Source organism: Phycicoccus sp. 3266, from assembly GCF_031456495.1.
Classification (GTDB): Bacteria; Actinomycetota; Actinomycetes; order Actinomycetales; family Dermatophilaceae; genus Pedococcus.
Genome location: NZ_JAVDUW010000002.1, coordinates 225,491 through 281,808, shown reverse-complemented (window position 1 = coordinate 281,808; position 56,318 = coordinate 225,491). Strand labels below are relative to the sequence as shown.

Here is a 56,318-nt window from a genome sequence, read left to right as displayed (position 1 = left end):
GTCCCCGAGCGCGGGCCGCAGCTCTCCGGCAAGGAGTACCGCCTCGAGCTGGGCCTCAAGGAGGGCATCAGCCAGGAGAACGCCAAGAAGATCAACAAGATCATCCGCGACGAGGGCCCCAAGTCGGTCAAGTCGCAGATCCAGGGCGACGAGCTGCGGGTCACCAGCAAGTCGCGCGACGACCTGCAGGCGGTGCAGGCGCTGCTCAAGGGCAAGGACGACCTCGACGTCGCACTGACCTTCACCAACTACCGCTGAGCCGCGCGGGCGCCGCCGCGCCCATCGAACCCGGCCGGTGACACAGGTGTGGGGGGGGGGGGGGGGGCCCCCCCCCCCCCCCCCGGGGGGGGGGGGGGGGGGGGGCGGGGGCGCGCCCCCCCCCCCTCCAAAACCCCCCCCCCCGCGGGGCGGGGGGGGCGGCCCCCCCCCCCCCCCCCGGGGGCCCCCCCCCCCGGGGGGGGGGGGGGCCCCCCCCCCCCCCCCCACACCTGTGTCGGGAGCCGGTCAGGGCAGGTGCACCGTCACCTGCGCCTGCTCCCCGACCCCGAGCGGGACGGCCGTGGCGTGCGCACGGTCGGTCGCCCCGTCGTACCACCACGACTGACCCGTCTCGGGATCCATCAGCTGGAGCGTGAAGCTGCCGGCCGGCAGGGCGCTCGTCGTGAAGTCCGGACCGCCGAAGACGTCGAAGTCGCCGATGTACGACCCGTCCGCGGCGAAGACCTGGCCCACGAGGTAGTGGTCGACCGGGCTGCCGTCCGCCTGGAGCACCGTGCCCGAGATCTTCGAGGCGGGCGCCAGCTGGGCGTCGAACCGTACGTCCTTGAGCGCCTTGACCTTGAACGACTGCGCGGTCGCGGCGGTCGTCGCGTTCCCCGACCACTCGGGCGCGAGGTCGCCGGAGTAGTTCTCCGTGTAGACGAACGCGGTGTACGTCCCCGGCGGCACCCCGTGCACGGTGTACCGGCCGTCCGCGCCCGTCTTGGCGCTCCAGCGGCCCTCGCCGGGACCGGCCCGGCCCGGGTAGCCGCCGCCCACGTTGACCCAGGCGTCGGCCACGGGCTGCCCGTCGGGTCCGGTGATGGTGCCGCTGACCGTGCCGCCCGGCATCATCTGCACGTTCCGGACGGAGGTCGTCGCCCCCGCCTTGACCGTGATGAGGTCGGCGGTCGCCTGCGACGTCGCCTTGAACGCCCAGGTGAGCGAGTAGGCGGAGTCCTGCGTCACCTGCTGGACGGCGAGGGTGAGGGCGCCTGCCGGCAGCCCGTGCACGCTCCAGCGACCGTCGGCGCCGCTGCACTCGGACACCGAGCCCCGGACCCAGCCCCCGGCGCGGCCGAGGTAGGCGTTGGGGCAGACGTCGGACAGGACGGCGCCGGTCTTGGCGTCGACCGCGAGCCCGGTGAGGGTGGCGCCGGCGGCGAGCGAGGCGTCGACCGTCGCAGGCGTGCCGCGGGTCACGGAGAACTCGGCAGCCTGCCCCACGACCCTGGTGTCGCCCGAGAACTCAGAGACGTACCGCCCCTGCGGGTCGGTGAACTCGGCGATGTAGTCGCCCGCCTGGCTGACGTCGACCGAGTAGGCGCCGGTGTCGTCGGCGCAGCCCTCGCCCGCCCACTGGAGGTTGTCGACGTCGTCCCCGGGCGCGTACACGGTGACGCACGCACCGCCGACCGGCTGGCCCGTGGCGTCGCTGCGGACCGTGCCCTGCACCTTGGCGGCGGCCAGGAACCGGTCGTCGACCTGCACGGTGTCGCCCGCGGCGACCGTGAAGTGGTCGGCGGCGTCGGGCGTCGTCTGGCCGAACGCCCACTGGCTGGCGGGCCAGTCGGTGAACTGGACGGTGTACTCGCCCGGTCGGACCAGGGCGCTCCAGTGGCCGCTGTCGTCGGTCTGGGCGAATGCCTCGGTGCGGGCGTTCTCGCCCGTGGTCGAGACGTCCAGCTGCGCCCACTGGGCCGGCTGGCCGTCGACGCGCGTCAGCGTGCCCTGCAGGTGACCACCGAGCGCCAGGCCCACGTCCACGGTCGCCGGGGCGGTCACCGCCCGGGCCTGCTCGAAGGACGTCGCGTCCTGCGCCCACTCGCCCACGTGCTGGTCGTCGTACGCGCTGACGTCGACCTTGTACCCCGTGCCGGCCACCAGCCGGCCGACCGACCAGGTGCCGTCGTCACCCGCGCACGCCGACCCGGCGAAGTCCTGCGCCTCGGTGTACACCTCCACACACCCCGCCACGGGGGCGCCCGTGTCGTCGGCGGTGATGGTCCCGCCGAGCTGGGCGTCGCCCACCTCCCGCGAGTACGCCAGGGCGGTGTCCACCGTCGCCGGCGCCGTCACCGCCGTGGCCTCGTCGAAGGACGTGCCTCCCCCGCTCCACTGCGTGGCGTAGACGGAGTCCTGGCCGTAGACCTCGACCTTGTAGGCCGTGCCGGACTCGACGCCGTCCACGACCCAGTGCCCGGTGTCGTCGCTGCAGCCGCCACCGACCCAGGTGTAGGCCAGGTCGTACACGTTGGCGCAGCCTGCCACGGGGGCCCCGGTGGCTGCGGACGTGATGGTGCCGTCGAGCTGTGATGGTTCCGCGTGCGCGGGGGCAGCGAGGACACCGGTGGCCAGCACGGCCGCCGCGACGATCCCCCCGACCCGCGAAAGTCGTGCGCGCATCTGCGCCGTCCTCCCCTGGGCGTGAATGAAGCGAGCGCAACCTAGCAGCGCGCCGCGGCGCCGTGGGGCTTCCTTGGCACAGTCCTTACCGACCGACTCACCCACCAGCCCCGCCCACCGACCTCACCCACGGCCCCTCGGGCCGGCCCCGGACGCGCGTATGCCGCGTGGTCGAGGTGACCACGCGGCATACGCGTGAGTGCGGCCGGGCCCGCGCCCGGCGGTGGGGTCAGCGCAGGTCGAAGCGGTCGAGCTCCATGACCTTGGCCCACGCGGCGGCGAAGTCCTGGACGAACTTCTCCTGGGCGTCGGCAGCGGCGTACACCTCGGCGATCGCCCGCAGCTGCGAGTTCGAGCCGATGACGAGGTCGACCGGGGTGGCGGTCCACCTCGTCTCGCCGGTGGCGGCGTCCGCGATCTCGTACACGTTCGGGTCGGTCTGGGAGGCCTTCCACTCGGTGCCGGGCGCGAGGAGGTTGACGAGGACGTCGTTCGTCAGGGCCCCGGCGCGCTCGGTGAGGACGCCGTGCTTCCCGTCACCCGCGGAGACGCCGAGCGCCCGCAGGCCGGCGACGAGCACCGTCATCTCCGGCGCGGAGAGCTGCAGCATGTACGCGCGGTCGAGCAGCAGCGTCTCCAGCGGCAGCTTCTCGCCCTCGCGGACGTAGTTGCGGAAGCCGTCGGCCCGCGGCTCGAGGACGGCGAACGACTCGACGTCCGTCTGCTCCTGCGTGGCGTCCGTGCGGCCGGGGGTGAACCGCACGCTGACCTCGTGGCCACCCACGCGGGCGGCCTGCTCCACGGCGGCGACGCCACCGAGGACGATGAGGTCGGCGAGCGAGATGCGCTTGCCCCCGGTCTGCTTGTCGTTGAACTCGCGCTGCACCTTCTCGAGCGCCTCGAGCGTGCGGGCGAGCTGCTCGGGGTTGTTGGCCTCCCAGCTGCGCTGCGGCTCCAGGCGGATGCGAGCGCCGTTGGCCCCACCACGCTTGTCGGTGCCGCGGAAGCTGGCCGCAGAGGCCCACGCGGTCTCCGCGAGCTGGGTGACGGTCAGGCCGGACTCCAGCAGGGCCGTCTTGAGCTGCTCGACGTCCGAGGCGTCGACGAGCTCGTGGTCGACGGCCGGCACCGGGTCCTGCCACACCTGGGCCTCGGGGACCCAGGGCCCGAGGAAGCGCGAGACCGGGCCCATGTCGCGGTGGAGCAGCTTGTACCAGGCCTTGGCGAACGCCAGCCGGAACTCCTCCGGGTTCTCGTGGAACCGCCGCGAGATCTGCTCGTAGGCCGGGTCGGTGCGCAGCGCGAGGTCGGTCGTCAGCATCGTGGGGCGGTGCTTCTTCGCCGGGTCGTGCGCGTCCGGGGTGATCTCGTCGGCGTCCTTGGCGACCCACTGCCACGCGCCGGCCGGGCTCTTGGTGAGCTCCCACTCGTGCCCGAACAGCCGGTCGAAGAAGCCGGTGCCCGCACCCCACTGGGTCGGCGTCGCGCTCCAGGTGACCTCGAGGCCGCTGGTGATGGTGTCGCCGGCCTTGCCGGAGCCGTAGGTGTTCTTCCAGCCCAGGCCCTGGTGGTCGATCGGGCAGCCCTCGGGCTCGCGGCCGACGTACTCGGCCGAGGCGGCGCCGTGGGTCTTGCCGAAGGAGTGGCCGCCGGCGATGAGGGCCACGGTCTCCTCGTCGTTCATCGCCATGCGGCGGAACGTCTCGCGGATGTCGCGCGCGGCCTTGAGCGGGTCGGGCTCGCCGTTGGGGCCCTCCGGGTTGACGTAGATGAGGCCCATCTGGACCGCGCCGAGCGGGTTCGAGAGGTCGCGCTCACCGCTGTAGCGCTCGTCGCCCAGCCAGGTGTCCTCCGGGCCCCAGTAGATCTCCTCGGGCTCGAAGATGTCCTCGCGCCCGAAGCCGAAGCCGAAGGTCTCGAAGCCCATCGACTCCAGGGCGACGTTGCCGGCGAGGACGAGCAGGTCGGCCCACGAGATCGCCGAGCCGTACTTCTGCTTGATCGGCCACAGCAGGCGGCGGGCCTTGTCGAGGTTGGCGTTGTCGGGCCAGCTGTTGAGGGGGGCGAAGCGCTGCGCGCCCTGGCCGCCACCACCGCGGCCGTCCTCGATGCGGTAGGTGCCCGCGGAGTGCCAGCTCATCCGGATGAACAGGCCGCCGTAGTGGCCGAAGTCGGCCGGCCACCAGTCCTGCGAGTCCGTCATGAGGGCGGTGAGGTCCGCCTTCAGCGCCTCGACGTCCAGGCCGGAGAAGGCCTGCTTGTAGTCGAACGACCCGCCCAGCGGGTTCGACGCCGGGTTGTGCTGGTGCAGCACCCGCAGGTCGAGCTGGTTGGGCCACCAGTCCTGGTTGGTGTGCGGCCGATGACCCTTGGGCTCGGGCGCGGGGATCGCCGGGTTCTCGCTCTCGCTGCCGTGCTGCTGCGTGGCGGACTGCTCGCTCACTCGGGTTGCCTCTCTCGTCGTTCTCTTCGGTGGGTCGGTGGGTTCGTCTGACAGTGGGTGTGCCGGGTGCCCGGCTCCGCGCCGCGCGTCAGGCGGCGCACTCGGGGCACAGGCCCCAGTAGGTCACCTCGGCCTCGTCGATCGTGAAGCCGTGGTCGTCGGAGGCGTCGAGGCAGGGGCGGTGGCCCACCGCGCAGTCGACGTCGGCGATGGCCCCGCAGGAGCGGCACACGACGTGGTGGTGGTTGTCGCCGACGCGGGACTCGTAGCGGGCGACCGACCCGGACGGCTGGATGCGACGGAGCAACCCGGCCGCGGTCAGCGCCCGCAGCACGTCGTAGACGGCCTGGGTGGAGACCTGGCCGAGCTCCTCGCGGACGGCCCCGACGATGACGTCGGTCTCGGCGTGGGGGTTCTCGTGCACCGCGGACAGCACCGCCAGCCGGGGGCGCGTCACGCGCAGCGACGCGGTGCGCAGGGCGCGCTCGGCATCGGTGCGGGACGGCATACCGGCACCCTCGCGCACTTTCTGGAACGAGTCAAGAAAACAGGTGGGAACATCCCGGCGACCGGACGGCGACAGCGCGGCTGCGTCGCCGTCCGGTGCAGCCCGCCCCGGAGAGGCAGGCGAGCGGGTCAGCCGGGGATCGTGGCGTCGGGGTCGACCGACCCCGGTCCGTTGACCAGGCCCTCGACGTCGGCGGGGTCGACGACGTTGACCACGTCGACGGCCGCAGCCATGTCGGACCCGGCGACGGGCGGGACGACGCCCTCGCCGGCGGCGGCCTCGCTGGGCTCCTGCTCGGCTGCCGGGAGACCGGCGAGCACCGGGCTCGCCGAGTGGCGGCCGGCGGGACGGGCGAGCTGGAGGTCCACCCACGACGTGGGCGCCTCGCCGGCGACCGGGGTGGGTCGCGGGTCGCTGTGGCGCGGCGAGGACATCGCCTGGGTGACGGGCATGACGTCCGGGGTCTCCGCCTGGTCGTCGAGCTCGGCGGCCAGCCCCAGGGCCAGGCCGGTGATCTCGTCGTCGGCGAGACCGAGCTCGACCACGACGGCGCGGGCGTTCTCGGGACGGTCGGCCGGGTCCTTCGACAGCAGCCGCCACACGAGGTCGGCCAGGTCGTCCGGGACGCCCTCGGGCAGCGGCGGGGGCGGCTCGGTCACGTGGCTGAGGGCCGTCGCGATGGGCGTGCCCTTGTCGAACGGCCTGCGGCCGGAGAGCATCTCGTGCGCGACGACGCCGAGGGCGTACAGGTCGCTGGCGCCGGTGGCCGGCTTGCCGAGCGCCTGCTCCGGGCTGATGTAGTCGGGGGTGCCGAGCATCTCGCCGTGGCGTGTGTGGCCCGCCGCGTCGAGCGCGCGGGCGATGCCGAAGTCGGTGATCTTCGCGATGCCGTCGGGACGCATCATGATGTTCGCGGGCTTGACGTCGCGGTGGACGACGCGCGCCTCGTGGGCGACGCCGAGGGCCAGCGCGACCTGACCGATGATCGAGCGCACGACGAGCGGGGACTGCGCCCCCTCGCGCCGCAGCAGCGTCGAGAGCGGTTCACCGGGAACGAGTTCCATGACCAGGTAGGCCAGGCCGTCCTGCTCGCCGTAGTCGAAGAGGGTGACGATGTTGGCGTGCATGAGGGACGCCGAGTGCACGGCCTCGTCACGGAACCGCAGGGCGAACAGCTCCTCGTGGCCGGTGTCCGGTCGCATGACCTTGACCGCGACCTCGCGCTGGAGCACCTGGTCCACTGCCGACCACACGTCGGCCATGCCGCCGGAGGCGATCCGTGAGCCGAGCTCGTAGCGGCCACCGAGCACGAACCCCTCGGACAACCTGTTCATACGCGCACCACCGGGTGACACCTCCGTCGACGAGGCGCGCGTCGACTGACATCACGGGGGGACCTCGCAGGAACACAGCGTACCTCCGCCAAGACCCCTTCGCGCGCCATCCGGGAGGGCCGCGCACCGCGGTGACCTGCAGCAACACCAGTCACAAGGGTTTCGGTGCGCAACCAGTCCGCGCGCGCAGACGGGCCCGTCAGGCGTACCGGGCGCGCGAGCGCAGGGCCTCCCCGAGCTCGGACCGCGCGTCGACCATGCTGCGGCGCACCGCGGCCGAGACGTCGCCGCGCTCGAGCGCCGCGTCGACGAGCTCCGCGGTCGCCGGCTCGACGAGCACCCACGGGAACGACAGCGTCGCCACCCGCGCCAGGGCGTCCTCGCCCACCCACGTGCTCATCGCGGGCACGTCGGCGACGTAGCGCGCGGCATACGGCCGCAGCACGTCGTCCTGCGATGCCTGCCAGAACCCCTGCGCCAGGGCGTTGAGCTCGTAGTTGGAGCGCTCCCGGTTGGCGGTGAGCTCGCCCCACGCCCAGGCCTTCGACCCGGCGTCCGGCCGGGCCGCGAGGGCCTGCAGCGCGGCCAGCCGGCCCTGGAGGGTGTCGTCGCCCGCCCGCACCGACTCCACGAAGGCGCGGTCGACCAGGCCGCGCGCGGCGAGGTTGCGCACCGCGAGCCAGCCGAAGTCCGAGTCGCCCTCGAGCCCGGCCGGGCGGTCGCGCCCCTCGGCCCACGCCCGCAGGCGTGGCTCGTCGTCGGTGGTGCGGGCGAGGTAGCGGGCTGCGACGAGCGCGCGGGTGGAGCCGGGCTGAGCGGCGCCGAGCACGTCGGCGGCTGCCGCAGCCACGGTGCGGGTGGCGTCCTCGCGCTCCCCCGGCTGGAGGAACGCCGGGACGACCTTGCCCACGAGGTTGAGGGCGACGCGGTTGAGCACCGACTCGTTCGGCTCGTGCGGCCAGGCGCGGCCGAACGTGTCGACGACGACGCGCGGGTCGAGCGTCCCCAGGCAGACCCCGTCGAGCAGCGCGACCCAGGCGACCGCCCGGGCCTGCGCGTCGGGGATCGTCGCCAGCCGCTCCGGCACCAGCGCCGCACTGACCGGGTCGAGGGTCACCGTCGCCCAGGTCAGGTCCGCGGCGTTGGGGAGGACGAGGACGTCGTCGGGCACGTCGCGCAGCGCGGCGACCTCGGTGCGGTCCTGCGTCACCGTGACGCCGACGCGGAACGCCTCCGCGCCCTCCGCGAACCCGGCGACGTCGAAGGTGTGCGGCCGGTCGGCGGGGAACCGCTCGGGCACGACCCGCTCGACGACCCCGGCGGCCCGGTCCACGGCGAGGACGTCGACCCCGGCGGTGAGCAGCCACGCCCGCACCCAGGCCTGCAGGTCGGTGCCGGACGCGCGCTCGATCGACCCGATGAAGTCCGCCAGGGTGCCGTTGCCGTACGAGTGATCACGCAGGTATGCCGAGACGCCGGCCACGAACGCGTCGTCTCCGATGTGCTCGATGAGCTGGCGCAGGACGGCGGCGCCCTTGGCGTAGGAGATGCCGTCGAAGTCCTGCAGCGCCGCGGCCGCGTCCAGCGCGGCACCGCCCGCCACGGGGTGCGTCGAGGGGGTGCGCTCCGCGGCATACCCCCACACCTTGCGCGCCATGGTCGAGTCGACCCACGCGTCGGTGAACTCGGTGGCGGCGACGCAGCTGCGGTGCGCCATGTACTCGGCGAACGACTCGTTGAGCCACAGGTCGTCCCACCACTGCATCGTCACGAGGTCGCCGAACCACATGTGCGCCATCTCGTGCGTGACGGTGTTGGAACGGGCCAGCACCTCGTCGTGGGTCGCCGCCCCGCGGAACATCATCGTGTCGCGGAACGTGACGCAGCCCGGGTTCTCCATCGCGCCGGCGTTGAACTCGGGGACGAAGACCTGGTGGTACTCCCCGAACGGGTACCGGATGCCGAACAGCGAGTGGTAGTAGTCGAACCCCTGCCGGGTCACCTCGAGGATCTGGGGCGCCTCGCGCTCGAGCGCGTCGGCGAGCGAGGCGCGGGCGTGGATGCCCAGCGGTATGCCGTCGTGCTCGGCGCGCACGGAGGCGTAGGGCCCGGCGCAGACGGTGACGAAGTAGGTCGCCAGCGGCCTGGTCTCGGCGAGCTCCCACTGCCCGGGGACGGTCGACGTGGCCGCGCCGTTGCCGATGACGGTCCAGTCCTGCGGCGCCTTCACGGTGATCGCGTAGGGCGCCTTGAGGTCGGGCTGGTCGAAGCAGGCGAAGACGCGCGGCGCCGCGTCGAGGAACAGGTGGCCGTAGACGTACGGCCGGTCGTCGGCGGGGTCGACCGCCCGGTGCAGGCCCTGGCCGTCGCGGCTGTAGGCCATGACCGCCTCGCACTCCAGCACGTTCTCGGCCGCCAGCCCGTGCAGCGGCACACGGCCGTCGTCGAGCGTGGCGAGGTCGACGTGCTCACCGTTGAGGACCAGCACGCGCAGCTCGACGGACTTCACGTCGACGAAGGTCGAGGCGCCGGGGTCGCTGCAGGAGAACGAGATCCGCGTCCGGGAGTGGAACGTCTCCGGCCCGCGGTCGAGGTCGAGGTCGACCTCCATCCGCTCGACGGTGAGCAGCTCGGAACGCAGGCGGGCCTCGGCACGGGTCAACGACGGCATACGGCGATCCAACCATCCCGGTCACCGCGGGGAACGGCGGCCGCGGACGCCGGCGGACAGGGGCCGACTCCCACGCTCTGCACGGCCGGCGAGGTGCCGGCAGGGGGTTGTCTCCCCGGCGGATCTGGGGAACCATCACTACCCGAAGGTAACTTACCCGAGGTAACAACAAGGGAGTTGTTCCATGCGCCGTCCACTGCACCGACTGCACCGCGTCGCCGCCGGCCTGGCCGGACTGGCCCTCGCCGCCACCGCCGTCGCCGTCGCCACCCCGGCCAGCGCGGCCGGGCTGGACTACGTCGCCCTCGGCGACAGCTACTCGGCCGGCTCGGGCGTCTGGCCGCCCGACCCGACGGCGCCGCCCGCGTGCCTGCGCTCGAGCAGCAACTACCCGCACGTCATCGCGGGGACGACCGGGGCCTCGCTCACCGACGTGACCTGCGGAGCCGCCGAGACCAAGGACTTCTCCTCGTCGCAGTACCCGGGGGTCGCACCCCAGCTCGACGCGCTCGGACCGGGCACCGACCTGGTCACCCTCACCATCGGTGGCAACGACAACAACACGTTCATCGGGGCGATCGTCGCCTGTGGCTCGGCCGGCACCGCGACCCTCGGCTACGGCAGCCCGTGCAAGGACCTCTACGGCAGCAGCTTCGACGACGCCATCGACGCCAGGACCTACCCCGCCGTCCGGCAGGCGCTCGCCGACGTCCACGCCAAGGCTCCCAACGCCCGCGTCGCCGTGCTGGGCTACCCCTGGATCGTCCCGAGCTCTTTCGTCGCGAGCTGCTACGCGAAGATGCCGATCGCCCGCGGGGACATCCCGTACCTCCGGGCCCTGCAGGGCCACCTCAACGCGGTGATCGCCAAGGCCGCCAGCGAGACGGGCACGACGTTCGTCGACTTCTCGACGGCGTCGGACGGGCACGACGCCTGCACGCCGATCGGCACGCGGTGGGTCGAGCCGGTGCTGTTCGGCACCAACACCGTGCCGGTCCACCCCAACGCGCTCGGCGAGTCAGCCATGGCCAACCGCACCATGTCCGTCCTGCGCCTGCCCTGAGCAGCCCCGGGGACGGTCCCGGGACGACCGAAGCCCCCGACCGCGTGCGGTCGGGGGCTTCGGCGTGCTCTGTGGGAGCTCAGATGACGCGGACCTTCTCGGCCTGCGGACCCTTGGGGCCCTGCGTGATGTCGAACTCCACGCGCTGGGCGTCCTCGAGCGAGCGGTAGCCGCCCGAGTCGATCGCGCTGTAGTGGACGAAGACGTCGGGGCCGCCACCGTCCTGCTCGATGAAGCCGAAGCCCTTCTCAGCGTTGAACCACTTGACTGTTCCCTGTGCCATGGGATCTCTCGTTTCTTCCGGCCGGGTGGTTCGCGGTCGCGAGCCACCAGCTGCGCACACCACCACGACACGGGACAACCGCGAAAAGCAATGGGCCCGCACACCGGCGGGCCCACTCACACGAGGAACTGCAACTGCAACTGGGACCAGCATAGCGCCTCCGCGAGCCCCCTCGGTACACGCCCGCGTCCGGCGCCACACAGAGGGGTGCCGCGCGGAGGACTCGGCCGCGCGGCACACCTCGGTGCGGGAAGAGCAGGTCAGCGCTGGCGGAAGCCGTACGCCATCTGCTCGAGCCGGGCGATGCGCTCGGCCATCGGGGGGTGGGTCGAGAAGAGCCGCGAGACGTCCTGCGGCCGGAACGGGTTGGCGATCATCATGTGGCTGCTGTTCTGCAGCGCCGGGGTCGGCTGCAGCGGCGCCTGGGCCACACCGGCCTCGAGCTTGCGCAGCGCCGACGCCAGGGCCAGCGGGTCGCCGGTCAGCTTGGCGCCGTCCTCGTCCGCGTCGTACTCGCGCGTCCGGCTGATCGCCATCTGGATGAACATCGCCGCGATCGGCGCGAGCAGCGCCATGAGCAGCAGCACCAACGGGTTCGGGCGGTCCTCGTCGTTGCTGCCGCCGCCGAACATGCTCGCGAACATCAGCATCTGTGCGACCGAGGTGATGACGCCGGCGATGGCCGCGGCGACCGAGCCGGTGAGGATGTCGCGGTTGTAGACGTGCATCAGCTCGTGGCCGAGGACCCCGCGCAGCTCGCGCTCGTCGAGCATGCCGAGGATGCCCTCGGTGCAGCAGACGGCGGCGTTCTCGGGGTTGCGGCCGGTGGCGAACGCGTTGGGCGCCTGGGTCGGGCTGACGAACAGCCGTGGCATCGGCTGGCCGGCGGACGTCGACAGCTCGCGCACGATCCGGTACATCGCCGGCGCCTGGGCCTCGCTCACGGGGTAGGCGTGCATGGCGCGGATCGCGAGCTTGTCGGAGTTCCAGTAGCCGTAGATCGTCGTGCCGACACCGATGAGGGCGAAGATCCACAGGAACGACATGCTGCGCGTCGAGGCGGAGATGATGCCGCCGATCGCCAGGAGCAGGGCGAAGATCGCGCCGAACAGCGCAGCGGTCTTCAGCCCGTTGAAGTGGTTGTGCATGCCCGGTCAACGCCGCGTCGTCCCGCCGCGTTCCCAGCCGACGCCCAGCCTCAGTCGAGCAGCCCGAGCAGCAGCTGCGGGGCCACGCTGGTGGCCACGAGCAGCCCGCCGGAGAGCAGCAGCGCGACCAGCGCAGGCCGTGGCACCCGGCGCACGACGGCGGCGCTCGGGCCCGTCTCCGGGTCTCGCAGCAGCACCCCGAACCAGCGCAGGTAGACGGCGATACCGAGGACGGCGTTGACCACCGCCACCAGCGCGAGCGCCCACTGCTCGCCCCCGACCACGGGCCGCAGCGCGACGACCTTGGCCACCAGCCCGACGAGCCCCGGCGGCAGCCCGGCCAGGGACAGCAGGGCGAGCCCCAGGGCTCCGCCGAGGACCGGGTGGGAGCGCAGGAGCCCGGTGTATGCCGCGAGCGTCCGGCGGTCGCGCGCGACGCCCCGCGCCGGCGGCGCGGACGACACGACGTGGACGACGGTGAAGGCGACGAGCGTCGCGACGACGTAGGCCACCAGGTAGCCCGCGGACGCGGCGGCCGAACCCCGCGAGAGGGCCGACAGGGGCAGCACGACCCAGCCGGCCTGCGCGACGGTGGACCAGGCGAGCAGCCGCACGGGGTCGTCCTGGACGAGGGCGAGGACGTTGCCGAGGGTCATCGAGGCGGCCGCGACGACGCCGACCGCGGCGAGGACGGGACCGCCCGCCTCCGCGACCGGTCCGAGCACCACGACCAGCGCGGCGAGCGCCGCCACCTTGGACGTGGCGGCGAGGAAGGCCGCGACCGGCTCGCTGCCGCCGGTGTACGCCTGCGGTGTCCACACGTGGAACGGCACGAGGGAGAGCTTGAAGCCGAGCCCGGCGAGGAGCAGGAGCACGCCGAGGAGCAGCACGACCCGCCGGTGCGGGTCGGCCAGCGCCTCGGCCGCGGCACCCCGGGTGAAGACCGCCTCCCCCGTCGCGACGAGCCACAGCGCCACGCCGAGGACGACCACCGCGAACGACACCAGCGACGTGGTCAGCAGCGCGAGCGCCCCACGCCCGGCGGCGTCGGTGCCGCGGAGCGCGACGAGCGCGACCACCGGCAGGGTGGCGAGCTCGAGGCAGACGAGCCACGACCCGAGGTCGTGGGCGGCGGCCACCCCTGCCGCACCGGCGGTCGCCGTCAGGACGAGGCAGACCTGCACCGCCGGGCCGCCGCGCAGCCCGTCCGGACGCGGGGCGCCGGGCCACGCGAGCAGGAGCACCACGAACGCCGAGACGAGGGCCGCGAGCTGCAGCGCACTGGCGACAGGTCCCGCCTCGTAGAGGCAGGTCCCCGCGACCGCCGGGACGCAGAGCGTGCGCAGCGGCGCGGCCCCGGCCTGCAGAACGCCGGGCACGGTGAGCGCGACACCCGCCGCGAGGGCGAGGAGCCCGAGGCCTGCGTGGGCCCGGGCGGCCCGCGGCGCCACCGCGTCCACGACGAGGACCAGCACCGCCCCCAGGGCCGGCGCGAGCACCGGCCCGAGGACCATCCAGTCGACGGACACCAGCGTGGTCATCGCGCCGCCCCCACGAGGGTGGCCACGGCCGGGCTGGTCAGGGCGAGCAGGGGCCCCGGCAGGACGCCGAGCAGCACGGTGGCCAGCGCGAGGACGGCGATGACGTCCCACTCGCTGTCCCGGCTGTCCTCGATGAAGGGCTCGCGTCGCTCCCCCGCCCAGACGGTGCGCGCGACGCGCAGGGCGTAGGCCGCGGCCAGCACGGTCCCGAACGCGGCGACGACGGCCAGGCCGCGGAACAGCCCGGTCGGCCGGTCGTCGGCCGGCGACCAGGCGGCATACACGGAGAGGAACTCGCCCCAGAAACCGGCGAGGCCGGGCAGCCCCAGCGACGCGGCGAGCCCGAGGACGAGCGCGAACCCCAGACGGGGCGCGACCTCGCGGACCGCAGCACGCGCGGTGCGCAGGTCGGCGTCGCCCCAGCGCTCCTTGAGCCCGCCGACGACGACGAAGAGCAGGGCCGAGATGACGCCGTGGGCGATGTTCGCGAAGAGGGCCGCCTGCAGCCCGGTGCGCGTGCCACTGGCCAGGCCGAGGACGACGAACCCCATGTGCACCACCGACGAGTACGCGATGAGCCGCTTGAGGTCGCGCTCGACCAGGCAGGCGAGACCTCCCCACAGGATGCCGACCGCGCCCAGCACGGCCAGCACCGGCGCGACGCGCGAGAACCCCTCGGGCACCGAGGCGAGCGGCAGGCGCACCAGGCCGTACGTGCCCATCTTGAGCAGCACCGCGGCGAGCAGCACCGACCCGGCCGTCGGGGCGGTGGTGTGGGCGGATGGCAGCCAGGTGTGGAGCGGGAAGACCGGCACCTTGACGGCCAGCCCGGCGACGAGCAGCGCGGCGACGACGGTCTGGGTGCCGACGGGTATGCCGGTGCGGCCGCCCTGCGCGAGGACGTCGAGGTCGGCGGTGCCCGCCTTGGCGACGAGCGCGAGGATCCCGACGAGCATGAGGGTGGAGCCGAACGCGGTGTAGAGGACGAAGCGGCCGCCGGCGTCGGCGCGCGCCCGGGCGTCGTGCGGGTCGCCGTACCGGGTGATGAGGACCCACATCGGCACGAGCACCAGCTCGAAGGCGACGAAGAACAGGACGGCGTCGCGGGCGTAGAACGTCGCGAGCGCCCCGAACTCCACCAGCAGGAGGCAGGCGTGGAAGGCACCGGTCGTGCCGCCGGTGGGCGGCCGGTCGAGGGTGTGCAGCACGACGCCGACGCCGAGCAGTGCGGTCATCAGGAGCAGGGGCGCGCTGATGCCGTCGACCGCCAGCTGCCAGCGCAGTCCGAGCGAGGGCACCCAGGCCCGGTCGACGGTGGGGCGGACGATGACGGCCCAGAGGACCGCGCCGAGGGTGACGACGCTGGCGGCCGTCGCCACGGCGTTCGCGGCCCGGTGGCCGAGCCGGCGCCCGGCGGTGAGCAGCCAGACCGCCACCGCAGCCGGCACGACGAGGCTGACGAGGATCACCACAGCGCCACCCCCGCGACGGCGACGGCGACGACCCCGGCCACGACCCAGGCCAGCCCGGACGCGGCACGCTCGCGGTCGTGCACCCGCTGGCCGCCGCGGCCCGACCACCGGGCGGTCAGCGCGGCGCCGCGGACGTAGGCGTCGACGACGTCCCGGTCCAGGACGACGACGAGCCGGGCCAGCGCCAGAACGGGGGTGGCCACCGCGGCGACGTAGAGCCGGTCGACCCCCAGGCCGCGGTCGAAGAGCGGGCGGCGGTCGCCGACAAGACGGGTGGCGGGGTCGGGGTCGTCGACGAGCGGGACCCACCGCACCGCGAGCGCCGCGCCCACGATGAGCAGCACGCTGAGCAGGGCCACGAGCCAACCGATGTGGCCGCGCAGGTCCAGCAGCGGGGTGAGGACGACCAGGCCGCCCACCACGGACAGCACCGCCAGGACGGTCACCGCGGTGCGCACCGGCCGCGTGGCCGTGTCGGCCTCGTGCCGCGTGACGTCGGTCGTGGCGAGGTCGTCGAGGACGAGCCACGCGCGCATGCAGTAGGCGGCCGTCAGCGGCACCGTCGCGATGCCGGCGAGGAGCACCAGCCAGGCGCGGCCGTCCCCGGCGGAGACACCGGCCTCGGCCGCGCCCAGCACGTGCTCCTTGGAGACGAAGCCCACCAGCGGCGGGACCCCCGCGAGCGAGAGCAGGCCGACGAACATGGCCGGGCGGATCACGAGGTGACCGCGCAGGCTGCCGCGCAGCGCCGTCGCGGCGGTCCCGCCGACGGTGACGCTCAGCCACCCGATCGCGAGGAAGAGCAGGGCCTTGAAGAACGCGTGCGAGTACAGGTGCAGGACACCGGCGCCGGGGCCCTCGTCGCGCGGTGCCGCCGCGAGCGCCGAGAGCATGAGCGCCACCTGCGAGAGCGTGGAGTAGGCGAGCAGGCGCTTGAGGTCGCCCTGCCCGAAGGCCAGCACCGCGGCATACACCATCGTCACGGCGGTGCTCACCGCGAGCAGCCAGCGCACCCCCTCGCTGGCCACGAGGACGTCGAAGAGCTGCGCCAGGACGAACGTGCCCGCGGCGACCATGGTCGCCGCGTGGATGAGCGCCGACGCGGGCGTCGGGCCCTCCATCGCGTCGGGGAGCCAGTCGTGGAACGGCACCATGCCGGACTTGCCGAGCACGCCCACCACGAGGAGGGCGATGCCGACCTTCGACAGCGTCCCGGGCGCCCCCGCGAGCACCTCCTGGTATGCCGTGGTGCCGGCGTCCGTGGCGAGCAGCACCACCCCGAGGACGAACCCGACGTCGGCGAGGCGGGTGACGAGGAACGCCTTGAGCGCGGCCCGGCGCGCGGACTCCTTGCGGCTCCAGTGGCCGATGAGCAGGTAGGAGCACCAGCCCATGACCTCCCAGCCGACGAGGGTGAGCACCAGGTCGGCGGACTGGACGGTGAGCAGCATCCCCGCGCAGAACAGCGAGACGGTGGCGGCGAAGGTGCCGTAGCGGTCGTCGTCGCGCAGGTACCAGCCGGCGAAGGCCTGAACCGCCCAGCCGACCACCGCGACCACCACGGCGACGAGGGCGGGCGCGTCGGTCGCCTGCAGCTGCAACGGGATCCGCAGCTCACCCGCCTGCAGGGACGGCAGCAGGTGGAGCGCCTGCACCGGCCCGGCCGAGTGGACGGCGACCAGCTCGACGAGGGCCACGAGGAGGGTGAGCAGGGAGCCGACGGTGGCGACCGCCCGGGGGGTGCGCGGGCGCGGCCGGCGCGCGACCAGCAGGCCCACCAGTGCCGCTGCGGCCGGGACGAGGACGACCAGCCGGGCCGCTGCGGCGCTCACGGGCGGTCCGCCTCGAGGTCGACGTCGCCGCGCAGGCGGAAGACGGCCAGCACCACCGCGAGCGCAACGCAGACCTCGGCCGCCGCGATCGTGATGACGAACAGGGTCAGCACCGAGCCGGCGTTCCACCGCTCGTCGCCGGACGCCGCCACGGAGACCAGCAGCACGGTGGCGGCGTTGAGGACGAGCTCGACGCCGATGAGGACGAGGACGGCGTTGCGGCGGGCCAGGATGCCGTAGGTGCCCAGGCCGGCGAGGACGGCCGCGAGCAGGTACGGACCGGCGAGGTGGATCATGCCCGCTCCCCCGCGTCCACTGCCGCGTCGACCGGCTGGCCGACCGGCGATGCAGCCGGGCCGTCGGCGGGCTCGTCGGCCGGCTCGTCGGCGGCCACGATCGGCGTCTCCGGCTCGGGGGCGACCATCCGCGAGACGGCGAGCGCGCCGACGAGGGCGACGAGCAGCAGCAGCGAGAGCAGCTCGAACGGCCACACCCACGTGCCGAAGACCTGCCCCGCCAGCCGGTCGGTCGGCGTGTCGACCCGCGGCCGCGCCGGCCCCGCGAGCGGGAGGAGCGCGGCGCACAGGAGCGCGGTGACGGCGGCCCCGAGGACGGCGGCGAGGACCCGGTGCAGGCGGCTGGTCGACACCTCGCGGTTGGGGCCGATCGGCGCCCGGGTCAGCATGAGCGCGAAGAGGACGAGCACCACGATGGCGCCGACGTAGACGAGCAGCTGCACGAGCGCGACGAACTCGGCGCCCAGGACGAGGTAGCAGCCCGCGACCGACCCGAGGCAGACGACCAGCCACAGCGCGGCGTGCACGACGTGCCGGGTGGTGACGGCCAGCAGCCCGCTCGCGGCGGCGAGCACGCCCACCGCGGCGAACGCGACGTCGAGACCGGTCATGCCTCGTCCCCGCCTGCCTCGTCCGGGGCGGGTGGGGCTGCCTGGGCCTCGGCGGCCGCGGCCTCGCGGGGCGTCGCGCCGGCGGCGCCCGAGGGCGACTCGTCGCCGGCGCGTGCCGGCCGGACCCGGGCGGGCCGCTCGCGCGGCACCAGCCTGGACGCGCCACGGGCCGGCTTCTGGCTGGCCGCGACCTCCGCCGGCTCGGCCGAGTGCTCGTCGAGGGCCGGCGGCGGGGGCACGGTGGGCATCCACTGCCCGAGCCGGTCCTTCTCGTGCAGCAGGTCGCGGATGTCGAGCTCGGCGTACTCGAACTCGGGGCTCCAGTGCAGCGCGTCGAACGGGCACACCTCGATGCAGATCCCGCAGTACATGCAGAGGCTGAAGTCGATCGCGAACCGGTCGAGCACGTTGCGCTGCCGCTCGCGGCCGCCGGGCGTCGACGCCGGGATCGTCTCCTTGTGCGAGTCGATGTAGATGCACCAGTCGGGGCACTCGCGCGCGCACAGCATGCACGAGGTGCAGTTCTCCTCGAGCAGCGCGATGACCCCGCGCGAGCGCGGTGGCAGCTCGGGCGGGACGTCGGGGTACTCGGCGGTGTGCGTCGGCGTCGCGAGGGTGCGCGCCGTCGTGGCGAGCCCCTTGAGGATGCCGGGTATGCCGGTGCCGCCCGGCCTGCGTGCGGAGGGGCTCACGAGGTCACCACCACCCAGACGCCGGTGATCGCAAGCTGGGCCAGGGCCAACGGCACCAGCACGAGCCACGCCAGTCGCTGGAGCTGGTCCTCGCGCAGCCGCGGCCACGCCACCCGGAACCAGATGACGACGACGGCCACGACGAACCCCTTGAGCATCGTCCAGACCCAGCCGAGCTGGTCGGCGAAGGGCCCGTGCCACCCGCCCAGGTAGAGCACGGCGAACAGCAGCGACATCACCACGATCCCGGCGTACTCGGCCAGCAGGAAGAACGCGAACCGCAGCCCGGTGTACTCGGTGTACGCCCCGAACACGATCTCGGAGTCGGCCACCGGCATGTCGAACGGCGGCCGCTGGAGCTCGGCCACGGCAGCGACGAGGAACACGACTGCACCCGGGAGCTGCCACAGCAGCCACGCCGGCCGCCAGGCCTCGGCGATCCCTCCGAGCGACAGGGACCCGGCCGCCAGGCACACCGAGGCGACGGCGAGGACCATCGGCAGCTCGTAGGACAGCAGCTGCGCGGCGGCGCGCATGCCGCCGAGCAGCGAGTACTTGTTGGCGCTGGCCCAGCCCGCCATGAGCGTGCCGAGGATGCCGACGGCCGTGACGGCCAGGACGAAGACCGCGGACGCGGGGACGTCGGCCGCCACCACCGACGGCGACAGCGGGATCACGGCGAGCGCGACGAGGTAGGGGACGAGCGCCACGGCCGGGGCGAACCGGAAGACGCGGCGGTCGGCGGCCGCCGGGGTGATGTCCTCCTTCTGGACGAACTTGACCCCGTCGGCGACCAGCTGGGCCCACCCGTGGAAGCCCCCGGCATACATCGGGCCGAGCCGGCCCTGCATGTGCGCCATCACCTTGTGCTCCGCCTGGCCCACGAGCAGGGGCAGCACGAGGAAGGCGGCGAGCACCCCGACCGCGCGCAGTGCGACCTCGACGGCGGTCACCGCGGGCCCCACTCGGGGTCGGGGACGCCGGGGGCGCTCACCCGGCGGCGGCCGGTCGGCCGGGCGTGCTCGGACTCGCCGGGCTCCTTGGCCCCCGGCCACGCCTTGGACGCCCTGGCGGCGAGCACGAACGACTTGCGCAGGGGGGTGCCCTCGAACCCGTCGGGCAGCAGCAGCGGCCGCAGGCCGAGGCCGGTGCCGTCGTCGAAGCCGTCGAAGTCGAGCCCGAACATCTCGTGGGTCTCGCGCTCGTGCCAGGCCGCGCCCCGGAAGACGGGTGTCAGGCTCGCGAGCGCCTCCCCCTCGGAGACGCGGGTGCGCAGCAGCCGGCGGCGCAGCGCCCGCGGCGTGGAGGGGTCGAGCAGGTGGCAGACGACGTCGAACCCGGGGTCGTCGGTGGCGTCCGTCTGGTCGACGGCGGTCAGCCAGTCGAAGAACGCGTAGCCCTCGTCGCGGGCGGCGGTGACGGCGGCGACCCACTCGCCGGGCGGCACCTCGACCCGGTCCACGGACGCCGGGTCGCTCACGGCTGCTCCCCGGCGGCACCGTCGGCAGCCTGCACCGAGGGGGTCGTCGCGGCCGCCGTCGTCGCGGCCGCCGTCGTCGCGGCCGCCGTCGTCGCGGCCGGCGCCGTCGTCGCGGCCGGCTTCGGCGGCGCGACCAGGTCACGGGTCACCTCACCGGCTGCCGCCGTGCGGTGCCGCGCGTACTTGGCGCGGATCCCCTTGGTGGACAACGACTCCTGGCCGATCTGCTCCTGCAGCCGCAAGATGCCCTGCAACAGGGCCTCGGGCCGCGGCGGGCACCCGGGGACGTAGACGTCGACGGGCAGGATCGTGTCGACGCCCTTGGTGACGCTGTAGGAGTCCCAGTACGGGCCACCGGAGTTCGAGCAGGCGCCGAACGAGATGACGTACTTCGGCTCGGGCATCTGGTCGTAGAGGCGCCGGACGGCGGGGGCCATCTTGTCCGTCACGGTGCCGCTGACGACCATGAGGTCGGCCTGGCGCGGCCCCGGCGCGAACGGGATGACGCCGAGCCGGATGAAGTCGTGCCGGGCCATCGAGGCCGCGATGAACTCGATCGCGCAGCACGCCAGGCCGAAGTTGAACACCCACAGCGAGTAGCGCCGGCCCCAGTTGAGGACGACCTTGACGGGCGTCGGCGCCACGTCCTGGGCGGGGCCGACGCGGGGCAGCGGGAGGTCGACCGGCGCCATCACAGCCACCTCAGCAGGCCGCGCCGGGCCGCGTGGACGAGCCCGACGAGCAGGACGCCGACGAACACGCCGATCTCGACGAGCGAGTCCGCCCCGAGCCGGGCCGAGCGCACGACCAGGGCCCACGGGAACAGGTAGACGGCGTCGACCGCGAAGATGACGTAGAGGAACGCGTAGACGAAGTACCGCACCTGCGTCTGCGCCCAGCCCTGGCCGACCGGGTCGACGCCGGACTCGTACGTCGTGAGCTTCGCGCGGGTCGGGGCCTTCGGTGCCAGCAGCGCCCGGGCGGACATGGCCGCGACGAACAGCAGCAGGCCGACCACGACCACGGCGGCGACGACGACGTAGGGCGACACGCTGGCAGCCTAGTAGCCCCCCGCCCGCGGGTGTCGGTGCCGACCGCGGGCGCCTACCGTGTACCCATGCCGCGGCTCCCGCTGTTCCCGCTCGGCACGGTGCTGGTGCCCGGTGCCGAGCTCCCCCTGCAGGTCTTCGAGCCGCGGTACATCGCGATGCTCCAGGACCTCGTCGCCGGTGCGGACCAGCCCGACTTCGGGGTGGTCGCCATCCGGCACGGCCACGAGGTCGGCCCCGACGCCGCCCGGGACCTGCACGAGATCGGCTGCGTCGCCCGGGTGAGCGGGGCCGCCGCGGTCGGGGACGGCCGGTTCCTCGTCCTCGGCGAGGGCCGTCGCAGGTTCCACCTGGACCGCGTCGCGACCGAGGCCGGCACGGCATACCTGACGGGCGAGGTCTCGTGGCTCGGTGAGGAGACCGGGGACCCGGTCGAGGCGGCCGACCTGGCGAAGTCGGTGCGCGACGCGCTCGACGCCTTCGCCCGCGCGCTCGGGGCGCAGGACCTGGGCTGGCCCGACGACCCGACCGAGCTGTCGTACGCGGTGGGGACGGCGGCCTCGCTCGGGCTGACCGAGCGCCAGCAGCTGCTGGCTGCCCCCGACACGTGCGCGCGGCTGCGGCTCGGGCTGCGCATGGTCCGCCGGGAGACTGCGCTGACCCAGGGCCTCGGGCTGGCTCCGCGCGAGGCCGATCACGGCTTCAACCCGAACTGACCGGACGACTGGTCCCGTCGACCCGCTCGGTCGACCGGCTCGCACGCCCCGTGTGACCGCTCAGTCGACCCGCTCGAAGGGGTCCGCGTACCGGAAGGCGCCGTGGACCCCGTCGCCCCAGGCGGTGAGCCGGCGGAGCAGGAAGAACCGCGGCCCCCAGTCGTGCGGCGGGGTGATGCCGTGCTCGACGGCCGGCCCGAACCCGAACCGCGGGTAGTACTCGGGGTGCCCGAGCAGGACGACCCCGCGGACGTCGAGGGCGTCGGCCGCCCCGAGCGCGGCGTGCACGAGCGCGGAGCCGACCCCGGCGCCCTGGTGCTCGGGCAGGACGCCGAGCGGCCCGAGCGCCACGAGCTCACCGGCGCGGCCGTCGACCGTGGCCGCGCTCATGGCGACGTGGCCCACGACGACACCGTCCCGCTCTGCGACGAACGTCATGGCGTTCAGCAGGTCGCCGTCGGCCCGCAGCTCGTCGACGAGCCGCGCCTCGAGCGAGCCGTCGCTCGCCGGCCGGCCGTCCTCCGTGGGCCCGTGCGCGAAGGCGTCGCGGTGCAGCGCGTGCACGACGTCGTGGTCGGCGGTGGTCTCACGGCGCACCAGCATGGCTGGAGGGTATGCCGCGCAGCCGGCGCGGTCTCCCGGTTTTGCGCGGGCGTGGGGACGGCGGTGGTCAGCGGGCGACGAGGTAGCCCTCGGCATCGAGCGCCACGGGCACCGGGTCGATGATCTCGAACCCGTCGAGACCCTGCGGCTCGAGGTTGCGGAACCCGATGAGCACCCAGGACCCGTCGCGCTGCCGGACCAGCGGCGCGGCGAACAGGTTCGGCTCGGCGGTGAACGGCCGGGCGGCGTCGACGTCCCACGGCCCGAGCGGACCGGGGCCGGGCACCGACCAGGTGCAGTACTCGCCGGTGCGGGCGATGCGCTCGGGGGTCATCTCCTGCGGGTGGCAGGTGAAGACGAGCACCCACCGGCCGTCGACCTGCTTGACCTGGAGCACCTCGAGCTGGCCGAACCCGGTGCCGGTCTGGCTGAGCGGCGGCCCGAGGGTCCAGTGCTCGAGGTCGGCGCTGGTGGCGTGCCCCACGACGCCGTCGTCGTTGCGGCCCGCGCCGACGCCCCTGGCCGTGAGCAGCATGTGCCAGCCCTCGCCGCCGGGGTCGGGCAGGACGAGCGGGTCGCGCCAGGTCTCGCTCGACCCCTCGAGGTCGGGGCCCTGCGTGGGCGCCGGGGTGTTGGCGAGGTTCTTGTACCAGGTGCCGTCGACCCGCAGGGAGGGCTCGTGCGAGACGCGGGTCCAGTGGTGCAGGTCGTCGGACACCGCCGAGCCGACCCGCTGGTCGTAGACGTGGTGCCCCGCCGTCGAGATCGCGGTGTAGAACATCCGCCACCGGTCGCCGTCGCGGACGACCGACCCGGTCCAGATGGCCAGGTCGTCGAAGCCGGTCTCGGCCGGGCCGAGGCACTCGCCGAGGTAGTCCCAGGTGACCAGGTCGCGCGAGGTGGCGTGCCCGACCCGGGCCGCCGTGTGGCGCTTGGCCGGGTCGCCGAGCGACCTCGGCGCCTGGAGGATGAAGAGGTGGTAGAGGTCGCCGTCGTCGGCCACCCAGGAGTCCCAGACCCAGAGGTCGTCGAGCCGCAGCATGCGCACAGTGTGGCGGTGCGGCTGCGCCTCCGCTACCGGTCGTCCACCGATCCGCCGGCTCGCCAGTACCGCCCGTCGCGGCGCTCGAGGAACCCCTCCTCGACCAGGTACCGGCGCAGGGCCGCCACGTCCGGGTGGCGGGGCCGCAGCAGGTTGTTCACCTGCGTCTCGTCGTACGTCTCGCCCGGGGTGAAGTCCTGCGCGACGAGGTCGAGGACGACCAGCCGCTTGCGGATCCTCGTCGGCATCGAGCGCAGGGAGCCGTCGTCCGCGACGAAGGCCCGCAGCACGGCCTCGCGGTCCCGCAGGGCGTCGGTCAGGGCAGGTCGGTCCATGCCTCGACGCTAACGACGCCGCGCGCGCCCGGGCCACGCGTTTTCCCACGTCATGACGACTTCCCACACCCTGACGACGAAATGCGCGCGAAACACGCCCTTGGTCTACTGGCCACGCACCCGCAGGAAGGTCCCGTCGCACCCAGGAGGCCGCCGATGCACCTGTCGCCCGCCGACACCGAGAAGCTGCTGCTGTCCGTGGCCGGCATGGTCGCCCGCGACCGGCTCGCCCGCGGCGTGCGGCTCAACCACCCCGAGGCCGTGGCGCTGCTGTCGACCTGGGTGCTGGAGCGCGCTCGTGAGGGCGCCCTCGTCGCCGACCTGATGCAGGAGGGGCGCACCGTGCTCACCCGCGAGCAGGTCATGGAGGGCGTGCCCGAGATGCTCCCCAACGTGCAGGTCGAGGCGACGTTCCCCGACGGCCGCAAGCTCGTCACCCTCCACCACCCGATCGCCTGAGGAGCAGCGATGGCCACCAGCAGCACCGGCCCGGGGGCGGTCCGGGTCCGCCCCGGCACCGTGACCCTCAACGGCGACCGCACCGACGCCGAGCGGATCACCCTCGTCCTGGTCAACACCGGGGACCGCCCGATCCAGGTCGGCTCCCACCTGCACCTGCCCGACGCCAACCCGGCGCTCGAGCTCGACCGGGCGGCGGCGCACGGGTTCCGCCTCGACATCCCGAGCGGCACGTCGGTGCGGTTCGAGCCCGGCGTCAGCCGGGAGGTGGCCGCGGTGGCGTTCAAGGGGCGCCGGCGGGTGCCGGGCCTGCAGGTGCGCGACGGGGACGGAGCCCTCGATGGCTGAGCTGGACAGAGAGCGGTATGCCGCGTTGTACGGCCCCACGACCGGGGACCAGGTGCGCCTGGGAGACACCGACCTGTGGGTCGAGGTCGAGGATGACCTGACGGTCGGCGGTGAGGAGGTCGTGTTCGGCGGCGGCAAGTCGATCCGCGAGTCGATGGCGCAGGGCACGCGCACCAGCGCGGAGGGCGCGCTCGACACGGTCGTCACCAACGCGGTCGTCCTCGACCACTGGGGGGTCGTCAAGGCCGACGTCGGCATCCGCGACGGCCGCATCGTCGCGCTCGGCCGGGCCGGCAACCCCGACGTCGCCGACGGCGTGCACCCCGACCTCGAGATCGGGCCCGGCACCGACGTCATCTCCGGGGAGGGCCGCATCCTCACCGCCGGCGGCATCGACCTGCACGTGCACTTCCTGTCGACGAGCCAGGTGCACGAGGCGCTGGCGGCCGGCCTGACCACCCTCGGCGGTGGCGGCACCGGCCCGTCCGAGGGCTCCAAGGCCACCACGGTGACCCCCGGTCCGTGGCACCTCGCGAGCGTCCACCGGGGCCTGGACCACCTGCCCGTCAACGTGCTGCTCATGGCCAAGGGCAACACGGTGAGCGAGGCGGGCCTGGCCGAGCAGGCGCTCGCCGGCGCCGCGGCATACAAGGTGCACGAGGACTGGGGCAGCACCCCGGCGGCCATCGACGCGGCCCTGCGCGCGGCCGACCGCTGGGGCCTGCAGGTGACGCTGCACAGCGACAGCCTCAACGAGGCCGGCTACGTCGACTCGACCATCCGCGCGATCGGCGGGCGCGGCATCCACGCCTTCCACACGGAGGGCGCCGGCGGCGGCCACGCGCCCGACATCATCACCGTCGCCTCGCTGCCCAACGTCCTGCCCGGCTCGACCAACCCGACGCTGCCGCACACCGTCAACACCGTCGCCGAGCACCTCGACATGCTCATGGTCTGCCACCACCTCAACCCGGCGGTCCCGGAGGACCTCGCGTTCGCGGAGAGCCGGATCCGGGCGACCACCATCGCGGCCGAGGACGTCCTGCACGACCTCGGCGCCCTGTCGATGACGAGCTCGGACGCGCAGGCCATGGGCCGGATCGGCGAGGTCGTCACCCGCACCTGGCAGGTCGCGCACGTCATGAAGCACCGGATCGGCGCTCTCGGCGGCACCCTGCCCGCCGACAACGAGCGCGCCCGCCGGTACGTCGCGAAGTACACGATCAACCCGGCCGTCGCGCACGGCATCGACCACCTCGTCGGGTCGGTCGAGCCGGGCAAGCTGGCCGACCTCGTCCTGTGGGACCCGAAGTTCTTCGGGTGGCGCCCCGACGTCGTCGTCAAGGGCGGTGCGATCGTGTATGCCGCGCTGGGCGACCCGAACGCGTCCATCCCCACGCCGCAGCCGGTGCTCATGCGCCCGGCCCTCGTCGCCGAGGGCGGCGCGGGCGCGGACCGCTCGGTCACGTTCGTCGCGCCAGCCGCGCTCGAGGACGGCCTGGCCGACCGGCTCGGCCTGCGGCGGCAGCTCGAGGCCGTGCGGCCGACGCGGGACGTCACCAAGGCCGACATGGTCAACAACGACGCGACCCCCCGGATCGAGGTCGACCCCGAGTCGTTCGCGATCCGGGTCGAGGGCGAGCTCGTCGAGCCGGCGCCGGCGACCGAGCTGCCGCTCGCCCAGCGCTACTCGCTGTTCTGAGCGTGTCCGCGACCGTGCTCCCCCACCCCGAGTTCGCGGCGATGATGCTGGCCGACGGTCGGCTGCCCGTCGGCGCGCACACCCAGTCCGCCGGCCTCGAGCCAGCCCTGCTCGGCGGCCTCGACCCGGCCGACGTGCCCGACCTGGTGGCGACACGCCTCGCGACGGTGGTCGCCGTGGAGGCGGGTACCGCGGTCGTCGCCCGGCACCACGTCCTGGCCGGCCTGCCCATGGCGGCGGTCGAGGAGGCCTGGGCAGCGCGCACCCCGAGCGAGGTCACGCGGGACGCCAGCCGAGCGGTCGGGCGCGGCCAGCGCAGGCTCTGCCGGCGGCTGTGGCCGGGGAGCGCCGCCTGCGCCGCACTGGCGCCGCTCGCCCAGCCGTCCCGCCCGGTGGCCGTCGGCGCCATGGCCGCCGCGGGTGGCCTGGACGGCGCACGCACGGCCCGGCTCGTGGCGTACGACGACGTCCAGTCGCTGTGCAGCGCCGCCCTCAAGCTGTGCCCCCTCGACCCGGCGGAGACGACCGAGTGGCTGCTGGCCGCCGGGCCTGCGGTCGAGGCCCTCGTCGCCGAGGTCGCCCACCTCACCGAGCCCGCCGGCATACCCGCCGGCTCCGCCCCGCTCCTCGAGTCCTGGCAGCACCGCCACGGCTCCGCACCCCGGAGGTTGTTCCGTGCCTGAGAGCTCCCGCTCGTTCCGCCTTGGCGTCGCCGGCCCCGTCGGCACCGGCAAGTCGAGCCTCATCGCGATGGTCTGCCGCGAGCTGGCCGGCGAGCTGCGGATCGGCGTCGTCACCAACGACATCTACACCGACGAGGACGCCCGGATGCTGCGCGCGGCCGGGGTGCTGGACCCCGAGCGGATCCGCGCGGTGGAGACCGGGGCCTGCCCGCACACCGCGATCCGCGACGACGTCACCGCGAACCTGCTCGCGGTCGAGGACCTCGAGGCCGACTTCGCCCCGCTCGACCTCGTTCTCGTGGAATCGGGCGGGGACAACCTCACGGCGACGTTCTCGCCGGCACTCGTCGACGCCCAGGTGTTCGTCCTCGACGTCGCGGGCGGGGGCGACGTCGTGCGCAAGGGCGGTCCCGGCATCGCCCGTGCGGACCTGCTGGTGGTCAACAAGACCGACCTCGCACCCCACGTCGGCGTCGACGCGGCGCTCATGGCCGAGCAGGGTCGCGAGGCCCGCGGCGGGCGCCCGGTGATCGCCCTGTCGCGGCACGACCCGGCCTCGGTCGCCGAGCTGCGGTCGTGGCTGCTGCACCTGCTCGACCACCACCGCTCGGGCGCGCACACGCCGGTCGACCCCGGGCCGATGGCCCCGCACTCCCACGCCGATGGCACCGCGCACACCCACTGAGGCCGCTCCCGTGGTCGGCTGCGACCCGGCGCCCGGTGCGGCAGTGCCGCCGCGGCGCACCCGGGTCGCGGTGGCACTCGACGGAGGGCGGGCGCGCCTCGAGCTCGCCACCGGCCTGCTCGCCCCCCGGGTCGTGCGGGTGACGGGCTCTCGCGCCGAAGTGGCCCTCGTGGCCACGACCGCGACGCTGCTCGGCGGCGACGAGGTCCGGCTCGACGTGGAGGTGGGGACGGGCACGTGGCTGGACCTGCGCGACGTGGCCGGCACCGTGGCGTACCACGGGCGCGGCAGGGCCTGCCGGGTCGACGTGCGGCTGCGGGTGGCCCCGGGCGCGACGCTCACCTGGGCCGGCGAGCCGCTCGTCGTCTCGGGCGGGGCCGACGTCACGCGCACCCTCGACGTCGACGTCGCCGCAGGCGGCCGGCTGCTGCTGCACGACACCGTGGCGCTCGGCCGGTCCGGCGAGGCGGGCGGCGACCTGCGGTGCACCACGACGGCCTGCGCCGACGGACGGGCGGCGCTGGTCGAGGAGCTCCGGCTCGGGTCGTCGGCGCGGTCGCAGCCCGGGGTCCTCGCAGACGCCCGCATCGTCGACACCGTCACCGCGCTGGGGTGGCGGCCGACCGGGGCACCCGCCCTCCCCGGTGCCGACGTGTACGTCCTCGAGCACGGCGGCACCGTCGCGCGGGTCCTCGCGGGCGAGGCGCACGAATCGCGCCTGCGGGCGCTCTGGGACGTCTGGCGGGGCCAGCTCGGGGCCGCGGACGGAACCACCCTTGTGACGGATCCGGGCCGCCCGGGCCGGGCGTAGCGTCCGGAGCCTCAGGGGACCCAGCGAGAAGGAGCAGGTCATGGCCCAGTTCATGGACGTCCACACGAGCATGCAGGGAGTCACCGCGGAGGCCCTGCTCGAGGCGCACCGAGCCGACCTCGCGATCCAGGGCGAGGAGGGGGTGGACTTCAAGCAGGCGTGGGGCGACCCGAACACCGGTCACGTGTTCTGCCTGTCCGAGGGACCCGACGCCGAGGCGATCCAGCGGATCCACGAGCGCGCCGGGCACCCGTACGACGAGATCCACGAGATCACCGTCACCGCCTGACCGGGGTCGCCACCCGCCCGCGTCCGAGTGGCGGGTGGCCACCTGCTCTCCTCCGTGCCCGATCTACCATGGAAGAACGCCCGCACTGGCGGGAACGACACGGAGAACAGGTGGCGGAAACGCAGATGAGCAGCAAGTCCGTCCAGCAGCTCGACCGAGTGGTGATTCGGTTCGCTGGGGACTCGGGTGACGGCATGCAGCTGACGGGGGACCGGTTCACGAGCGAGACCGCCGCCCTCGGCAACGACCTGTCGACCCTCCCCAACTTCCCGGCGGAGATCCGTGCGCCCCAGGGCACCCTGCCGGGTGTCTCGAGCTTCCAGCTGCACTTCGCCGACCACGACGTGCTGACGCCGGGTGACGCCCCCGACGTCCTCGTCGCGATGAACCCGGCGGCGCTCAAGGCCAACCTGCGCGACCTGCCCCGCGGCGCCACGATCATCGCCAACACCGACGAGTTCACCAAGCGCAACCTCGGCAAGGTCGGCTATGCCGCCAACCCGCTCGAGGACGGCAGCCTCGAGTCGTGGCACGTCCACCCGGTCGCGCTCACGAGCATCACGGTCGAGGCGCTGGCCGAGTTCGACGGCCTGTCCCGCAAGGACAAGGAGCGCGCGAAGAACATGTTCGCGCTCGGCCTGCTGTCGTGGATGTACCACCGCCCCACCAGCGGCACGGAGTCGTTCCTGGAGAAGAAGTTCGGCAGCAAGCCGGAGATCCTCGCCGCCAACCTCGCGGCGCTCAAGGCGGGGCTCAACTACGGGGAGACGACCGAGGACTTCGCCGTCTCCTACGAGATCGCGCCGGCGACGATGGCCCCTGGCACGTACCGCAACATCACCGGCAACCTCGCGCTCGCGCTCGGCCTCACGACCGCGGCGCACCGGGCCGGCATACCGCTCGTCCTCGGCTCGTACCCCATCACGCCCGCCTCGGACATCCTGCACACCCTCAGCGGGTTCAAGCGGTACGGCGTCACGACGATGCAGTGCGAGGACGAGATCGCGGGCATCGGTGCCGCGCTCGGCGCGAGCTTCGGCGGGGCCATCGGCGTCACGACGACGTCGGGTCCCGGTGTCGCGCTCAAGTCCGAGACGATCGGGCTCGGCGTCAGCCTCGAGCTGCCGCTCGTCATCGTCGACGTCCAGCGCGGTGGTCCGTCGACCGGGCTGCCCACGAAGACCGAGCAGTCCGACCTGCTGCAGGCGATGTTCGGCCGCAACGGCGAGTCGCCGGTGCCGATCGTGGCGCCCCAGTCGCCGGCCGACTGCTTCCCGGCCGCGCTCGAGGCCGTCCGCATCGCGACGACCTACCGCACGCCGGTGTTCGTGCTGTCCGACGGCTACCTGGCCAACGGCTCCGAGCCGTGGGCCGTCCCGCAGGTCGAGGACCTGCCCGACCTCACGGTGCAGTTCGCCACCGAGCCCAACGGCACCGCCGCCGACGGCACCCCCGTCTTCCACCCGTTCCTGCGCGACGAGACCACGCTGGCCCGTCCCTGGGCCGTCCCCGGCACCCCGGGCCTCGAGCACCGCGTCGGCGGTATCGAGAAGGCCGACGTCACCGGCAACATCTCCTACGACCCCGACAACCACGACCTCATGACCCGGTTGCGCGCCGCCAAGGTCGAGCGGATCGCCGACACCATCGGCGACCTCGAGGTCGACGACCCCAGCGGCGAGGCCGACGTGCTGGTCCTCGGCTGGGGCTCGACGTACGGCCCGATCGCCGCGGCCGTCCGCAGCGTCCGGAACACCGGAGCCAAGGTCGCCCGGGCGCACCTGCGCCACCTCAACCCGTTCCCCCGCAACACCGGCGAGGTGCTGCGCCGCTACGACCGCGTCCTCGTGCCCGAGATGAACATGGGCCAGCTCGCGATGCTGCTGCGCGCGAAGTACCTCGTCGACGTCCACTCGTTCACCCAGGTGCGTGGCCTGCCGTTCACGACCGTCGAGCTCGCCGACGCGGTCGTGTCGCTGCTGGACGAGAGCCGGTCCGCCACCACCGACAGCACGCAGGAGGTCCGCGCGTGAACACCCCCCGAAGCCTCTCCCCCGCTTCGCTCCGCCGACGACGTCGCGGGGACCGCGCGTGAGCGCCATCGACCTGGGTATGCCGGGCAGCTCACCGGACGGCGGCACGGCCGGCGTCCCCCGCCTGCCCGACGACGCGGCCCGCCAGACCAAGAAGGAGTTCACCTCCGACCAGGAGGTGCGCTGGTGCCCGGGCTGCGGTGACTACGCGATCCTCGCCGCCGTGCAGGGCTTCCTGCCCGACCTCGGCCTCAAGCGCGAGAACATCGTCTTCGTCTCGGGCATCGGCTGCTCGTCGCGGTTCCCGTACTACCTCGACACCTACGGCATGCACTCGATCCACGGCCGCGCCCCGGCGATCGCGACCGGCCTCGCGACGAGCCGCAGCGACCTGTCGGTGTGGGTCGTCACGGGTGACGGCGACGCCCTGTCGATCGGCGGCAACCACCTCATCCACGCGCTGCGCCGCAACGTGAACCTCACGATCCTGTTGTTCAACAACCAGATCTACGGCCTCACCAAGGGCCAGTACTCCCCCACCTCCGAGGTCGGCAAGATCACCAAGTCCACCCCGATGGGCTCGGTCGACCACCCGTTCAACCCGGTCTCGCTGGCCCTCGGCGCCGAGGCGACCTTCGTCGCGCGCACGATGGACTCCGACCGCAAGCACCTCACCGAGGTCCTGCGCCGAGCCGCCGAGCACCGCGGGACGTCGCTGGTCGAGATCTACCAGAACTGCCCGATCTTCAACGACGGCGCGTTCGACCTCATCAAGGACCGCAGCCAGCAGGAGGCGCGCATCGTCCACCTCGCCGACGGCGAGCCGGTGCACGTCGGCCCCGAGGGCGACCGGCAGGTGCTCGTCCGCACCGCCGGCGGCGGGATGGAGTTCATGCCGGAGACCGAGGCGGAGGGCCGTGACGTCGTCGTTCACGACGTGGGCGCGCCCGACCCGACGCAGGCGTTCGCGCTGTCGCGGCTGGACTCCCCGGAGATGACGCACGTCCCGATGGGCGTCTTCCGCGACGTCGACCGTCCCACCTACGACGACCTCGTCCGTGGCCAGGTCGCGGCGGCCGTCGACACGGCCGGCGGCCGCGCCACCGACGCCGACCTCGACGCCCTCATCCGCGGGCGCGACACCTGGACCGTGGCGTGACGCAGGTCCCCGGAACCGCCGCGTGAGCGGCGGCGACGGGCAGCCGCGCGACGGGAGCGGTGCGGACCAACCGCAGCCCGGCAGGAGCGAGGCGGAGGAGTCGCGGCGCGGCGCGGCATACGGCTTCACGGCGTATGCCGTGTGGGGGCTCTTCCCCCTCTACTTCGCCGCGCTCAAGCCGGCGGGGGCGTGGGAGATCCTGTCCCACCGCATCCTGTGGACCCTGCTGCTGTGCCTCGTGGTCCTCGGGCTGCGGCGTGACCTCGTCTGGCTGCGCGACCTGGCGCGTCGGCCCCGCCTCGCCGGTGGCGTCACCGCGGCCGCCCTGCTGATCGGCGTGAACTGGGTCGTCTACGTCGCCGCGGTGCTGAACGACCACACGACCGAGGCCGCGCTGGGGTACTTCCTGAACCCGATCGTGACCGTCGCGCTCGGGGTGCTGGTGCTGCGCGAACGGCTGCGGCCGCTGCAGTGGGTCGCCGTGGCGATCGGCGCGCTGGCGGGGGTGTACCTGTCCGTCGCGGCCGGGTCGGTGCCGGTCATAGCGCTGACCCTCGCGTTCTCGTTCGGCGGCTACGGCCTCGTCAAGAAGAAGGTGGGCGTCTCCCTGACGGCGATGCAGTCGCTGTCCGCCGAGACGCTGGTCCTCGGGCCCATCGCGGTCGTCATGCTGGCGGTGCTGACCGTGCGCGGTGACACGACGTTCACGACAGACGGCGCGTGGCACATGACGCTGCTCGTCCTGGCCGGCGTCGCGACCGCCACCCCGCTCCTGCTCTTCGCCGCGGCTGCGCGACGGGTGCCGCTGGTGACGATCGGCCTGCTGCAGTTCATCACCCCGGTGCTGCAGCTGCTGTGCGGCGTGCTGCTGCTCCACGAGCACATGTCGACCGCCCGCTGGACCGGCTTCGCCATCGTCTGGCTGGCCCTCGTGGTGCTCACCGTCGACACCCTGCGGCACCGCACGGGCCTGGCGCGGGCGCGCGCCGCCGAGCTCGCCGACATCACGCCCTGAGCGGCGGCTAGAGCTCGTCCGGTCGGGTGGTCGGGGCGGCATACCCCTGCGGCAGCTGCGGTTCCGGTCCGGCGCGGTGTGCCGCGACGGCGACGACCACCGCGCCCTCACCGTCGGCCTCGACCGTCAGGCGCCTCGTGATCGTGGCGGGGACGCGGACGAACCGCCGCACGCCGAGCGACCCGCCACGGGCCACCTCCACGCCCTCGACGAGAACCCGGAAGCCGACCACTAGCTGGCCGTCGGTGAGGCCCTCGCGCAGCTCGACCACGTCGAACGCCGTCGGCTCGTCCCACTCGGCCAGCCACACGCCCGCGCCCCGCGGCTGCACGCGTGCGACGGCCGGCTGCCCGTATCGGCGTGCGACCTCTGCCCCGAATTCCGCCACCCGGTCGGCGTCCTCCGGCAACACGAGCCCGTCCCGAGCCGGGGGCACGTTGAGCAGCAGGCCCGCGCCCAGGCCGACCGACCGCTCGTGGATGGCCAGCAGGTGCTCGAGCGACTTGGGCTCGTCGTCCTCGCTCCAGAACCACCCGCGCCGCAGCGACACGTCGCACTCCGGCGGCAGGTAGCGCCGCTCCCCCAGCCGGCCCGAGGCGTCGGTGTACTGGCTCAGGGCGGTGGACTCGACGGCATACCGGACGGGGTCCTGCGCGAGGCCGTCCTCGTTGCCCACCCACCGGATCGTCGGTCGCCCCAGGTTGAAGACCATGGCGCCCGGCTGGTGGCGCTCGACGACGCCCATGATGCGCACCCAGTCGTAGTCGTACCCCTCCGAGCCTGCGCCGTCGAACCACACCTCCACCAGCGGCCCGTAGCCCGTGCACAGCTCGGTCAGCTGGCGCGCGTAGAAGTCGCTGTATGCCGCCGGGTCGGCGTAGCAGGGCGCGTTGCGGTCCCAGGGCGACAGGTAGAGGCCGAGGCCGAGGCCGTGCCGGTGGCAGGCGTCGGCAACCTCCGCGACGACGTCGCCGGCTCCGTCGCGCCACGGGGAGGAGCGCACGGAGTAGTCCGTCGTGGCGGTCGGCCAGAGGCAGAAGCCGTCGTGGTGCTTGGCCGTGAGGACGAGGTAGCGCGCGCCGAACGAGGTGGCCGTGCGCACCCACTGGTCGGCGTCGAGGTGCGCGGGGTCGAAGCTCGCGGCGGGCAGCGTCCCGTCGCTCCACTCGACCCCGTGGAAGGTGTTGAGCCCGACGTGGACGAACATGCCCGTGCCCAGCTCCTGCCAGTGCAGCTGCTGCGGCGTCGGCCTCGGGACGGACACCGAGCTCAGTCGCCGAGGACGCGGCGCAGGTAGTCGTTGGCGAACACGCGACCGGGGTCGAGGCGGTCGCGCACCGCGCGGAAGTCGTCGAACCGGGGGTACAGGACCTGCAGCCGCTCGGCGTCGAGGGTGTGCAGCTTGCCCCAGTGCGGGCGTCCGTCGTGCTCGGCCACGATCTCCTCGAAGGCCGCGAACGCGCCCGCGTCGTCCATGCGGTGGTACTGGTGCATGGCGATGTACGCGTTCTCCCGCTCGTACCCCGTCGACAGCCAGACGTCGTCGGCCCCGGTGAACCGCAGCTCCAGCGGGAAGGTCAGCGGCGGCCGGTACCGCTCGAGCCATTCGCGGACGGCCAGGACCACGTCGCGGGCGTGGGCCCTCGGAACGGCGTACTCGCTCTCGCGGAAGCGCACCGCGCGCTCGGCGACGAACACGCGCCACGAGTCGTCGGTGTACTCCCGCGCGCCGAGCAGCCGGGCGCTGACCGTGTTGAGGCTCGGGACGATCCGGGGGAGGCGCGTCGCCGCCCGGTTCGTCACCTCGTAGAGCCGGTTGGAGAGGAAGTCGTCGTCGAGCCAGGCCCGCCACGCGGGGAGCGGGTCGCCCGGGGCATCGGCCCCGACCCGGTCGTTGTGCTTGACGAGGACCCGGTCGGTGAGCGGGAACCAGTGCATGTCGACGTGGTCGTGGGCGGCCAGGTCGTCGTCGAGTCGGTCGAGGACATCGTGCAGGTCGGCGCCGAACTCGCGCGCGTGCAGCCGGAACCCCGGGACGCACTGCAGCTCGACCTCGGTGACCACCCCGAGCGCGCCGAGCCCGACCCGGGCCGCCTGGAACACCTCGGGCTCGACCTCCTGCGAGCAGGTCAGCACGGACCCGTCGGCGAGGACGAGCGTGAGTCCCCGCACCGCCGACGCGATGCCCTGGAACCGCAGTCCCGTGCCGTGCGTGCCGGTGGAGATGGCCCCGCTGATGGTCTGTTGGTCGATGTCGCCCAGGTTGGGCAGCGCGAGCCCCAGGGCCTGCAGGGCCGGGTTGAGGACGTGCAGCGGCGTACCCCCGAGGACGCGGACCCGACCGGTGACCGCGTCGGCGTGCAGGACGCCGCGGAGGCCGTCGAGCCGCAGCTGCACCCCGTCGGTGGTGGCAATGGCGGTGAACGAGTGCCCGGTGCCGACGGGCTTGACGCCGAGTCCCCGCTGCACCGCGTCGCGCACGGTCGCGGCCACCTCCTCGGTGCTGCGCGGGGTCGCCACCTCAGCCGGGTGGCAGGTCTGGTTGCCCGCCCAGTTGGTCCACGGCCCCGGCGACGTCACCGGCCGCGCCGTCATCCGAAGCTCCTCCCCTCGCCACGGTAGGTCGGCACGGTGTCGGCGAGCTCCCGTCCTCGGACGAGGTGCAGGCGCTCGAACCGCTCGCACATCTCACCGGCCTTCGCGTGGCGGAACCAGACCCGGTCGCCCACTCGGAGGTCGTGGGTTCCGTTGCCCTGCAACGGTGTCTGCACCTCGCCAACCCCTTCGCGACGCACCAGCCCCACGCTTGAGCGACCGTACGGCCGCGGGAGCCGCGACCGGCTCGCGGGACCCGAGGCGACGTAGCCACCCCCGAACGCCGTCGCGAAGCCGGGGCCGGGGCGCCGCACCACCGAGAGCGCGTAGGCCGCGGCGGGCCGCGGCGAGAAGTCGTCGTACCCGTCGAACAGCGTCGGCCCGTAGAGACCAGACCCGGCGGCGAGCTCGGTGACGACGGGGTCGCGACCGGTCACGTGCAGCGATCCCGTGCCGCCGGCGTTGACGAACTCGAGGTCGGCCACCTCGCGCAGGGCCGCGACGACCGCGGCCCGGCGCTCGAGCAGGCTCGCCGCCGACCTCCGCTTCACCACCCGGACAGCCGGGGAGGAGTCGGGGAGACCGGCGATCTGCGCGTCGTAGAACATCGTCCCGACCACCCGCAGCCCCGCCGCCTGCGCCGCCCGGGCCACCGCCACCGCGTCCTCGGGGGTGCGGACCGGTGACCGGCGCACACCCAGGTGCACGCGGCCCAGGCGCAGCGAGGAGTCGACGTCGACCGCCACGCGCAGCCCGTGCGGCCGGTCCACCGAGGCGAGCAGGTCCACGTGCTCGGCGCTGTCGACGGTCAGGGTCACCTGGGCCGCCAGGCGCTCGTCCGCCGCCACCGCGGCGATGGCGGGGCGGTCGACGCTGGGGTACGCCACGAACACGTCGTCGAGGCCCTCGGCGACCAGCCACGCCGCCTCCCCCACGGCATACGCCATCACGCCGTGGAAGCCCTCCATCCCGAGCACGCGCTCGACCAGGCTGCGGCAGCGCACGGACTTGGAGGCGACCCGGATCGGGGTGCCACCGGCCCGGCGGACCAGGTCGGCCGCGTTGGCGTCGAACGCGTCGAGGTCGACGACGGCCAGTGGCGGCTGCAGGTCGGCGGTGGCGGCGTCCCAGCGGTCGACGTCGGAGGTCACAGGCGCGACGATACCCACGCCTCTTCCTCAACGGCCCCGGCACGCGCAAAACGGCAGTTGCGCGCACGAAACGGGGCTGCGGAACTTCCGTTTCGTGCCAGCAACCGCCGTGTTGCGGTTCAGGAGCCGCGGGCCGGTATGCCGCGTGCGCCTGGGGTGGGTCAGCCGACGCGGGTGACGACGCTGGTCGCCAGGGCGTGCAGCGCGTCCTTGGCGGCACCCTCGGGCAGCGGCTCGAGGACCTCCTGGGCGCGGCGGGCGACGGCAGCGGTGTGCTCGCGCGCCCGGTCCATGGCGGCGTTGCCGCGCAGCAGGCCCAGCGCCTCGGCGAGGGCGTCCTCGTCCTCGCGCAGGTCGCGCTGCAGCAGCTCCTGCAGGCGCGCGTCGGCCGGGTCGTCCGAGGCCAGGGCGTAGAGGACCGGCAGGGTGCGCTTGCCCTCGCGCAGGTCGGTGCCGGGGGTCTTGCCCAGCTCGGCCTCGTCGGACGACACGTCGATGAGGTCGTCGGCCAGCTGGAAGGCCATGCCGATCCGCTCGCCGAACTCGCGCATCACCTCGACGGTCTCCGCGTCGCAGCCGGAGAACATCGCCCCGTAGCGGGCCGCCGTGGCGATGAGGACGCCGGTCTTGTCGGCCAGCACGCCCAGGTAGTACTCGACCGGGTCGCTGCCCTCGGGCGCGTGCCGGGTGTCGCGGATCTGGCCCGCGCACAGCCGCACGAACGTCTCGGCCTGGATCTTGACCGCCTCGGCGCCGAGGTCGGCGATGATCGAGGACGCAGTGCCGAAGAGCAGGTCGCCGACGAGGATCGCGGTCGAGTTGCCGTAGCGGGCGTTCGCGCTCGGGGCACCGCGACGCACGTCGGCCTCGTCCATGACGTCGTCGTGGCACAGCGAGGCCACGTGCGTGAGCTCGACGCCGGCAGCCGCGGCCACGACGTCGGGGTTCGTGCCGGTGCCCAGCTGTGCCGCGAGCAGGGTCAGCAGCGGCCGGAACCGCTTGCCGCCCGCCTCGATGAGGTGGCTGTTCGCGCCCGCGATGAACGGGTCGTCGTGGTCGACCTCGCGCCGCAGCAGGGCGTCGACCTCGGCGAGCCCGCGCTGGAGCTCGTCGGACAGGTCGTCCGGCACGGTCGGCAGCGAGAGCCCGGGCACCGCCCCGCCCGACGCCACGGGCTCCGTCACCCCAGCGGACCGGGTCACGTCAACAGCCCGTGTCACTTCAACAGCCCGTGTCACTTCAACAGGAACTGCGAGGACCGGTCGGCCAAGTCGAGCACGTACGTCGGCAGGATGCCGAGCGCCAGCGTGACGAGCGTGCCGACGGTGATCGCGACGGTGAGGAACGGCGAGGCGGTCTCGGCCACCACGGGCTCACCGGCCGGCGGCTCGGTGAAGTACATGAGGACGATCAGCCGCACGTAGACGAACGCGGTGACCACCGAGGCGATGACACCGATGACGACCAGGGCGACGCCCGAGGTCCCGCCGAACGACACGGCCGGGGAGAACGCGGCGTACTTGGCGGCGAAGCCCGACGTCAGCGGGATGCCGGCGAAGGCCAGCAGCAGGAACGCGAACACGCCCGCGACCACCGGGTGGCGACGGCCCAGGCCGGCCCACTGCGACAGGTGCGACGCCTCGGACCCGCCCTGGCGGACCATCGAGACCACCGCGAATCCGGCGATCGTCATGAAGCCGTAGGCGACCAGGTAGAACAGCGTGCCGCTGACACCGGTCTTGTCGAAGGCCAGCACCGCCACGAGGATGAACCCGGCGTGGGCGATCGAGGAGTACGCGAGCAGCCGCTTGACGTCGGTCTGGGTGACGGACAGGACCGCGCCGACGACCATGGTCAGGGCGGCGACGGCGATGACCCCACCGCGCCAGTCCCAGCGGTTGCCCTCGGCGGCGACGTAGGCGAACCGCAGGATCGCGCCGAACGCCGCGACCTTGGTGCACGCGGCCATGAAGCCGGTGACCGGGGTGGGCGCACCCTGGTAGACGTCCGGGGTCCAGGAGTGGAAGGGCACGGCGCCGACCTTGAACAGCAGGCCGATCAGCACGAGCAGGACGCCCGGGAGCAGCAGCCCCTCCATCTGGCCGTTGGCGGCCGTGACCGCGGCGGCGATGTCGCTGAGGTAGACCGACCCGGCATACCCGTAGAGCAGCGCCGACCCGAAGAGGAAGAACGCCGAGCTGAACGCGCCGAGCAGGAAGTACTTGAGCGCGGCCTCCTGCGACAGCAGGCGGCGACGACGGGCCAGGCCGCACATGAGGTACAGCGGGAGCGAGAGCACCTCGAGCGCGATGAACATCGTCAGCAGGTCGCCGGCAGCCGGGAAGAGCATCATGCCCACGACGGCGAAGAGCGTCAGCGGGAAGACCTCGCTGGTGGCGAGGCCGGCGCGCAGGGCGGCGGCCTCGTGGGCCGAGCCGGGGATCGCAGCACCCATGGGGGTGAAGGCGTCGGCACCTTGGCCGCCGAACTTCTCCGCCATCGTGAGCACCCCGAGGGCGGCCATCGCGAGGATGGCGCCCTGCAGGAACAGGGCCGGGCCGTCGATGACGACCGCACGGGCCAGCGTGACGCCCTGGTGGTCGCTCTTCACCGAGACCGTGACGAGCACGACGAATGCCGCGACGAGCGTGACGAGCGCGACCGCGACCTGGGTGTTGTGGCGCACGCGGCGGGGCGCGAAGGCCTCGATGAGCACCCCGACGAGGGCACCGGCGACGACGACGAGCATCGGCGCCACCGCGCCGTAGTTCACGTCGGCGGCCTTGAAGGCGGCGGGCAGGGCCGTCGTGGCGAGGACCGTCATGGCGGGCATTACTTCGTGCTCCCGTCAGCAGCGGAGGAGGGTGCCGGGTCCGAGACGCCCACGTGGTGCAGCGTCGTCTTCACGGCCGGGTTGAGCAGGTCGAGCGCGGGCTTCGGGTAGAAGCCCAGCACGATGAGGACCGCGAGGATCGGCGCGACGACGAGCTTCTCGCGCAGCGTGATGTCGCGGACGGCGGCGCCATCGAGCTCCGGCTTGGGGCCGGTCATCATCCGCTTGTACATGAGCAGGATGTAGAGGGCCGCGAGGACGATGCCGGCGGTCGCGACCACGGCCGGGAACCGGTACCGCTGGAACGTCCCGACCAGCACCATGATCTCGGACACGAACGGGCTCAGGCCGGGCAGCGCCAGGCCCGCGAGGCCGGACACCAGGAAGACGCCGGCCAGCCCGGGGGTGACCCGCTGCCAGCCGCCGAAGTCAGGGATCCGCTTGCTGCCGCGGCGCGCGACGAGCATCGCGCCGACGAGGAACAGCGCTGCCGTCGTGAACCCGTGGTTGAGCATGTACAGCGTCGACCCGGCGCCACCGGTCGTGGTGAACGCGAAGATGCCGAGCACGATGAAACCGAAGTGGCTCACCGAGGTGTACGCGATCAGCCGCATGAGGTCGGTCTGGCCGATGGCCAGCAGCGCACCGTAGAGGACCGAGATGACGGCCAGCGCCAGCACGACCGGGGTCGCCCACTTCGAGGCCTCGGGGAACAGCTGCAGGCAGAACCGGATCATCCCGTAGGTGCCGACCTTGTCGAGCACGCCGACGAGGAGCACGGCCGTCGCCGGCTTGGCCTCGGTGGCGGCGTCGGGCAGCCACGTGTGGACCGGCCACATCGGGGCCTTGACCGCGAAGGCGAAGAAGAAGGCCACGAACATCCAGCGCTCGGCGCCCTGCGGCAGGTCCAGCCCGGTGAGCTTGCTGACGAGGAAGCCGTCGGAGCCGCCGGGGCCGTAGTGGTAGAGCGCGATGACGCCCACGAGCATCACGAGCCCACCGGCGAGGGAGAACAGCAGGAACTTCACGGCGGCGTACTGGCGGCGCGGGCCGCCGAAGGACCCGATGAGGAAGTACACCGGGATGAGCATGGCCTCGAAGAAGACGTAGAAGAGGAACACGTCGGTCGCGGCGAAGACGCCCACCATGAAGGTGGCGAGCGACAGCATGAGCGCGAAGTAGTTCTTCTCCCTCGCACCGCCCTCGGGCACGTCGTGCCACGCGGCGAGGATGCAGACCGGGAGCAGGACCAGGGCCATGAGGATCATGACGAGCGCGAGGCCGTCGACCCCGAGGGCGTAGGAGACGCCGAACTGCGGGATCCACTCGTGCCGCTCGGAGAGCTGGAACTGCTGGGTCGACCCGGTGTCGAACTGCAGCGCGGCAGCCACACCCAGCACGAGCGTCACCAGCGAGAAGCCGAGGGCCACCCGCTTGGCCTGGTCGGCCACGGAGGCCGGCAGCGCCGCGACGACGACCGCACCGATCAGCGGGACGAGCCCGATGACGGTCAGCCAGGGGAAGTTGGACATCAGTTGATCACCCACACAGCACCGAGGAGGACGACGACGCCGGCGAGCATCGTCAGGGCATAGGACCGAGCGAAACCGTTCTGGAGGCGACGCAGGCGGCTCGACGTGCCACCGACCAGGGCGGCCAGGCCACCGACCCCACCGTCGACGCCGCGGTTGTCGGCGAAGACGAGTGCGCGGGTCAGGTGGATGCCGGGGCGCATGAACGCACCCTCGTTGACGTCGTCCTGGTACAGGTCGCGCCGGGCGGCCCGGGTCAGCAGGGAGCCGGTCGGCTGCACCTGCGGGACCTCGTCACGCCAGTAGCGCATCCACGCCAGGGCGATGCCGCCGGCGACGAGCAGCAGCGTCAGCGTCATGAGGACCGGCACCGACAGGACGGCGTGCTCGTTCTCGTCGTGCGCGCCGACGACCGGCTCGAGCCAGTGCGTGAACGTGTTGCCGATCGCCAGGACGAGGCCGAGCAGGGCGGACCCGACGGCCAGCACCATCATCGGCACGGTCATGGTCAGCGGCGACTCGTGCGGGTGGACGTCGTCGGTCCAGCGCTTCTTGCCGTGGAAGGTCATGAAGAACAGGCGCGACATGTAGAAGGCGGTGATGCCGGCGCCGATGAGCGCGGCGCCACCGAAGACCCACGGCCGCCAGCCCTCGCCGACGAACGCGGCCTCGATGATCTTGTCCTTGGACCAGAAGCCCGAGAACGGCGGGACACCGAGGATCGCCAGCCAGCCGAGGCCGAAGGTCACCCAGGTGATCTTCATGGCGCCGGACAGGTTGCCGAACCGGCGCATGTCGACCTGGTCGTTCATGCCGTGCATGACCGAGCCGGCCCCCAGGAACATGCCGGCCTTGAAGAAGCCGTGCGTGAGCAGGTGGAAGATCGCGAACGCGTAGCCGACCGGGCCGAGGCCGGCGGCGAGCATCATGTAGCCGATCTGGCTCATCGTCGAGGCGGCCAGCGCCTTCTTGATGTCGTCCTTGGCACAGCCGACGACCGCACCGAACAGCAGCGTGATCGCGCCGACGATGACGACGACGAGCTGGGCGTTCGGCGCGTGGTCGAAGATGAAGTTGCTGCGCACCACCAGGTAGACGCCGGCGGTGACCATGGTCGCCGCGTGGATGAGCGCAGACACCGGCGTCGGGCCGGCCATGGCGTCACCGAGCCAGGACTGCAGCGGGAACTGCGCCGACTTGCCGCAGGCACCGAGCAGCAGCATCAGGCCGATCGCGGTGAGGACGCCCTCCCCCGCCGTGCCGGACGCCTGCGCGACACCGGCGAAGGTGACCGTCCCGAACGCCGCGAACATGATCATGATCGCGACCGAGAGGCCGAAGTCGCCGACGCGGTTGACGACGAACGCCTTGTTGGCGGCCGTGGCATACGCCGGGTTGTGGTTCCAGAACCCGATGAGCAGGTACGACGCGAGGCCGACGCCCTCCCAGCCGACGTAGAGCAGCAGGTAGGAGTCCGACAGGACGAGCAGGAGCATCGCCGCGACGAACAGGTTGAGGTAGGCGAAGAACCGGCGCTTGTCGGGGTCGTGCTCCATGTAGCCCAGCGAGTACACGTGGATCAGCGAGCCGACGAAGGTGATGAGCAGGACGAACACCACCGACAGCTGGTCGACCAGCATCCCGGCGTCGAGGTTGAACGACCCGGCCGGCACCCAGGTGAACAGGTGCAGGTGCTCGGCCCGGGCCTCGCCGTGGCGGCCGAGCATCGCGATCCACACGAGCAGGCCGACGACGAACGCCGCCCAGGACATGGCGACCGCGAACAGCGGGCCCCACTTGTCGGTGGCGCGGCCGCCGAGCAGCAGGACCGCGGCGCCGAGCAGCGGCAGCGCGACGAGCAGCCAGGCGTATGCCGTGACGCCGGTGGCCGCGGAGGCGGCCCCTCCGGCGGTGGCGAGGGTTGCGAGGGAAGTCACCGGGTGGCCCCTTCTACAGCTTCAGCAGGTTGGCGTCGTCGACCGAGGCCGACCGGCGGGCACGGAAGATGGCCATGATGATGGCCAGCCCCACGACGACCTCGGCCGCGGCGACCACCATGACGAACAGGGCGATCACCTGCCCGTCGAGGCTGCCGCGCATCCGCGCGAACGTCACGAACATCAGGTTCGTCGCGTTGAGCATGAGCTCGACACCCATGAACACGACGATGGCGTTGCGGCGCATGAGCACCGTCGCACCACCGATCGCGAACAGGATGGTCGCGAGGTAGATGTAGTTGACGAGGTTCATCGGGCGTCGCCCTCCTCGATCTCGTGCTCGATGGCGTGCTCGGCGTCGACGTGGCGGGTGGGCACGGCCACCTGCTCGCGGGCGTTGAGGACGCGCGAGACGGACAGCTCGCTGGGGGTGCCGTCGGGGAGCAGCGCCGGGGTGTCGACCGCGTTGTGCCGGGCGTAGACGCCCGGGACCGGCAGGCCGGCGACGTTGCGGTTCTCGCGGATGCGGCGCTCGGACAGCTGGCGCTGGGTCGGCTTGGTGCCGATCCGCTCGCGGTGGGCGAGGACCATCGCGCCGAGGGCCGCCGTGATGAGCAGCGCGGAGGTGACCTCGAAGGCCCAGACGTACTGGCCGAAGATGAGCTCGGCCACACCGGAGACGTTGCCCTTGGAGGCGTTGACCTCGGACAGGCCCTTCATCGGGCCGAACTGCACGCGCCCGACGGCGCTGAAGAGCAGGACCGCGAGGCCCAGGCCCAGCAGCAGCGAGGCGACCTTCTGGCCCTTGAGCGTCTCGACGAGGGAGTCGGAGGAGTCCACGCCCACGAGCATGAGCACGAACAGGAACAACATCATGACCGCGCCGGTGTAGACGAAGATCTGGATGATGCCGAGGAAGTCGGCCTCCTGGGCGATGTAGAAGATGCCCAGGTTGATCATCACGAGCGCCATGGCGATGGCGGCGTGGACGGCCTTCTTCGCGAAGAGCAGGCCCAGGGCCGCGAGGACGCTGATCGGGCCGAGGATCCAGAACATGATCTGCTCGCCCAGGCCGGTCATCGGTGCACCGCCTCGGTGGTCTCGCGGGTCGCCTGGCGGCCGTGCTCGACGACGTCGACGCCCTCCACCGGGTCACCGCTCGGGGCCAGGCCCTCCTCGGGCTCGGCGTGGTGAGCCTTCACCCACTCCTCCTGCTCGTCGGTCGCGCGGGCGACCTTGCCCTGGTAGTAGTCGCGCTCCTCGAGCCCGTCCACCATCGGGTGCGGCGGCAGCAGCATCCCCTCCTGCAGCGGCGCGAGCAGCTGCTCCTTGGTGAAGATGAGGTCGCCGCGGTTGTGGTCGGCCAGCTCGTAGAAGTTGGTCATCGTCAGGGCGCGCGTCGGGCAGGCCTCGATGCACAGGCCGCAGAAGATGCAGCGCAGGTAGTTGATCTGGTAGACGCGGCCGTACCGCTCACCGGGGCTGAACCGGCCGGTGCCGCCCTCGCTGTCGTCGTTGGACGCGCCCTCGACGAGGATCGCGTCCGCGGGGCACGCCCAGGCGCACAGCTCGCAGCCGACGCACTTCTCGAGCCCGTCGGGGTGGCGGTTGAGCTGGTGCCGCCCGTGGAACCGCGGCTGGGTCGGCCGCTTCTCCTCGGGGTACTCCTCGGTCTCCAGCTTGCGGAACATCGTCGCGAACGTGACGCCGAAGCCGCCGACGGGCGCGAAGAGGTCGGCGAAGAAGCCGCCCTTCTTCTCCTCGGTGGGGCGGTCAGGCATGGATGTCCTCCTCGGTGGGGTCGGACGCCCGGTCGCTCAGGGAGAGCGAGGGCTCGCGCAAGCGCTGGCCGGGCAGCGGCGGCACCGGGTAACCACCCGCGAACGGGTCGATCTCCTCCGGCGGTGCCGTGTTCCGGGCCGCGTCGCGCTCGATCTTCTTGTTGTCCCAGATCCACACGACGAGCAGCGCCGCCAGGGCGACCACCACGACGAAGACGATGCTGAAGACCGGGAACCTGCGGTTGCCGAGCGTGAACGCCGCGTCACCGAAGTAGCCGAGCTGGCTGCCGCGGATGAAGGCCACGACGACGACCCAGGCGAGGGTGACGGGGATGAGGAACCGCCAGCCGAACCGCATGAACTGGTCGTAGCGGACCCGCGGAAGGGAGCCGCGCAGCCAGACGAAGAAGAACATGAACAGCCAGAGCTTGATGACGAACCAGAGCAGGCCCCACCAGCCGTGGTTGAACATGCCGGAGTTGATCGCCGCGATGCCGGGAGGGGCCTGCCAGCCACCGAGGAACATCGTCGTGGCCAGGGCCGAGACGGTGAACATGTTGACGTACTCGCCGAGGAAGAACATCGCGAACTTCAGCGAGGAGTACTCGGTGTGGAAGCCACCGGTGAGCTCGCCCTCGCCCTCGGCGAGGTCGAACGGCAGTCGGTTGGTCTCGCCCACCATCGTGATGACGTAGACGAAGAAGCTGAAGAACGCCGGGATGATGAACCACAGGTCGGACTGGGCCGCCACGATCTGGGAGGTCGACATCGACCGGCTGTAGAGGAAGACGGCGACGAGCGACAGGCCCATCGCGATCTCGTAGGAGATGACCTGCGCGGTCGAGCGCAGTCCACCGAGCAGCGGGTAGGTCGAGCCCGAGGACCAGCCGGCGAGCACGATGCCGTAGACGCCGACGCCCGCGACCGCGAGCACCAGCAGCACCGCGACCGGCAGGTCGGTGAGCTGCAGCGGCGTGCGGTGGCCGAACATCGACACCGTCGGCCCCAGCGGGATGATCGCGAAGGACACGAACGCCATCGCACCCGCGATCGCCGGGGCGAGCGCGAAGACGAGCTTGTCGGCGTTCTTGGGGGTCAGGTCCTCCTTGAGCGCCAGCTTGATGCCGTCGGCCAGCGTCTGCAGCAGGCCGAAGGGGCCGGTGCGGTTCGGGCCCGGGCGCTGCTGCATCCGGCCGATGACGCGGCGCTCGAACCAGATGACGATGAGCGTGTTGACCAGCAGGAAGACGAACACGAACAGCGCCTTGACCAGGTGCAGCCACCACGGGGTGTCGCTGAAGTCCGCGGTCGGGTTGTCCCCGCCCGGCGCGGCTCCGGCGAGCGGCGCCACGAGGTGCGGTACGCCGGCGAGCACCTCGCCGGCATACGTCACGGTGCTCACGGGGTGACCTCCAGGGTGGTCTCGGCCTTGGCCAGGGTGACGACGGCCCCCGCGTCCACCGCCAGGGTGGCGCGCACGGCGCTGCCCGCGGAGTTCGTGGGCAGCCACACGACGTGGTCGACCATGTCCTCGGTGACCGCCAGGGGGGCGGTGACCGCACCGGCGGGTCCGGAGACGCGAACAGTGTCGCCGTCGGCCAGGCCGAACGCCTCCGCCGTGGCCGGCGAGACGCGGGCCAGGGTGCGGTGGGCGGTGCCGGCGAGGAACGGCTCGCCGTCCTGCAGGGACCCGCGGTCGAGCAGGTGGTGCCAGCTGGCCAGGACGACCTCGCCCTCGCCGAAGGCCGGCACCGCGGCCGGCTCGGCGGTGGGCGCCGGCAGCCGGTCGCCGCCCCACGGCCCGAGGGTGGCCATCTCGGCGCGGACCTCGGCGAGCGTGCGGGTGCCCAGGAAGGAGCCCATCTCGCTCGCCAGCATGTCCAGGACGCGGTAGTCGGACATCGCGTTGGTGTCGAGCGCGGTCGCGAACGGGCGGGTGCGGCCCTCCCAGTCCACGAAGGTGCCGCCCTTCTCGGCGTGGGGCGCGACGGGCAGCACGACGTCGGCGACCTCGGTCACCGAGGACGGACGGAAGTCCAGCGAGACGACGAACGTCTTGGCCAGGGCCTCCTCGCTGCGCGGGTCGGCCAGGTCGGCCGCGTCCACACCACCCACGAGCAGGGCGTCGACCTCGCCGGTCGTGGCCGCGCGCAGGATGCCCGCGGTGTCGCGACCGGGCTGGTCGGGCAGGCCCACGACGTCCCAGACGTCGGCGACCTGCTCGCGTGCGGCGGGGTCGCCGACGGGACGGCCGCCGGGCAGCAGGGTCGGCAGCGCGCCGGCCTCGAGCGCGCCGCGCTCACCGGCGCGACGGGGCACCCACGCGAGGCGCGCGCCGCTGGACGACGCCAGGGCCACGGCCGCGGAGAGCGCACCCGGCACGGTGGCCAGTCGCTCGCCGACGAGGACGATGACGCCGTCACCCTCGAGCGCCGCAGCGGCCTTCGCCGCCGCGCCGTCGCCCGTCACGCCGTCGCCGAGGGCGCGGAGCACCTCGGCCTCGGTGCCGGGGGCGGACGGGATCAGCGTGCCGCCGAGCTTCTCCAGGCCGCGCGTCGCGAACGGCGCCACGGCATACACGGCCGTCTTGTTCCGGCGGTGCGCCTTGCGCAGCCGCAGGAAGACGATCGGGCTCTCCTCCTCGGGCTCGAAGCCCACGAGGACGACGGTCTTCGCCTTCTCGAGGTCGGCGTAGGTGACCGCGCCACCCTGTGCCCCGTCGACAGCAGGTCCGGTCGCCACCACGGTGGAGGCGAGGAACTCGGCCTCCTCCTGCGAGTGCGGCCGGGCGCGGAAGTCGACGTCGTTGGTCGCCAGGACCGCGCGGGCGAACTTGCCGTAGGCGTACGCGTCCTCGGCGGACACGCGGCCACCGGTCAGGACACCGACGGCCTTGGCGGCCGCGAGCCCGCGGGCCGCGGCGGTGAGCGCCTCGGGCCACGACGCGACCTGCAGCTCGCCGTCCTCGTCGCGGACCATCGGGAACTCGAACCGGTCACCCGTGGTGGCGTACTGGAAGGCCCAGCGGCCCTTGTCGCAGTTCCACTCCTCGTTGACGGCCGGGTCGTTGACGGCCATCCGGCGCAGCACGGCGCCGCGACGGTGGTCGGTGCGGATCGAGCAGCCGGAGGCGCAGTGCTCGCAGACGCTCTGCGTGGACACGAGGTCGAACGGGCGGCTGCGGAAGCGGTAGGCGGCACCGGTCAGCGCGCCGACCGGGCAGATCTGGACCGTGTTGCCGGAGAAGTACGACTCGAACGGCTTCTCCTCGTAGATGCCGACCTGCTGCAGCGCGCCGCGCTCGACCAGGGCGATGAACGGGTCACCGGCGATCTGGTCGGAGAAGCGGGTGCAGCGGGCGCACAGGACGCACCGCTCGCGGTCGAGCAGCACCTGGGAGGAGATGTTGATGGGCTTGGGGTAGGTGCGCTTGACGTCCTCGAAGCGGGACACCGCACGGCCGTTGCTCATCGCCTGGTTCTGCAGGGGGCACTCGCCGCCCTTGTCGCAGACGGGGCAGTCGAGCGGGTGGTTGACCAGCAGCAGCTCCATGACGCCCTGCTGCGCCTTGTCGGCCACCTTGGACGTGTGCTGGGTCTTGACGTCCATGCCCTCGGACACGGTGATCGTGCACGAGGCCTGCGGCTTCGGCATCGCGCGCATCGACCCGTCCGGGCCGGGCGTCGCGATGTCGACGAGGCACTGGCGGCACGCGCCGACCGGCTCGAGCAGCGGGTGGTCGCAGAACCGCGGGATCTCGATGCCGACCTCCTCGGCCGCACGGATCACCAGCGTGTTCTTGGGGACGGACACGGCCACGCCGTCGATGGTGAGGTTCACCAGGTCGACGGGCGGCGGCGTGCTCGCGTCGCCGCCCTTGCTGACGGCGTTCCCGCCGGCGGCCGGGGAGGTGGTCACGGTCATGCGGACACCGAATCCTTCGCGAACAGGGTCGAGTCTCGACGGTCGAACGGGCAGTGGCCCAGCTCGAGGTGCTGCAGGTACTCCTCGCGGAAGTACTGGATGCTGCTGGTGATCGGGCTGGTCGCGCCGTCACCCAGCGCGCAGAACGACCGACCGAGGATGTTGTCACAGATGTCGAGCAGCTTCTCGAGGTCCTCCTCGGAGCCCTGCCCGTGCTCGAGCCGCCCGAGGATCTGCTTGAGCCACCAGGTGCCCTCACGGCACGGGGTGCACTTGCCGCAGGACTCGTGCTTGTAGAAGTCGGTCCACCGGTCGACGGCGCGCACGACGCAGGTCGTCTCGTCGAAGATCTGCAGCGCGCGGGTGCCGAGCATCGACCCGGCCGCGGCCACCGACTCGAAGTCGAGCGGGGTGTCGAGGTGCTGGTCGGTGAACAGCGGCGTGGACGAGCCACCCGGGGTCCAGAACTTCAGCTTCTTGTTGGGGTCGCGCATGCCGCCGGCCATGTCGAGCAGCTCGCGCAGCGTGATGCCGAGCGGGGCCTCGTACTGGCCGGGGCGCTTGACGTGGCCCGAGAGGCTGAAGATGCCGAAGCCCTGCGACTTCTCGGTGCCCATGCCGGAGAACCAGTCGGCGCCGTGGAGCAGGATCGGCGGGACCGAGGCGATCGACTCGACGTTGTTGACGACGGTCGGGCGCGCGTAGAGGCCCGCGACGGCCGGGAACGGCGGCTTGAGGCGCGGCTGGCCGCGACGGCCCTCGAGGCTGTCGAGCAGCGCCGTCTCCTCACCGCAGATGTACGCGCCGGCACCGGCGTGCACGGTGACGTCCAGGTCGAAGCCGGAGCCGTGGATGTTCTTGCCGAGGTGGCCGGCGGCATACGCCTCCTCCACCGCGCGCAGCAGGCGGCGGTAGACGTGCACGACCTCGCCGCGCAGGTAGATGAAGGCGTGGTTGCAACCGATCGCGAAGGAGGTGATCGCCACGCCCTCGATCAGGAACTGCGGCGCCGCCATCATCAGCGGGATGTCCTTGCAGGTGCCCGGCTCGGACTCGTCGGCGTTGACGACGAGGTAGCGGGGGCCGCCGTCGTCCGGGGGCAGGAAGCCCCACTTCATGCCGGTGGGGAAGCCGGCGCCGCCACGGCCACGGAGGCCGGAGTCCTTGGTCATCTGGACGAGGTCGGCCGGCTTCATGCCGAGCGCCTTCTTCAGCGCCTGGTAGCCCTCGTGCTTCTCGTACGTCGCGAGGGTCCAGGACTGGGGGTCGTCCCAGAACTTCGTGAGGATCGGGGTCAGCGTGGTGCTCACTTCGCGTCCTTCCCGTCGCCCTTGTCGTCGGCGTCGAACAGGGTCGCCGGGGCGACCGAGCCCTCACCGGGCTTCTCGTCCGGCTCGTTCGCGGGGCTGTCCGTGGAGTCCGAGCGACCGGGTGCCGTCTCGTTCGAGGTGGCCTGCGGCTGGTGCTCGTCCTTGGGCTGCTCGCCACCCTTGCCGTCAGGGGCGGTCCAGCCGCGCTCGTTCGCCAGGCGCAGGCCCTCGAGCGAGGCGGGTCCGGCGCCGACGCCCTGGTCGGCGAGACCGTCGCTGAAGCCGGCCAGCGTGCGGGAGACCTGCTTGAAGGTGCAGACGCGGGCGGGGCCACGCGTCGGCCGGACGTCCTTGCCCTCGCGCAGGTCGTCGACGAGCTGCTTGGTCGACTCGGGCGTCTGGTTGTCGAAGAACTCCCAGTTCGCCATGACGACCGGCGCGTAGTCGCACGCCGCGTTGCACTCGACCCGCTCGAGGGTGATCTTGCCGTCGGGGGTCGTCTCGTCGTGGCCGATGCCGAGGTGCTCGGAGACCTCGTCCCAGATCTGGTCGCCGCCCATGATCGCGCAGAGCGTGTTGGTGCAGACGCCGACGGTGTACTCGCCGTTGGGGTGGCGCTTGTACTGGGTGTAGAAGGTCGCGACGCCGGAGACCTCGGCCGTGGTCAGGTCGAGGACCTCGGCGCAGAAGTCGATGCCGCGGCCGGTGACGTAGCCGTCGACGCTCTGCACGAGGTGCAGCAGCGGCAGCAGGGCCGAGCGCTTCTGGGGGTAGCGGGCGACGACCTGCGCGGCGTCCTCGTGGAGCTGCGCGAGGACGTCCGCGGCATACGGCTCCTTGGACTCGGCGGGCACCGTGAGGTGGCCGGCCGCGGTCTGCATCCCGAAGTTGTCTCCGCTCATCAGCGGTCCACGCCTCCCATGACGGGGTCGATCGAGGCGACGGCGACGATGACGTCGGCAACCTGGCTGCCCTCGCACATCACGGCCGTGGCCTGCAGGTTGTTGAACGAGGGGTCCCGGAAGTGCGCGCGGTAGGGCCGCGTACCCCCGTCGGAGACCGTGTGGCAGCCCAGCTCGCCCTTGGGCGACTCGACCGCGGCGTACGCCTGGCCGGGCGGGACGCGGAAGCCCTCGGTCACCAGCTTGAAGTGGTGGATGAGCGACTCCATCGAGGTGCCCATGATCTCGCGGATGTGGTCCAGGCTGTTGCCCATGCCGTCACCGCCGATGGCCAGCTGCGCCGGCCAGGCGATCTTCTTGTCCGCGACCATGACCGGCCCTGCCGTCGAGGCGAGGCGGTCGATGGCCTGCTCGGCGATCTTGAGCGACTCGTACATCTCGTCGATGCGGATCCGCAGGCGGGCGTAGGCGTCGGCCTCGGTGCGGGTGATGACCTCGAAGTCGTAGGTCTCGTAGCCGCAGTAAGGGTCCAGCTTGCGCAGGTCGTGCGGCAGGCCGGTCGAGCGCAGGATCGGGCCGGTGATGCCCAGGGCCATGCAGCCGGCGAGGTCGAGGTAGCCGACGTCGACGGTGCGGCCCTTGAGGATCGGGTTCTCGTTGAGCAGCAGCTCGAGCTCGCCGAGGCCCTTGCGCACCAGCGGGATGGTGTCGCGGACCTTGTCGATGGCGCCCGGGGGCAGGTCCTGCGCGACGCCGCCGGGACGGACGAACGCGTGGTTCATCCGCAGGCCGGTGACCATCTCGAAGATCGACAGGATGCGCTCGCGCTCGCGGAAGCCGACCGTCATGACGGTCGTCGCGCCCATCTCCATGCCACCGGTGGCCAGCGCCACGAGGTGGGAGGTGATGCGGTTGAGCTCCATCATGAGCACGCGGATGACGCTGGCGCGCTCGGGGATCTGCTCGGTGATGCCGAGCAGCTTCTCCACCGACAGGCAGTAGGCCGTCTCGTTGAACAGCGGCGTGAGGTAGTCCATCCGGGTGCAGAACGTGGTGCCCTGCGTCCAGGTGCGGAACTCCATGTTCTTCTCGATGCCGGTGTGCAGGTAGCCGATGCCCGCCCGGGTCTCGGTCACCGTCTCGCCGTCGAGCTCGAGGATGAGCCGGAGCACGCCGTGGGTCGACGGGTGCTGGGGGCCCATGTTGACGACGATGCGCTCCTCGTGGAGTGCTGCTGCCTCGTCGACGAGCTGGTCCCAGTCACCGCCGCTCGCGTTGAACACGTGCGCGCCCTCGGCAGCGGCCGCGTCGGCCCCGGAGGTCGCGTAGATGTCGTCGTGGGTCGTGGTCATCAGCTGTAAGACCTCCGCTGGTCCGGCGGCGGGACGGTGGCGCCCTTGTACTCGACGGGGATGCCGCCGAGGGGGTAGTCCTTCCGCTGCGGGTGGCCCGGCCAGTCGTCGGGCATGAGGATGCGAGTGAGCGAGGGGTGGCCGTCGAACTGGATGCCGAACATGTCCCAGGTCTCGCGCTCGTGCCAGTCGTTCGCCGGGTACGTCTCGACGATCGACGGGATGTGCGGGTCGGCGTCGGGGCAGGTCACCTCGACCCGGACCCGGCGGCCGCCGTGGGTGATCGACAGGAAGTGGTAGACCGCGTGCAGCTCGCGGCCCTCCTCCTGCGGGTAGTGCACGCCGGAGACGCCGGTGCAGATCTCGAACCGCAGGCTCGCGTCGTCGCGCAGCGCGCGGGCGACGGCGGGCAGGTGCTCGCGGCGCACGAAGAGGGTCAGCTCGCCGCGGTCGACGACCACGCGCTCGACCGCCTCGGAGTACGACGCGGTGCCGCCGACGAGGGCGGTCTCGAGCCGGTCCGCGAGCTCGTCGAAGTAGCTGCCGTAGGGCCGGGTGGCAGCGGCCGGGAACAGGATCGGGCGGACCATGCCGCCGTAGCCCGTGGTGTCACCGGTGTCGTGGGCACCGAACATGCCGTGCCGCTCGCCGATGACGACCGGGTCGGGGCCGGTGCCGGGGGCAGCGGGGAGCCGCTGGTCTTTCTCGCGGTCGACCACCGTGCCCGGCTGGGTGGCGGCGGTCGAGGCGGCGATCTCGGAGGCCGGCTGCTCGGTGGCCTCACCCTTGTCGGCGGCGGCGTCCTTGGCCTTGTTGCCCAGCACGTCGCTGTTCGCGGTCGCCTGCGTCGGGTCCTTCTCGGGTGTGCCGTCGGCCTTGTCGGGCGTCACGTCGTCCTTCTCGTCGGCCATCAGGCCACACCTCCACGAGCGGTGTCGTGCGAGTGCGCGTGGCCGTGGTCGTGGGTGTGGGTGTGGCCGACCGCCGACACGGGCAGCTGGTGCGGGCTGCGGCTGCCGGCGCCCTGCGCGAGCAGGCCGGTCATCTGGTGCGTCGGGGTGGCCGCGAGGGCGGCCTCCTCCGCGGCGCGCGCGGCCTTGACCCGGTTGACGCCGAGCTTGGAGCCCTGGATCTGCTCGTGCAGCGTCAGGATCGCGTTGAGCAGCATCTCCGGGCGCGGCGGGCAGCCGGGCAGGTAGACGTCCACCGGCACGATGTGGTCCACGCCCTGCACGATGGCGTAGTTGTTGAACATGCCGCCGGAGCTGGCGCAGACGCCCATCGAGATGACCCACTTGGGCTCGGGCATCTGGTCGTAGACCTGGCGCACCACGGGGGCCATCTTCTGGCTGACGCGGCCGGCGACGATCATGAGGTCGGCCTGGCGCGGGGTGGCGGAGAACCGCTCCATGCCGAACCGGGCGATGTCGTAGTCGGGCGTGCCGACGGCCATCATCTCGATGGCGCAGCAGGCCAGGCCGAAGGTGGCCGGCCAGACCGAGCTCTTGCGCATGTAGCCCGCGACCTGCTCGACCGTGGTCAGCAGGAAGCCGGCGGGCAGCTTCTCCTCAACACCCATCAGGCGATCCTTCGTTTCGAGGGCGAACCGGGCGCGGTCCGGCGGTCGTGCCTACGGCGAGTGCACGGCATACGGATCAGTCCCAGTCCAGGCCGCCGCGGCGCCACACATAGGCGTACGCGACGAAGACGGTCAGGATGAACAGCACCATCTCCACGAGCGCGAACAGGCCGAGCTTGTCGAAGGCCACCGCGAACGGGTAGAGGAACACCGACTCGATGTCGAAGATGATGAACAGCATGGCCGTCAGGTAGTACTTGATCGGCACGCGCCCGCCACCGGCCGCCTGGGGCGTCGGCTCGATGCCGCACTCGTACGCGTCGAGCTTGGCCCGGTTGTAGCGCTTGGGGCCGGAGATGGCGGCTGCGAAGACGGAGAAGACCGCGAAGCCCCCACCGATCGCCAGCAGGAACAGCAGCGGGACGTAGGGGTTGCTCATCGCCGTGCCACTTCCCTTCTGTTCGTGCGCCCGGAGGGGCGTTCGTCGTGGTCTGCCTGGGGGCATGCGGACGCCGTGACGACGGTCACGCAGTGCCCAATCCTAGGAGCGTGCCCGGAGAATGCACGCGCGGGTCCCCCAGCGGTCGTCATGCGTCCGGCGCCATCTTCGACAGGGCCGTGATGAGGCGGTCGCTCGCGTCGCCTCCGTGCGGCTCGGCGAGGTTGGCCATCACCTTGAGCAGGAACTTCATGAGCGTCGTGCGGGGCAGGCCGTACTTGGTCGCCAGCCGCATGACCTCGGGGTTGCCGATCATCTGGGCGAACCAGCGGCCCAGCGTGTAGTACCCGCCGAGCGAGTCCTTCATGACCTTGGGATAGCTCTGCAGCACCCGCTCGCGCTGGGCGTCGGTGCCGCGGGCGAACGCCTGCGCGATCACCTCGGAGGCGAGCCGGCCGGACTCCATCGCGTAGGCGATGCCCTCGCCGTTGAACGGGTTGACCATGCCACCGGCGTCGCCGACGAGGAGCAGGCCGTTGTCGTAGTGCGGCTGGCGGTTGAAGCCCATGGGGAGCGCGGCGCCCCGGATCGGGCCGACCATGGTCTCGTCGTTGTAGGTCCACTCCTCCGGCATGGTCGCGACCCAGCGACGCATGACGTCCTTGTAGTCGGTCTTGCCGAAGGCGCTGGAGGTGTTGAGGATGCCGAGGCCGACGTTGGAGGTGCCGTCGCCGACGCCGAAGATCCAGCCGTAGCCGGGCAGCAGGACCTTCTTGCCCTGCTCGTCGGTCGACCACAGCTCGAGCCAGGACTCGAGGTAGTCGTCGTCGTGCCGAGGGCTCGTGTAGTACGTGCGGACGGCGACGCCCATCGGGCGGTCCTCGCGCTTCTCCCGGCCCATCGACAGGCTCAGGCGCGAGGAGTTGCCGTCGGCGGCGACGACGAGGGGCGCGGCATACCGCAGCTCGGGGCCGGTGGAGCGGCCCTTCTCGTCCGTCGCGCGGGCGGTGACCCCGACGATGCGGCCGCGGTCGTCGAGGACCGGGCCGGTGACGTTGGTGGACTCGCGCAGGCGGGCCCCGTGCTTGACCGCGTGCTTGGCGAGGATGTCGTCGAAGTCCTGCCGCGTGCGGACCAGGCCGTAGGGCGGGAAGCTCGCGAGGTCGGGCCACGGCAGGGACAGTCGCATGCCGCCACCGATGATCCGCAGCCCGTGGTTGCGGATCCAGCCGTCCTCCTCGGGCGTGGGGATGCCCAGGGTGATGAGCTCCTTGACCGCGCGCGGGGTGAGCCCGTCGCCGCAGACCTTCTCGCGGGGGAAGGCGGTCTTCTCCAGGACGAGGACGTCGAGCCCCGCCATCGCGAGGTAGGCCGCCGTGGCCGAGCCCGCCGGGCCGGCGCCGACGACGATGACGTCCGCCGTCTCCGTCGGGGTCGCGGCCGAAATCGCCGCGCTGGTCGTCTCTGTCACCCTCGTGCCTCGCTTGTGAACGTCTTCACGAACTGCTCCTGCGGAGACTACTCCGCTCCCCGGCGATGGTCACCAGTGAGGGCAGCCTTACCTGAGCCGGTAGAAGTGCCCACTCTTCGCCACCGGCTGGAACCTTCCGTCGCAGGACGAAGAGTGGGCACTTCTACGCGCCGGGGGTCAGGCCGTGGGCTTCACCGCTCGGTGGAGGGCGACGATGCCACCCGACAGGTTGCGCCACTCGACGCCGTCCCAGCCCACGCGGCGGACCGCCTCGGCGAGCTCGCGCTGCGCCGGCCACGCCTGGATCGACTCGGCGAGGTAGACGTAGGACTCGGGGTTCGAGGACACCTTGCGGGCGATCGGGGGCAGCGAGCGCATGAGGTACTCGGTGTAGACCTTGCGGAACGCACCGTTGGTCGGGTGGCTGAACTCGCACACGACCAGCCGCCCGCCCGGCCGGGTCACCCGCAGGAACTCCGCGAGCGCCGTCTCGACCGAGGCGACGTTGCGCAGCCCGAACGACATCGTCACCGCGTCGAAGCTGT

52 protein-coding genes and 1 pseudogene (2 of these 53 running past the window's edge) are annotated in these 56,318 nt (G+C 72.6%); 13 read left to right on the top strand and 40 right to left on the bottom strand.

Going from position 1 to position 56,318, the window contains the following annotated elements; genetic code table 11:
* Nucleotides 1-258, top strand: the 3' portion of a protein-coding gene (locus tag J2X64_RS11130) for a YajQ family cyclic di-GMP-binding protein (protein WP_310153918.1). 243 nt of this gene lie to the left of the window's left edge; only the last 258 of its 501 coding nucleotides appear in the window; the start codon falls outside the window, past its left edge; the stop codon is at nt 256-258.
* Nucleotides 259-504: 246 nt separating this feature from the next.
* Here the strand turns inward: J2X64_RS11130 and J2X64_RS11125 are convergent, their stop codons facing one another.
* The 5 genes from J2X64_RS11125 to pepN all read right to left on the bottom strand — a co-directional run bounded on the left by J2X64_RS11125 (nt 505) and on the right by pepN (nt 9,620).
* Nucleotides 505-2,664: a carboxypeptidase-like regulatory domain-containing protein gene (locus J2X64_RS11125; RefSeq protein ID WP_310153916.1), complete on the bottom strand. Its 2,160-nt coding sequence runs from the start codon at nt 2,662-2,664 to the stop codon at nt 505-507.
* Between the two features lie 229 nt (nt 2,665-2,893).
* Nucleotides 2,894-5,107: a catalase/peroxidase HPI gene (gene katG, locus J2X64_RS11120; RefSeq protein ID WP_310153913.1), complete on the bottom strand. Its 2,214-nt coding sequence runs from the start codon at nt 5,105-5,107 to the stop codon at nt 2,894-2,896.
* 88 nt (nt 5,108-5,195) lie between these two features.
* Entirely contained in the window at nt 5,196-5,615 is a 420-nt protein-coding gene (locus J2X64_RS11115) for a Fur family transcriptional regulator (protein WP_310153910.1), read from the bottom strand.
* Nucleotides 5,616-5,743: 128 nt separating this feature from the next.
* A complete protein-coding gene (locus J2X64_RS11110) occupies nt 5,744-6,949 on the bottom strand; it encodes a serine/threonine-protein kinase (protein WP_310153907.1) in 1,206 nt (401 codons plus the stop codon).
* A gap of 199 nt (nt 6,950-7,148) precedes the next feature.
* Nucleotides 7,149-9,620: an aminopeptidase N gene (pepN, locus tag J2X64_RS11105; protein ID WP_310153904.1), complete on the bottom strand. Its 2,472-nt coding sequence runs from the start codon at nt 9,618-9,620 to the stop codon at nt 7,149-7,151.
* A gap of 184 nt (nt 9,621-9,804) precedes the next feature.
* On the opposite strand from pepN, the gene J2X64_RS11100 reads away from it, so the two are divergent.
* Entirely contained in the window at nt 9,805-10,683 is an 879-nt protein-coding gene (locus J2X64_RS11100; RefSeq protein WP_310153900.1) for an SGNH/GDSL hydrolase family protein, read from the top strand.
* Nucleotides 10,684-10,762: 79 nt separating this feature from the next.
* On the opposite strand, the gene J2X64_RS11095 is transcribed toward J2X64_RS11100, so the two are convergent.
* From J2X64_RS11095 to J2X64_RS11040, 12 genes are all read right to left on the bottom strand, one after another.
* On the bottom strand, nt 10,763-10,966 hold the full coding sequence (locus J2X64_RS11095) for a cold-shock protein (protein WP_310153898.1): 204 nt from the start codon (nt 10,964-10,966) through the stop codon (nt 10,763-10,765).
* A 260-nt stretch (nt 10,967-11,226) separates the two neighbouring features.
* Nucleotides 11,227-12,114 carry a zinc metalloprotease HtpX gene (htpX, locus tag J2X64_RS11090; protein ID WP_310153897.1) on the bottom strand — a complete coding sequence of 296 codons (888 nt, stop codon included), beginning with the start codon at nt 12,112-12,114 and terminating at the stop codon, nt 11,227-11,229.
* 50 nt (nt 12,115-12,164) lie between these two features.
* On the bottom strand, nt 12,165-13,655 hold the full coding sequence (locus tag J2X64_RS11085) for a proton-conducting transporter membrane subunit (protein ID WP_310153893.1): 1,491 nt from the start codon (nt 13,653-13,655) through the stop codon (nt 12,165-12,167).
* Nucleotides 13,652-15,127: an NADH-quinone oxidoreductase subunit M gene (locus J2X64_RS11080; protein WP_310153891.1), complete on the bottom strand. Its 1,476-nt coding sequence runs from the start codon at nt 15,125-15,127 to the stop codon at nt 13,652-13,654. Before J2X64_RS11080 ends, J2X64_RS11085 begins: the two co-directional genes overlap by 4 nt.
* A complete protein-coding gene (locus J2X64_RS11075; RefSeq protein WP_310153888.1) occupies nt 15,121-16,959 on the bottom strand; it encodes a proton-conducting transporter membrane subunit in 1,839 nt (612 codons plus the stop codon). Before J2X64_RS11075 ends, J2X64_RS11080 begins: the two co-directional genes overlap by 7 nt.
* Complete coding sequence (gene nuoK / locus J2X64_RS11070) at nt 16,956-17,255, bottom strand: NADH-quinone oxidoreductase subunit NuoK (protein WP_310153884.1); 300 nt, start codon at nt 17,253-17,255, stop codon at nt 16,956-16,958. Before nuoK (J2X64_RS11070) ends, J2X64_RS11075 begins: the two co-directional genes overlap by 4 nt.
* Entirely contained in the window at nt 17,252-17,866 is a 615-nt protein-coding gene (locus J2X64_RS11065; RefSeq protein ID WP_310153881.1) for an NADH-quinone oxidoreductase subunit J, read from the bottom strand. The genes nuoK (J2X64_RS11070) and J2X64_RS11065 overlap by 4 nt, the downstream gene beginning before the upstream one ends.
* Nucleotides 17,863-18,558: an NADH-quinone oxidoreductase subunit I gene (locus tag J2X64_RS11060; RefSeq protein WP_310153879.1), complete on the bottom strand. Its 696-nt coding sequence runs from the start codon at nt 18,556-18,558 to the stop codon at nt 17,863-17,865. Before J2X64_RS11060 ends, J2X64_RS11065 begins: the two co-directional genes overlap by 4 nt.
* The gene (gene nuoH / locus J2X64_RS11055; RefSeq protein ID WP_310153876.1) at nt 18,555-19,511 is read right to left on the bottom strand and encodes an NADH-quinone oxidoreductase subunit NuoH; all 957 of its coding nucleotides are present in this window, start codon (nt 19,509-19,511) and stop codon (nt 18,555-18,557) included. Before nuoH (J2X64_RS11055) ends, J2X64_RS11060 begins: the two co-directional genes overlap by 4 nt.
* Nucleotides 19,508-20,038: an NADH-quinone oxidoreductase subunit C gene (locus J2X64_RS11050; protein ID WP_310153875.1), complete on the bottom strand. Its 531-nt coding sequence runs from the start codon at nt 20,036-20,038 to the stop codon at nt 19,508-19,510. Before J2X64_RS11050 ends, nuoH (J2X64_RS11055) begins: the two co-directional genes overlap by 4 nt.
* A complete protein-coding gene (locus J2X64_RS11045) occupies nt 20,035-20,730 on the bottom strand; it encodes an NADH-quinone oxidoreductase subunit B family protein (protein ID WP_310153872.1) in 696 nt (231 codons plus the stop codon). Before J2X64_RS11045 ends, J2X64_RS11050 begins: the two co-directional genes overlap by 4 nt.
* Nucleotides 20,730-21,089, bottom strand: coding sequence for an NADH-quinone oxidoreductase subunit A (locus J2X64_RS11040; RefSeq protein WP_310153869.1), 360 nt, complete (start codon nt 21,087-21,089; stop codon nt 20,730-20,732). The genes J2X64_RS11045 and J2X64_RS11040 overlap by 1 nt, the downstream gene beginning before the upstream one ends.
* A 66-nt stretch (nt 21,090-21,155) precedes the next feature.
* Here J2X64_RS11040 and J2X64_RS11035 point away from each other — a divergent pair, with 66 nt between their 5' ends.
* The gene (locus tag J2X64_RS11035) at nt 21,156-21,803 is read left to right on the top strand and encodes an LON peptidase substrate-binding domain-containing protein (RefSeq protein ID WP_310153866.1); all 648 of its coding nucleotides are present in this window, start codon (nt 21,156-21,158) and stop codon (nt 21,801-21,803) included.
* Between the two features lie 60 nt (nt 21,804-21,863).
* On the opposite strand, the gene J2X64_RS11030 is transcribed toward J2X64_RS11035, so the two are convergent.
* The 3 genes from J2X64_RS11030 to J2X64_RS11020 all read right to left on the bottom strand — a co-directional run bounded on the left by J2X64_RS11030 (nt 21,864) and on the right by J2X64_RS11020 (nt 23,783).
* Nucleotides 21,864-22,406: an N-acetyltransferase gene (locus tag J2X64_RS11030; protein ID WP_310153863.1), complete on the bottom strand. Its 543-nt coding sequence runs from the start codon at nt 22,404-22,406 to the stop codon at nt 21,864-21,866.
* 67 nt (nt 22,407-22,473) lie between these two features.
* Nucleotides 22,474-23,448 (bottom strand): glycosyl hydrolase, encoded by a 975-nt coding sequence (locus J2X64_RS11025; RefSeq protein ID WP_310153860.1) that lies wholly within the window; start codon nt 23,446-23,448, stop codon nt 22,474-22,476.
* 32 nt (nt 23,449-23,480) lie between these two features.
* On the bottom strand, nt 23,481-23,783 hold the full coding sequence (locus J2X64_RS11020; RefSeq protein ID WP_310153857.1) for a DUF2087 domain-containing protein: 303 nt from the start codon (nt 23,781-23,783) through the stop codon (nt 23,481-23,483).
* Nucleotides 23,784-23,939: 156 nt separating this feature from the next.
* On the opposite strand from J2X64_RS11020, the gene J2X64_RS11015 reads away from it, so the two are divergent.
* The 10 genes from J2X64_RS11015 (at nt 23,940) to rarD (ending at nt 32,967) form a co-directional block, all read left to right on the top strand.
* The gene (locus J2X64_RS11015) at nt 23,940-24,242 is read left to right on the top strand and encodes an urease subunit gamma (RefSeq protein ID WP_310153854.1); all 303 of its coding nucleotides are present in this window, start codon (nt 23,940-23,942) and stop codon (nt 24,240-24,242) included.
* Nucleotides 24,243-24,251: 9 nt separating this feature from the next.
* Nucleotides 24,252-24,590, top strand: a complete 339-nt coding sequence (gene ureB / locus J2X64_RS11010; protein WP_310153853.1) for an urease subunit beta — start codon at nt 24,252-24,254, stop codon at nt 24,588-24,590.
* Nucleotides 24,583-26,292, top strand: coding sequence for an urease subunit alpha (locus J2X64_RS11005; protein ID WP_310153850.1), 1,710 nt, complete (start codon nt 24,583-24,585; stop codon nt 26,290-26,292). Before ureB ends, J2X64_RS11005 begins: the two co-directional genes overlap by 8 nt.
* A gap of 2 nt (nt 26,293-26,294) precedes the next feature.
* Complete coding sequence (locus J2X64_RS11000) at nt 26,295-26,975, top strand: urease accessory UreF family protein (protein WP_310153847.1); 681 nt, start codon at nt 26,295-26,297, stop codon at nt 26,973-26,975.
* The gene (gene ureG / locus J2X64_RS10995) at nt 26,968-27,660 is read left to right on the top strand and encodes an urease accessory protein UreG (protein WP_310153845.1); all 693 of its coding nucleotides are present in this window, start codon (nt 26,968-26,970) and stop codon (nt 27,658-27,660) included. The genes J2X64_RS11000 and ureG overlap by 8 nt, the downstream gene beginning before the upstream one ends.
* Before the next feature lie 70 nt (nt 27,661-27,730).
* On the top strand, nt 27,731-28,471 hold the full coding sequence (locus tag J2X64_RS10990; RefSeq protein ID WP_310153842.1) for an urease accessory protein UreD: 741 nt from the start codon (nt 27,731-27,733) through the stop codon (nt 28,469-28,471).
* Nucleotides 28,472-28,511: 40 nt separating this feature from the next.
* Nucleotides 28,512-28,760, top strand: coding sequence for an SCO4226 family nickel-binding protein (locus J2X64_RS10985; RefSeq protein ID WP_310153840.1), 249 nt, complete (start codon nt 28,512-28,514; stop codon nt 28,758-28,760).
* Nucleotides 28,761-28,885: 125 nt separating this feature from the next.
* A complete protein-coding gene (locus J2X64_RS10980; RefSeq protein WP_310153836.1) occupies nt 28,886-30,793 on the top strand; it encodes a 2-oxoacid:acceptor oxidoreductase subunit alpha in 1,908 nt (635 codons plus the stop codon).
* 79 nt (nt 30,794-30,872) lie between these two features.
* Nucleotides 30,873-31,952, top strand: a complete 1,080-nt coding sequence (locus J2X64_RS10975; RefSeq protein WP_310155851.1) for a 2-oxoacid:ferredoxin oxidoreductase subunit beta — start codon at nt 30,873-30,875, stop codon at nt 31,950-31,952.
* Nucleotides 31,953-31,974: 22 nt separating this feature from the next.
* On the top strand, nt 31,975-32,967 hold the full coding sequence (gene rarD / locus J2X64_RS10970) for an EamA family transporter RarD (protein ID WP_310153833.1): 993 nt from the start codon (nt 31,975-31,977) through the stop codon (nt 32,965-32,967).
* A 7-nt stretch (nt 32,968-32,974) separates the two neighbouring features.
* Here the strand turns inward: rarD and J2X64_RS10965 are convergent, their stop codons facing one another.
* The 20 genes and pseudogenes from J2X64_RS10965 to J2X64_RS10870 all read right to left on the bottom strand — a co-directional run.
* Nucleotides 32,975-34,231, bottom strand: a complete 1,257-nt coding sequence (locus J2X64_RS10965) for an alpha-L-fucosidase (protein WP_310153830.1) — start codon at nt 34,229-34,231, stop codon at nt 32,975-32,977.
* A 5-nt stretch (nt 34,232-34,236) separates the two neighbouring features.
* Nucleotides 34,237-35,562, bottom strand: a complete 1,326-nt coding sequence (locus J2X64_RS10960) for a D-arabinono-1,4-lactone oxidase (RefSeq protein WP_310153827.1) — start codon at nt 35,560-35,562, stop codon at nt 34,237-34,239.
* Nucleotides 35,559-36,713 (bottom strand): amino acid deaminase/aldolase, encoded by a 1,155-nt coding sequence (locus J2X64_RS10955; protein ID WP_310153823.1) that lies wholly within the window; start codon nt 36,711-36,713, stop codon nt 35,559-35,561. The genes J2X64_RS10960 and J2X64_RS10955 overlap by 4 nt, the downstream gene beginning before the upstream one ends.
* 161 nt (nt 36,714-36,874) lie before the next feature.
* Nucleotides 36,875-37,915, bottom strand: coding sequence for a polyprenyl synthetase family protein (locus tag J2X64_RS10950; protein ID WP_397444044.1), 1,041 nt, complete (start codon nt 37,913-37,915; stop codon nt 36,875-36,877).
* Between the two features lie 32 nt (nt 37,916-37,947).
* Nucleotides 37,948-39,537, bottom strand: a complete 1,590-nt coding sequence (nuoN, locus tag J2X64_RS10945; protein WP_397444062.1) for an NADH-quinone oxidoreductase subunit NuoN — start codon at nt 39,535-39,537, stop codon at nt 37,948-37,950.
* A gap of 8 nt (nt 39,538-39,545) precedes the next feature.
* Nucleotides 39,546-41,078 (bottom strand): NADH-quinone oxidoreductase subunit M, encoded by a 1,533-nt coding sequence (locus tag J2X64_RS10940; RefSeq protein ID WP_310153818.1) that lies wholly within the window; start codon nt 41,076-41,078, stop codon nt 39,546-39,548.
* Nucleotides 41,078-43,015, bottom strand: coding sequence for an NADH-quinone oxidoreductase subunit L (gene nuoL, locus J2X64_RS10935; RefSeq protein ID WP_310153816.1), 1,938 nt, complete (start codon nt 43,013-43,015; stop codon nt 41,078-41,080). Before nuoL ends, J2X64_RS10940 begins: the two co-directional genes overlap by 1 nt.
* A 13-nt stretch (nt 43,016-43,028) precedes the next feature.
* Nucleotides 43,029-43,328, bottom strand: a complete 300-nt coding sequence (nuoK, locus tag J2X64_RS10930) for an NADH-quinone oxidoreductase subunit NuoK (protein WP_310153813.1) — start codon at nt 43,326-43,328, stop codon at nt 43,029-43,031.
* The gene (locus J2X64_RS10925; protein ID WP_310153810.1) at nt 43,325-44,095 is read right to left on the bottom strand and encodes an NADH-quinone oxidoreductase subunit J; all 771 of its coding nucleotides are present in this window, start codon (nt 44,093-44,095) and stop codon (nt 43,325-43,327) included. Before J2X64_RS10925 ends, nuoK (J2X64_RS10930) begins: the two co-directional genes overlap by 4 nt.
* Complete coding sequence (nuoI, locus tag J2X64_RS10920) at nt 44,092-44,796, bottom strand: NADH-quinone oxidoreductase subunit NuoI (protein WP_310153807.1); 705 nt, start codon at nt 44,794-44,796, stop codon at nt 44,092-44,094. The genes J2X64_RS10925 and nuoI overlap by 4 nt, the downstream gene beginning before the upstream one ends.
* Entirely contained in the window at nt 44,789-46,147 is a 1,359-nt protein-coding gene (gene nuoH, locus J2X64_RS10915; RefSeq protein ID WP_310155847.1) for an NADH-quinone oxidoreductase subunit NuoH, read from the bottom strand. The genes nuoI and nuoH (J2X64_RS10915) overlap by 8 nt, the downstream gene beginning before the upstream one ends.
* A 47-nt stretch (nt 46,148-46,194) precedes the next feature.
* Nucleotides 46,195-48,720 (bottom strand): NADH-quinone oxidoreductase subunit G, encoded by a 2,526-nt coding sequence (locus J2X64_RS10910; protein WP_310153804.1) that lies wholly within the window; start codon nt 48,718-48,720, stop codon nt 46,195-46,197.
* The gene (gene nuoF, locus J2X64_RS10905) at nt 48,717-50,030 is read right to left on the bottom strand and encodes an NADH-quinone oxidoreductase subunit NuoF (protein ID WP_310153802.1); all 1,314 of its coding nucleotides are present in this window, start codon (nt 50,028-50,030) and stop codon (nt 48,717-48,719) included. Before nuoF ends, J2X64_RS10910 begins: the two co-directional genes overlap by 4 nt.
* The gene (gene nuoE, locus J2X64_RS10900; RefSeq protein ID WP_397444043.1) at nt 50,027-50,932 is read right to left on the bottom strand and encodes an NADH-quinone oxidoreductase subunit NuoE; all 906 of its coding nucleotides are present in this window, start codon (nt 50,930-50,932) and stop codon (nt 50,027-50,029) included. The genes nuoF and nuoE overlap by 4 nt, the downstream gene beginning before the upstream one ends.
* Nucleotides 50,932-52,284, bottom strand: coding sequence for an NADH-quinone oxidoreductase subunit D (locus J2X64_RS10895; protein ID WP_310153800.1), 1,353 nt, complete (start codon nt 52,282-52,284; stop codon nt 50,932-50,934). The genes nuoE and J2X64_RS10895 overlap by 1 nt, the downstream gene beginning before the upstream one ends.
* A complete protein-coding gene (locus tag J2X64_RS10890; protein WP_310153797.1) occupies nt 52,284-53,195 on the bottom strand; it encodes an NADH-quinone oxidoreductase subunit C in 912 nt (303 codons plus the stop codon). The genes J2X64_RS10895 and J2X64_RS10890 overlap by 1 nt, the downstream gene beginning before the upstream one ends.
* A gap of 119 nt (nt 53,196-53,314) precedes the next feature.
* Nucleotides 53,315-53,863: pseudogene (locus J2X64_RS10885) on the bottom strand (NuoB/complex I 20 kDa subunit family protein); the annotation flags it as partial.
* A gap of 76 nt (nt 53,864-53,939) precedes the next feature.
* Complete coding sequence (locus tag J2X64_RS10880) at nt 53,940-54,302, bottom strand: NADH-quinone oxidoreductase subunit A (RefSeq protein WP_310153794.1); 363 nt, start codon at nt 54,300-54,302, stop codon at nt 53,940-53,942.
* A 148-nt stretch (nt 54,303-54,450) separates the two neighbouring features.
* A complete protein-coding gene (locus tag J2X64_RS10875) occupies nt 54,451-55,773 on the bottom strand; it encodes a geranylgeranyl reductase family protein (RefSeq protein WP_310153792.1) in 1,323 nt (440 codons plus the stop codon).
* Nucleotides 55,774-55,950: 177 nt separating this feature from the next.
* Nucleotides 55,951-56,318, bottom strand: the 3' portion of a protein-coding gene (locus tag J2X64_RS10870) for a demethylmenaquinone methyltransferase (RefSeq protein ID WP_310153789.1). The gene runs 331 nt beyond the window's last position; only the last 368 of its 699 coding nucleotides appear in the window; its start codon lies beyond the right edge, outside the window; it ends in the stop codon at nt 55,951-55,953.

What these genes read in the sequence shown, in the direction of transcription:
- J2X64_RS11125 (WP_310153916.1), bottom strand. Translation starts at nt 2,664, where the DNA reads ATGCGCGCACGACTTTCGCGGGTCGGGGGGATCGTCGCGGCGGCCGTG.
- J2X64_RS11115 (WP_310153910.1), bottom strand. Translation starts at nt 5,615, where the DNA reads ATGCCGTCCCGCACCGATGCCGAGCGCGCCCTGCGCACCGCGTCGCTG.
- J2X64_RS11110 (WP_310153907.1), bottom strand. Translation starts at nt 6,949, where the DNA reads ATGAACAGGTTGTCCGAGGGGTTCGTGCTCGGTGGCCGCTACGAGCTC.
- pepN (WP_310153904.1), bottom strand. Translation starts at nt 9,620, where the DNA reads ATGCCGTCGTTGACCCGTGCCGAGGCCCGCCTGCGTTCCGAGCTGCTC.
- J2X64_RS11100 (WP_310153900.1), top strand. Translation starts at nt 9,805, where the DNA reads ATGCGCCGTCCACTGCACCGACTGCACCGCGTCGCCGCCGGCCTGGCC.
- J2X64_RS11095 (WP_310153898.1), bottom strand. Translation starts at nt 10,966, where the DNA reads ATGGCACAGGGAACAGTCAAGTGGTTCAACGCTGAGAAGGGCTTCGGC.
- htpX (WP_310153897.1), bottom strand. Translation starts at nt 12,114, where the DNA reads ATGCACAACCACTTCAACGGGCTGAAGACCGCTGCGCTGTTCGGCGCG.
- J2X64_RS11085 (WP_310153893.1), bottom strand. Translation starts at nt 13,655, where the DNA reads ATGACCACGCTGGTGTCCGTCGACTGGATGGTCCTCGGGCCGGTGCTC.
- nuoK (WP_310153884.1), bottom strand. Translation starts at nt 17,255, where the DNA reads ATGATCCACCTCGCCGGTCCGTACCTGCTCGCGGCCGTCCTCGCCGGC.
- J2X64_RS11065 (WP_310153881.1), bottom strand. Translation starts at nt 17,866, where the DNA reads ATGACCGGTCTCGACGTCGCGTTCGCCGCGGTGGGCGTGCTCGCCGCC.
- J2X64_RS11045 (WP_310153872.1), bottom strand. Translation starts at nt 20,730, where the DNA reads ATGGCGCCGGTCGACCTCCCGCTGCCCCGCGTCGGCCCCGCCCAGGAC.
- J2X64_RS11035 (WP_310153866.1), top strand. Translation starts at nt 21,156, where the DNA reads ATGCCGCGGCTCCCGCTGTTCCCGCTCGGCACGGTGCTGGTGCCCGGT.
- J2X64_RS11030 (WP_310153863.1), bottom strand. Translation starts at nt 22,406, where the DNA reads ATGCTGGTGCGCCGTGAGACCACCGCCGACCACGACGTCGTGCACGCG.
- J2X64_RS11025 (WP_310153860.1), bottom strand. Translation starts at nt 23,448, where the DNA reads ATGCTGCGGCTCGACGACCTCTGGGTCTGGGACTCCTGGGTGGCCGAC.
- J2X64_RS11020 (WP_310153857.1), bottom strand. Translation starts at nt 23,783, where the DNA reads ATGGACCGACCTGCCCTGACCGACGCCCTGCGGGACCGCGAGGCCGTG.
- J2X64_RS11015 (WP_310153854.1), top strand. Translation starts at nt 23,940, where the DNA reads ATGCACCTGTCGCCCGCCGACACCGAGAAGCTGCTGCTGTCCGTGGCC.
- ureB (WP_310153853.1), top strand. Translation starts at nt 24,252, where the DNA reads ATGGCCACCAGCAGCACCGGCCCGGGGGCGGTCCGGGTCCGCCCCGGC.
- J2X64_RS11005 (WP_310153850.1), top strand. Translation starts at nt 24,583, where the DNA reads ATGGCTGAGCTGGACAGAGAGCGGTATGCCGCGTTGTACGGCCCCACG.
- J2X64_RS10985 (WP_310153840.1), top strand. Translation starts at nt 28,512, where the DNA reads ATGGCCCAGTTCATGGACGTCCACACGAGCATGCAGGGAGTCACCGCG.
- J2X64_RS10980 (WP_310153836.1), top strand. Translation starts at nt 28,886, where the DNA reads ATGAGCAGCAAGTCCGTCCAGCAGCTCGACCGAGTGGTGATTCGGTTC.
- J2X64_RS10975 (WP_310155851.1), top strand. Translation starts at nt 30,873, where the DNA reads ATGCCGGGCAGCTCACCGGACGGCGGCACGGCCGGCGTCCCCCGCCTG.
- J2X64_RS10960 (WP_310153827.1), bottom strand. Translation starts at nt 35,562, where the DNA reads ATGACGGCGCGGCCGGTGACGTCGCCGGGGCCGTGGACCAACTGGGCG.
- nuoN (WP_397444062.1), bottom strand. Translation starts at nt 39,537, where the DNA reads ATGACGGTCCTCGCCACGACGGCCCTGCCCGCCGCCTTCAAGGCCGCC.
- J2X64_RS10940 (WP_310153818.1), bottom strand. Translation starts at nt 41,078, where the DNA reads ATGTCCAACTTCCCCTGGCTGACCGTCATCGGGCTCGTCCCGCTGATC.
- nuoK (WP_310153813.1), bottom strand. Translation starts at nt 43,328, where the DNA reads ATGAACCTCGTCAACTACATCTACCTCGCGACCATCCTGTTCGCGATC.
- J2X64_RS10925 (WP_310153810.1), bottom strand. Translation starts at nt 44,095, where the DNA reads ATGACCGGCCTGGGCGAGCAGATCATGTTCTGGATCCTCGGCCCGATC.
- nuoI (WP_310153807.1), bottom strand. Translation starts at nt 44,796, where the DNA reads ATGCCTGACCGCCCCACCGAGGAGAAGAAGGGCGGCTTCTTCGCCGAC.
- J2X64_RS10910 (WP_310153804.1), bottom strand. Translation starts at nt 48,720, where the DNA reads ATGACCGTGACCACCTCCCCGGCCGCCGGCGGGAACGCCGTCAGCAAG.
- nuoE (WP_397444043.1), bottom strand. Translation starts at nt 50,932, where the DNA reads ATGAGCGGAGACAACTTCGGGATGCAGACCGCGGCCGGCCACCTCACG.
- J2X64_RS10895 (WP_310153800.1), bottom strand. Translation starts at nt 52,284, where the DNA reads ATGACCACGACCCACGACGACATCTACGCGACCTCCGGGGCCGACGCG.
- J2X64_RS10890 (WP_310153797.1), bottom strand. Translation starts at nt 53,195, where the DNA reads ATGGCCGACGAGAAGGACGACGTGACGCCCGACAAGGCCGACGGCACA.
- J2X64_RS10880 (WP_310153794.1), bottom strand. Translation starts at nt 54,302, where the DNA reads ATGAGCAACCCCTACGTCCCGCTGCTGTTCCTGCTGGCGATCGGTGGG.